Raw genomic sequence first — 57671 nt, 5'->3', positions numbered from 1 at the left:
GCGCAGCAAAGGCAGGTTCCAACGCCCCATCCACTGAAGACGGCGATAATCATAGCCTTCATTGCCCACACGCCAGCCCTGTGCATAAGCAAGCAGCAATTGGGGATAAGCTGCCGCTATCAAACGGGGGCGCCCGGCAGTCCAGGCATAGCGCTCCCCGAAGGTGTAGCTCAACTGCAGCTTGCTTTCTGCAAACAGAAAATCGTTTCTACCGGGCTCCTGCATGAAAGCATAGTCAAATTGTGGGCGGTAACGTCCTTCTTCCCAACCTACGAGCAGGTGCCAAGCCGGCAAAGGCTGCAAGGCTATGCCGGCACGCCAGCTATCTACCACGCTCATACGCTCGGCATAGAACGCACGCCAGCCGCCCGCCATCGCACCGGCATGCAGGTCATGTTCAAAGTGCAGTTGTCCCGGTTCCTCCACATCATGCTTAAAGCCGCCCCAAACAGACAGGTTGATGTCTTTCCACAGCAGAAGGCTTCCGTCAGCTCCATATTTCCAGGCAGCATCTCGAAAGCCATAGGCTGCGTAGCCGCCCACACGCAACGGCGCCCACAAGCGATGACCGGTGTAGAGTGCCGCCCCCAGGCGCAAACCTTGGTATTGGTCGTAATGAAGCAGGGAATTGAAAGGAACCTCAAAATAGTGCAACAAAGGAATGCTTTGATACCAAGCCGTAGATAAAAGGTTATTTATTCTCTTTTCAAAACCGGTAGCTTTACTCACCGAGTCGCCCCAAGCATAGGTGGCCATGGCTTTTTCGGAAAGAGAATCGGGGCGCACCTTTTCCCACTCATTGAAGCGATGCGCCTGCGGATGGATTTCAAAAGCTACGGCTGCTTTCTTTTTCAACTGCACCCCCAACGCCACTTGTTCTATGCGTGTGCGGTTGACAAAACGCAAAGGATAAGCCCCTCCCGAACCGGTGCTGTCCTGCGTGCTGAGACGTATCTCGTTGAATACATAATCTACCGATAACTGACGCGGAAACCAGTACCCCTCCACTTTTTCGTAAAGTTGATGTATCTGAAAAGCAACTTCCACTTTGGGCGTGGCGTTTTTTATCATTACCCCTTTCAAGGCATAGTCGGGCAGGTGCACATACAAAATACCTTTCAGCTGTGTTTCAGCGGTATTGACCTCCCATGGCTCGAAGGCAACCACCAAAATGGTGTCGTTTATGCCCGCCAAAGTATCTTTTAAAACAAAGTCGAAAATACGCCAGCTCCCCGGACTCACAGGATTCACATACGTGCGCCCCAAAATCTTCAACGGGCTTTCATAAAGAGAAAACGGCATAATCTGCTCACCCAACAAGGCAAACTCCGGTCTTTGAAAACCCATCATTTTGTTGGCTATCACTTCCGTATGCACATAGCCCGGGCGCTTGTACTCGCTGACACTGATGTTTTCAGCAAAAAAGAAGTAGCGTTTATCCAAGAATTCTATCAATTCCCGGGTGACCGTGTCAAGCAATGATTTTTCGTAGAGGTCGGCCGGCAAATCGACAGTAGCCAGCTGCTGATTGTAGCTTTTAAAGCGGTAAGAATCGTAAAACGCCGGATTGTGCTGCTTTCGGCGGCGTATTACCTCACGCATAACGCCCACCGCCGGGTCTTCGGCAGCTGCCACCACCACTTCGCCAATGGCATAACTGGTAGGCAGCAGACCAATCACACGCCGTCTTAGCGGCAGTGTATCGGTCAGTGTTTCGTATCCTACATAAGAAAACACCACCTTACCTTTGGTAAGGCTATCGGGCAGGCTGAAGTAGCCCCTGTCGTCTGTAGTAAATACCAGCTGGTAGTCGCTTACCCATATGTTGGCAAAAGGCAGGGGTTCCTTGGTTTGAGCATCAATCAAACGCCCCTTTTGTTGAGCCAATAGCGGTAAGTATAAAAGCATTCCCAATAAGCACAACGCAGCGCAACGCATAAGGCAAAATTTAGTATCTTCCTTTCCAAACGGAAATCAAAGATAAAAAGTAACATGAAAGTATACACGCTTGACCTTTCTTTTCTGGATATTCCACAAGCCATTGCTGCTTTTTTGGTTGAAGCCGGCGACACCCATATTTTGATAGAAACTGGTCCTTACTCTACCATCCGGCAGCTTGAAGGCAGCCTGCAGGCCCTGGGCAAGTCTGCCGCTAAGCTTGATGCCGTATTGGTTACACATATTCACTTAGACCATGCCGGCGCTGCATGGTACTTCGCACAAAAAGGCATTCCGGTGTATATGCACCCCATTGGCGCGCCCCATATGGCCGACCCTTCCAAGCTGCTACAATCGGCGCAGCGCATCTATGGCGACCAAATGGAACGCCTGTGGGGCACACTCAAGCCTATTCCAGAAGCATGCTTGCACACGGTGTCGCACGGCGAAGAGCTGCACATTGGCAACTGCCGCATAAAGGCATGGCATACACCCGGCCATGCCATTCATCATGTGGCGTGGCAAATAGAAGACCATTTGTTTACTGGCGATGTGGCCGGCGTGCGTATCGGCGGCAGCTTGGTGGTGCCGCCCTGTCCTCCACCCGACATAGACGTGGAAGCCTGGGACCAATCCATCGAAATCCTGCGCAGGCAAGCGCCCGGGCAATTACTGCTCACTCATTTTGGCGCATACACCGATGTGCTGCCTCATTTGCAAGAGCTACAAGAGCGCCTGCATGCTTGGGCAGACTGGATGCGCCCCCATGCCGAAACCGGACGCCCCGCACAAGAGATAGTACCCCTCTTTCAAGACTTTGTGCACAGCCAATTGCGCGCTGCCGGCCTGAACGAACAGCAAATCGCACGCTATGAAGCAGCCAATCCGTCTTTTATGAGCGTGGCAGGTTTGTTGCGCTACTGGAAAAAGAAGTTCGAAAAACAAAAAACTGAAAATCAATAAAGAGAACAAAGGCGGTGTAAAAAAGTAGATTTTTTTCTTGCACAAAAGGAAAATAAGCCCTACTTTTGCAACACCAAATGGCGAGGTAGCTCAGCTGGTTAGAGCGTCGGATTCATAACCCGGAGGTCGGGGGTTCAAGTCCCCCCCTCGCTACCAAACAGAAAGGAAGCAGCCTCATGCAGAGAGGCTGCTTTTTTGTTTTAGTTCATTTTGCGCCTGCCAGCTGCCGAAGCGGCGTTCCAAAGTGCGAAAACGGTAGTCGAAGATTTGCTCGAGGCGTTTCCTTACGAACAAAGCATGTGCCAGGCGTCCCAGCACACCCATTGGCAGAGCATAATGCACCAAGTCTGTCATCTTAACGCCCCCTTCCACTTCTTCGAACCAATGCTGATGGTGCCACAGCGCATAAGGACCAAAGCGCTGCTCATCTACGAAATAATGAGGTGCCTGCACATGCGTAATTTCAGTGAGCCAGCGCATGGGGATGCCCCACAACGGGCGCACCACATAGCCAACAATCATGCCCGGATACATGGCTTTGCTTTCTTCGATAAGTACAATATCGAATCCCATATCCGGCGGTGTAATGTCTTTTAAATTGCGGGGCGAAGAGAAAAAATCCCATGCTTCGGCAAGAGTGATGGGCAAATACTGCTCTCGTTTTAACTGATACACTTTCATGCTTTTATTTGCTTTTAAATTCTATGCTTCAACCCGATGTAATACCTTTTTGTTTTTTGTAGCTTTGCGGCAACGTTCATCATCTGCACAAACAGGCAACTGCCCTATGATACTTTCAGGTAAAGAGATTGCACGCCGCATTGGCAAAGACATCATCATCGAGCCATTCAACCCCGAGCAACTGAACCCCAACAGCTACAACTTGCGTCTGCACGATGAGTTGCTGGTATATAGCGACCCCGTACTGGATATGAAAAAGCCCAATGCCTATGAGCGCATCCGCATTCCGGAAGAGGGCTTGGTGCTCGAACCCAACAAGCTGTATTTGGGGCGCACTATGGAATACACCGCCACCGAAGGGCTGGTGCCTATGCTCGAAGGGCGCTCATCGGTGGGGCGCTTGGGACTCTTCGTCCACGTGACTGCCGGCTTTGGCGACGTGGGCTTTGCCGGCTATTGGACACTCGAGATATTCTGTGTGCAGCCCATACGCATCTATGCAGGCGTAGAAATTTGCCAAATCTATTATCACACCATAGAAGGCGACTACGAGCGTTACCGCAGTGGTAAATACCAGAATAACCGTGACGTGCAACCCAGCCTTTTGTACAAAGATTTCGAAAAAAAGAAGTAACCCCTGCCTTGGAATGATTTGCAGACTTCTTTTGTTGCATCGAATGAAAGAAACATCATACAAAAAAAGGAGGAAAGCATGATGGACTTTGCAAAAGAAGTCATTGCGCGCAGCCACGAAGTACCGGTATTGGTTGATTTTTGGGCGCCATGGTGTGGTCCTTGCCAGTTTCTGGCACCGGTGCTTGAAAAGCTGGCAGCCGAAGCACAAGGGCAATGGGCGTTGGTCAAAGTCAATACCGATGAAGAGCCGGAAATAGCCGCCCAATACCATATTCGAGGCATTCCGGCCGTAAAGCTGTTTCATCGTGGCGAGGTAATAGCCGAATTCACGGGTGCCATGCCGGAGTTTCAACTCAAACAGTGGTTGGCCAAACACTTGCCCGATCCGCTGCGCGAACGCATAGAAGCATTATTTGTGCAATTACTTGAGGTAGCCCCCGCCGAAATAGCAGAAAGCATAGAAGCTCTTTACCGGCAACACGGCGACAAAGAAGAAGTAAAGCTCCTGCAGGCGCTTTTGCTTTTACGCCAAGACAAAGCTCAAGAAGCGCAACAACTATTGCAGGAAGCCCATCCACAAGAGATGTTGTGGATTGAGCGCAAACAGCAGTTGCTTACCCTCGCCGAATTCCTTGACTGCCAAGCCGAAGGTGCCGCTCAAACCGCCATTGAACAGGCGCAACAGTCATGGCACAGCGGCAACTTGGCACAAACCATCGAACACCTGATTCAAGCGGTCATGCTGGACAAACGCTTTCAAGACGAGTTGCCCCGCCGCGCAACCATTGCGCTTTTTCAGCTCTTGGGCGAAAGCCATCCATTGGTCAAACAATACCGCCGCCGCTTCGATATGGCTTTGTACTAAAGGCACTGTCTGTTTTAATATAGTGCTGCTTTGCTCGATGACAGGGCGAAGCAGCTTTTTTTTAAAAAAAATTCACCCTGCCATGCAACCTTTTCCCTCCTTGATGCATCTAATTGAATGAAAAGCAAAAAACGGCAGATTATTTTTCTGTAAACTTTCGAACAGAATGCAAACTTATACGTATCTTTGTATAGTGCAATTGCAATAAAATATCGCTAACTTTTGTTATAAAAGTGAACAAAATAAACGCAGAAGGTTAAGTCATATTCATGAAACACTCATACTCCGTCATATCGTTCTTTTTGGGGCTGCTCGTTGTAGGGCTGCTCAGTGGCATTGCCAAACGGCCGATGCAAGATTATGTGGCATCGGTGTACAAGCGCACTGCCCATGCAGCAGTAGCCGTTCCAATGAACGACAAGGACAACCCCAATGCAACGGACAAAAAAACCGGCGAAGAACCGGAAGAGTTTTTAGTTAATCTGCCACAAATCAGCATTTCATTGGCTTATCCCAATCCTGCTTCCGAGTACGTGTTTTTCAATTATCAAATTCAAGACCGCACCCACCGTTATTTCATTGGCATCAGCGACGTGCTGGGGGCGCAGTCGCGCATGTATCCCTTGGATCCCGACAGCCGGCAAATACGCATCCACCTGAACGAGATGGTGTCAGGCATTTATTTTTACTCTCTGTGGATGGATGACCGTGTGATAGCCACGCGCAAACTAATTGTAAAACATTGATTTTTTCCCTACCTTTGCGCATTGCAATAGTTCACAGATATTTACCATTTATGACGCGCACACATCTACTGCTTCTCACATTTGCCTTGCTGTTGAGTGCCTGTAGTAAGTTTACCCGCCTGCAACGTAGCAACGACGTGCAAGAAAAATATGCGGGCGCCATGGAGTTTTACGAAGACAAAGACTACTACAAAGCCAGCCTGCTTTTGGAAGAAATCATTCCTATTCTACGCGGGACAACTCAGGCAGAAGAAGCACAGCTCACCTTGGCTTATTGTTATTACTATCAAAAAGATTATACCCTTTCTGCCTTTTACTTTAAGCGTTTCTACCAGACCTTCGGGCGAAGCCCCAAAGCTGAAGAGGCTATGTATATGTATGCCTATTCGCTGTACAAGAACTCACCTGAACCCAATCTGGACCAAACCGATACGGAAAAAGCCATTACGGCCTTTCAATCTTATTTGAACGCTTACCCCACCAGCAGCCGCACCGAAGAGTGTAACCGGCTCATCAAAGAGTTGCGCAGCAAGCTGGAAATCAAAGCCTATGATTTGGCCAACCAATACTACAAACGTGACCTTTACCAAGCGGCGGTCATCACACTTTCAAACTTCATAGAAAAATATCCTGACTCTGATTACCGTGAAGAGGCTTTCTACAAGCGCTTGCAAAGTGCTTATCTGTTTGCCAAGAACAGTATTCTAAACAAACAGGCAGAGCGTTATCAAGAGGCTATCAACTATTATGAAGAGTTTGCCGAACGCTATCCGGAAAGCGAGTGGTTGTCAAAAGCCAGCAACATCTACGAAAAAGCAGTGGAAGGCTTGCGCACTGCTCAAGAGCAAATGAAAGAACTGGAAAAACTGCAGAAGCCGAAAAAAGAAGAGGAAGAAGATAAAGCCCAGCCTTCATTTTAAGTTAAGTAAAAAACTTGCTGAAAACCCAAATCCTATGAAAAAGATACAAGCACCGATTTCTATTGTCACACGCGACACCAACCAGATTGCAGCCAAAACCGGCAATATCTACGAGTCGGTACATATCATTGCACAGCGTGCCAACCAGATTTCGCAACAGCTCAAGGAAGAATTGCACGAAAAACTGCGCGATTTCAGCATGCCGCATGACAATTTGGAAGAGGTATTCGAAAACAAAGAGCAAATCGAAATTTCAAAATATTACGAGCGTCTGCCCAAGCCAACGGCAATAGCCATAGAAGAGTTTTTACAAGACAAACTCATGTGGCGCCTTAGAGAAGAAGAAAAAGGCGATGCCGAACAGCTCTAATAACTCGCGCATCATCTGTTGCCGCATCCCCATTGCTTCCGGAAAGCAGTGGGGATTTTGTTTTTCCGTCTCTTTCATGCCTTTCAATGAGCAAAGCAAGGGCCTTGGCGTTTAAGTATTTTGTTGCTTTTTGTATTTTTGATAAAAATCGAAGGCAGCTTTATGGAAGTCTGCCGGTAAAGTCATGTAGCTCAAAACCCAAGCTGAAACGATTAGTTATTATGCTGAAAGACAAAAAAATACTGCTGGGAATCACCGGCGGCATCGCTGCTTACAAAAGTGCCTTGCTTTGCCGTCTGTTGATTAAAGAAGGGGCACAGGTGCGTGTCATCATGACCGAAGCTGCCAAAGGATTTATCACGCCATTGACTTTAGCCACCCTGTCGAAACACCCTGTATATAGCGACTTGTATGACGCCCGGACCGGTGAGTGGCATAACCACGTGGATTTGGGCTTATGGGCAGACGTGCTGCTCATAGCCCCCGCCACTGCCCACACCCTGGCCAAGTGTGCCCAAGGGCTGTGCGACAATTTGCTCACGGCCACTTTTCTTTCAGCCAAGTGCCCGGTGTTTTTTGCACCTGCCATGGACAGAGACATGTATTTGCACCCGGCCACCCAGCGCAACCTGCAACAACTCACCGCCGACGGGCACCACATCATACCCGCCGAACACGGCGAGCTGGCAAGTGGTTTGGTAGGCGAAGGGCGTATGGCAGAACCCGAACATATCGTACGTCATCTGTACGACTATTTCGCGCACAGACAAAAGCTCAAAGGCAAAAAAGCGATTGTAACGGCCGGTCCTACCTACGAAGCCATCGACCCCGTGCGTTTCATTGGCAATCACTCTACCGGCAAAATGGGCTATGCCATTGCCGAAGCGCTGGCACAGTATGGTGCCGAAGTGGTATTGGTCAGCGGACCCACCGCCATTGCTCCTCCCAAGCACCCCAACATAGAGCTGTTCAAAGTAACCAGCGCCCGCGAGATGCTGGAAGTGGCACTGGATGCCTTCCGCGAAGCCGACATAGCCGTATTGGCAGCTGCCGTGGCTGACTACCGCCCCAAAGAAGCGGCCACTCAGAAAATCAAAAAGAAAAGCGACAGCATGCAAATAGAACTGGTGAAGAATCCCGACATTGCAGCCACACTGGGGCAACACAAAAAACCTTATCAGTTCATGGTAGGTTTTGCTTTGGAAACCGAAAACGAAGAAGCCAACGCCCGGGAAAAACTACGGAAGAAAAACTTCGATTTCATCGTGCTGAATTCACTGAACGATGAAGGCGCCGGCTTTGGGCACGACACCAACAGCATCACCATACTCACGGCCGACAAGGAAAGCTACCGCTCGGGCCTGAAATCAAAAAAAGAAATTGCTTATGACATTGTGGAACAGATTTGCCGGCAAATGCAAAAGAAAGAGCTACTGCCTGTGGATGCTTAGTCTTTTCGTGTGCCTGTGTTCCGGCACGCCGGTTGCCTATGGGCAGTTTCAAGAGCTTGCCCGCTATCAATACAGGGAAAAGAAGCGCGAAAACAAAGAGTTCCGCGTGATTCCTTTGCAAAAAAAGCGGGCGGTGCTGCTCTACGGCACCCTTTTTTCACCTCAAAAAAATTTAAGCGGCTCCACTCAAGGTTATTTTTTTGAGTTGCTCGACGAAGAGCTGCGACCCCGCTGGGATACTACCTACGCCTTGCGCCTGTCTTGGGAATTGCAGCATGTTTTTCTGGAAGGTGAAGAATACTTTCATTTGCTGTTCCGGCGCAACTTCCGCGAATATGGTGTGCTCAGTGTACAGCTCGACAACGGCGAGTTGCAATGGCTAAGCACCACACTGCCCACTCCGCTGGACGTAGATGAGTTCTTGGTATGCGGGAAAAACGCCTTTCTGCTCGGCTACTACAAGCGCCATTTGATAGGTTACGACTTCAGCTTTTTCGATGCCTCGGTAAAAGCCATACCTAAGATATACGAAAAATGGCTGGAGCCGGTAAGTTATACCATCGCTCCACAAGAGTTTAAGGCTTACATTGCGTTTCAGTATGCCAAAACCAAAGACTGCTACCTGCTGTTGCGCGAATTTTTGAGCAATGGCGAGATGGTCAGCGAGTTATCCATCCCGCGCTTTCAAGAACGCACCTTCGACCACGTGCGCCTGCTTGCCCTGCCCGGCAAAGGGCTTTTCATGGCAGGCAGCTATGCTTTCCGCTGCGACGATGACGCCGAAGGGTTGGCTTTCGGTCTCATCCGTAAGAACGTCCCCCCCCGCTTGCAATATATGCCCTTTGTCGATTTCAGACACTTCTACGATTATTTGCCCGACAGGCGCCAAGAAAAGCTATCGGAAAAAGCAGAGCGCAGACAACAAAACCAAAAACGAAAAGACAACCCCAAACAACATAAAATGCTGTTGCAGCAGCCCATTGCAGGGCAGCAACACATCTACTTACTTGGCGAAGTCTATCGTCTCAATTATAGAACAAGCAACAACAACAATCTGAACATAGCCATGCGCGGGCGCTCCGTGCTTAGCATCTACGATTACTTGCATGCCCACCTCTTCGTTTTCAATCATGAAGGGCAATATGTGGACGACTACACCATGGAATTGGATAGCGAGTATTCGCGCAGCACACAGCTCAAACCCATGGTGCGTTTTGTGCCTGCCGGCAAAGGCTTTGCCTTGCTGCACCCCCACAAAAGCGGCATTCATGTAAAAGTGATGGAAGGCGACAGCCTTGTATTCGAAGAAAAACGTGTACCTTATCGTAAAACCTATGCTGCGGAAGAGGGGCAAAAGATACGCCCGCAAGATGCCGATGCTTTCTTTTGGTACGACGATTATTTCCTTCTATGGTTCCCCTACCAGGAACCCCTTCAGTTCAGCGACCGCCCCACTTTTTATTTGATGAAGTTAAAAGTAGTGCCCCCACCCCCACAGGATGAAGCAAATTAAAATTCTTGTTTAACTTTACAGCCGAAAACCGGCTTCATTATGTCCAAAAAACAACTCTTCGACAGCCCCCAGTTGTCCATTACCATTGAGCGCCTATGCCGGCAACTGATTGAAAACCACGATACTTTTGAAGACACCGTTTTGATAGGCATTCAACCCCGGGGCTCCTTCTTGGCCCGGCGCCTCCATTGCCGCTTGCAAGACATTACGGGCAAAAATATACCTCTCGGTTTTTTGGATATCACCTTCTTCCGCGACGACTTCCGGCGCCGCACCCAACCCATACAAGCCAACCGCACACACATTGATTTTATCATTGAAGATAAGAAAGTAGTGCTCATCGATGACGTCCTTTATACCGGGCGCACCGTGCGTGCCGCCCTCGATGCCATGATAGCCTTTGGGCGTCCGCAAAAAGTAGAACTGCTGGTGCTTGTTGACAGAAAATATAGCCGCGACTTACCCATACAAGCCGACTACGTAGGGCGTCGAGTCAGTATTTTACCTGCCGAACGCATTGTGGTGCAACTCTGCGAACAAGGCTTTGCCTCCGATAGCATACAACTGGTTTCACAAGACGAAAAATAAGCATATAACTATGTCGAGCCTTAGCGTACGCCACCTGTTGGGCATCAAAGAATTGAGTGTAAAAGATATAGAGCTCATCTTTTCTACTGCTGACCAGTTCAAAGAAGTGCTGCAGCGCCCTATTAAAAAAGTGCCCTCTTTGCGCGACATCACCATTGCCAATGTGTTTTTTGAAAATTCAACCCGCACCCGCCTGTCTTTCGAGCTGGCTGAAAAACGCCTGTCTGCCGACGTAGTCAACTTTTCGGCAAGCTCTTCCTCTGTTAAAAAAGGGGAAACGCTGCTCGATACGGTGCAAAACATACTGGCCATGAAGGTAGATATGGTGGTGATGCGCCACTCAAGTCCCGGTGCCCCTCATTTTTTAGCCAAACACATTCAAGCCAATGTCATCAATGCAGGCGACGGCACTCACGAACACCCCACACAGGCACTGTTGGATGCCTACTCTATGCGTGAAAAGCTGGGGGACTTGGGCGGCAAACGCGTGGCAATCATTGGTGACATATTGCACTCGCGTGTAGCCTTGTCCAACATATTTTTACTTAAAAAGATGGGCGCCGAAGTGATGCTTTGCTCACCGCCTACGCTTCTTCCCAAATATGTAGGACAACTGGGCGTACAAATCACTTACGACGTACGCCGGGCACTGGCTTGGTGCGATGTGGCCAATGTGCTGCGTATTCAGCTGGAACGGCAACAAATCAAATATTTTCCTTCGTTAAGAGAGTACAGTCTTTACTTCGGCATCAACAAAGCCATGCTCGACGCCCTCGATCGCCCCATTGTATTGATGCACCCCGGTCCCATCAACAGGGGCGTGGAACTAAGCAGCGATGCCGCCGACTCGCACCATTCCATCATTTTAGACCAAGTGGAAAATGGCGTAGCCGTGCGCATGGCTGTGCTTTACCTGCTTGCAGGACAAAGGTAAATTCAGCATATTTCCTGTAAAATAGCCCTGTGGGACAGCCAAAGCCCACAGGGCATTTCTTTTAAAGCAACGATTGAAGCGAAAATCTTTCTGCCAGCTGTTTCAGGTCTTCCACTACTTGCGGCATCAGGGGAATGCCCGCCCGGCGCCTATGTGCTTCGTTGGCACGCTCCGGGTCGCCCGGAATAAGCACCTGCTTGCCTTCTACGGCTTTCGATGCACGAAAGCGGCGAATCCAGTTGTCCATATGCTTTTTGAACTCATCTGCCGGACGGAAAGCATCGACCCGCATGGCGCCCAAAAAGTGACCGATGCCCTCTCCTACCGGGTCTTGGGGCAAAGGCAGATAACTCACAAAAGGCGGCACCCAAGGACCGTAGTTGGCACCGGAAAGCACCGCCGTTAAGATGTCAACCATGGCGCCCAAGCAATACCCTTTATGACTGCCGTGCTCGTAGTCGCTGCCCAAAGGCAACAAAGCACCGCCTTGCTTACGTGCTTGGGGGTCGGTAGTAGGCTTTCCTTCGGCATCTTGCAACCACCCAAGAGGGGCTTCGCGTCCTTCTCTTTCCAATATTTCAAACTTTCCGTTGGCAGCCGTAGTAGTGGCAAAATCGGCTACAAAGGGGGGCTCTTCACCTGCCGGCACCGCCAACGCAATGGGGTTGGTGCCCAACAAACGCTCTACCGAGAAGGTAGGTGCCACTATGGGGCTGGCATTGGTCATAGCCATGCCTATCATATCGTGGGCAAGCGCCATCATGGCGTGGTAGCCGGCTATGCCGAAGTGGTTGGAATTTTTCACGGCCACCCAGCCGCTGCCTGCCTGCTTGGCTTTGTCTATAGCCACACGCATGGCAAAGGGCGCTACCACCAAACCCACACCTGCATCGCCATCGACGGTGGCAGTGGAAGGCGTTTCGTGCACAATGCGAATATTGGGGCGGGCGTTCAGCCGTCCGGCCTCCCACAAGCGCACATAGCCCGACAAGCGGGCAATGCCATGCGAGTCAATACCGCGCAGGTCGGCAGCCAACAGCACTTCGGCTGCCAAGCGGGCATCTTCTTCCCGGAAACCAATAGACTGGAAAACCGATACGGCAAAGTCGTACAGCTGACTGAAGGTAAATGTTTGCTTCTCCATCATGAATGAAACCGCTTATGTATGAAATCATCACTTGGTGCAGGACATGGTCCGGCAGCGGCAATAATACCAAAAAAGAAGCCCTTAAAAAAGAATCGCTCGCTGTCCGTCAGTTTTTCAGTACAATAAAAGCATTCAAGGAAGTGGCTATCAGCAGCCACAAGAAATAAGGCAACAATAAAAGCGACTTCAAGCCAAGGCTCTGCCGGTAATTCCACAGGAAGAAACCTATGAGCAGCGTCAATAACAAGATGACGGTCAGCGCCCATGCAGGTTTTCTAAAATGAAAGAAAAGCGGATTCCACGCAACGTTGAGAAGCCACTGCAGGGCGTATAGCTCCCACAACAAGGTTTTGTTTTCTGCTTGCGGCAGCAAGTAAGCCATGTACAACGAAAAACACAGCATGATGGTAGTCCATGCTGCGCCAAAAGCCCAGCCGGGGGGTGTCCAAGGTGCTTTGTCCAAGCCTGCATACCATGCCGATGCCACACCACTGCCCGTAAATAAACCACCAATGCCCAAAGCAGCAAAGTTGAGTATGAGAAAAATTGCAGTCTTCCTAACATCATTTTCTTTTTAAGTTAAAAAACAGCAAGGGTGGCTCAATTGTTTTCAGTGCCGGGCAGTGTCTGCCAAAAGGCATGGAAGTGGTGTACCGGTCCGGCGCCCTTCCCCAAACGCCATCCTGCACCTTTTTCCAAAGCCTGCACAAGATAATCTTCGGCACGCTCTACGGCTTCCATCAACTCGTAGCCATGTGCCAAATAAGCAGCAATGGCAGAAGAAAGGGTGCAGCCCGTGCCATGGGTATTGCTGGTTAAAATACGGGTATGTTCAAAACGATGCACCAGATGCTTGCCGGGTACAAGCAAATAATCTACAATTTGGCTGCTTGCTTGGTTGTGTCCGCCCTTAATCAATACCGCCCGGGCTTGTAGCTCCTCCCACGCTTCCATGCTTTGGGTAGGGTGCTCTTCATCGAAGGCAGTGCCCAGCAAAGCAGCCGCTTCAGGCAGGTTGGGGGTAATTAAGGTGGACAAGGGGAATAGTTGCTTTTTCATTGCCTCAATGGCCTCTTCCCGGATGAGCGGGTCGCCACTTTGGGCTATCATCACGGGGTCCAGCACAATGGGCACCTCCGCAGCATAGGGCTTCAAAGCAGCCGCCACCGCCTCTATGATGGGGGCACTAAAAAGCATGCCTATCTTGATGCTGCGCACCGGCATGTCTTCCATGACTGCCTCGATTTGCGCATGCACTACCTCCGGGGGCATGGCCTGCACCATGCGCACACCACAGGTGTTTTGAGCAGTAACAGCCGTAATGGCAGTAGTAGCAAATACGCCCAAGGCACTCATGGTTTTGATGTCGGCTTGAATGCCTGCGCCACCGCCCGAATCCGAGCCGGCTATGCTTAACGCTACCACATAGCTTTTGCTTTCCATGCTTTTATCCCGTTTTTTTAGTGTGCTTCCAACCAGTTGGCGCCCTTGCCTATATCCACCTTCAAAGGAACGGACAGCTTCACTACACCGCTCATGAGCGCAGGCACTTTTGCCATCAGCTGCTCTACTTCCTCCGGGTGGGTATCGAACAACAGCTCGTCATGCACCTGCAGCACCATCTTCGAACGCAATCCTTCACGGCACAGCCAGTCGTACACCTTCACCATCGCCAGCTTGATAATGTCGGCAGCGCTTCCCTGCAAGGGGGTATTGATGGCGTTGCGCTCGGCATGCCCCCGCACGGTTTGGTTGCGTGAGTCGATGCCGCGCAAATAACGCCGCCGGCCAAAGATGGTTTCCACATAGCCCTGCTCTCTTGCCTTGCGTATGATTTCTTCTTGATATTCCCGCACGGCAGGGAACTGTGCAAAGTATTCATCAATGATTTTCTTTGCTTCGGTGCGGCTGATGCGCAGGCGCTCGGCCAAGCCAAAAGCAGATACACCATACAGGATGCCGAAGTTGGCCGTTTTGGCTGCCCGGCGCATGGCCGGCGTCACTTCTTCTACCGGCACATGAAAGATGCGCGCTGCCGTAATGGCATGAATATCTTTGCCCTCGGCAAAAGCTTGCTGCATGGTGGGGTCGCCGCTCAGGTGCGCCATCAGGCGCAGTTCTATCTGCGAGTAGTCTGCCGATACGATATAACCATTTTCATAGGAAGGAACAAAGGCTTTGCGAATCTCTTGTCCGCGTTCCGTGCGAATGGGTATGTTTTGAAGGTTTGGATTGGTAGAGCTAAGACGCCCGGTGGCTGTTACCGCCTGATTGAAGGAAGTGTGCAACTTGCCCTGCGCATCTACCATAGAAGGCAAGGGGTCCACATAAGTAGATTTCAGCTTTTGCAGCTCCCTGATGTCGAGAATCAAAGCCACGATGGGGTGCTTGTCCACCAGCTTGGCGAGGATTTCCTCCCCTGTGGCATATTGTCCGGAAGGTGTCTTTTTGGGCTTTTTATCGAGTTTGAGTTTATCGAACAGGATTTCGCCCAGCTGTTTGGGTGAAGCGATATTGAACTGTTCGCCGGCCAGTGCGTAAATCTGTTGTTCAAGCGCCTCTATTTCCTCACCTAAGCGCTCCGACAACTGCTGAAGCACCGCCACGTCTATTTTAATGCCACAGCGCTCCATGGCTTCGAGCACGGGCACCAAAGGCAGCTCTATTTCTTGCAGTACCTCTTGCAAGCGAGGGTAGGCCTTCATTTTTTGTTGCAATACGGCATACAGCTGCCAGGTAATGTCTGCATCTTCGGCAGCATATTCTTTGATTTCATCCAGTGCCACATCCCGCATGTTACCTTGATTTTTTCCCCGCTTGCCAATCAGGGTTTCTATGTTGACAGGCTCATAGCGAAGAAACTTCTTTGCCAGGAAGTTCATGCCATGCTTTTCGTCCGGGTCAAGCAGGTAGGCTGCCAGCATGGTATCGTAGAAAGGGGGGCTTAGCTGTATGCCGTAGTTTGCCAATACAGCCATGTCGTATTTCAGGTTTTGAGCCACTTTGATAATAGCCGGCGACTCAAAGACGGGGCGCAAAGGCTCCAAGAGCTTCATTGCTTGCTTGCGGTCTTCGGGCAAAGGCAAATAGTAGGCTTCGTGGGGATGCCAAGCGAAAGCAATGCCTACCAGTTCTGCCTGCAGTGCCTCTATGTGCGTGGTTTCGGTATCGAAACAAAAAGCCTTCAGGTGTGATAATTTATCTGCCAGCAGTTGTATAAGCTCCGGGGTGTCTATCAAGTGGTAGAAATGGCGGGTGGTGTAAATATTACGCAGGGTAGTTGCCGCAGTTTCCTCTGTTGCCGGCTCGTTGGCTACCGCAGCCCGGCTTTCTTCATTCCGTTCACTGATAAAAAGCCCCAATTGACCATTATCGGCCGCTTGCTTTTGTGCTTGCTTCACCACTTCGGGTTTTTTAAAAGCTTTGTGTTCAAGCAAACGGTTTTTAATGCTGCGAAACTCCAGCTCGTCTAAAAGCGGCAAGAGCTCCTCCGCATTGAAAGGCTCGTAGCGCAGTGCTTCCAAATCTATTTCTATGGGCACTTCGGTATGAATGGTCACCAGCTCTTTGCAAAGCAAGGCTTGCTGTGCATGCTCTTTCACCTTGTCGCGCAGGCGTGGGGTCAATTCATCGGCATGGGCTATCAGGTTTTCCACACTTCCGTATTGTGCAATGAGCTTCTGTGCGGTCTTCTCACCAATGCCCGGTATGCCCGGTATGTTGTCGGCACTATCGCCCTGCAGAGCCAAGATGTCAATCACTTGTTTTACTTCCTGAATTTTGAATTTCTTGAGCACTTCGGGCACGCCCATCACCTCTACCGGCTTGGTCTTGGTAGCGGGTTTGTAAAGAAAAATATGCTCACTTACCAACTGGCAGTAGTCTTTGTCGGAAGTCATCATGTAAACCTGAAATCCCTCTTTTTCGGCACGCTTTGCCAAGGTGCCTATGATGTCGTCGGCTTCGTAGCCGTCCATCTCCAAAATAGGAATATGCATTGCCTGCAGTAATTTTTTAATATAAGGAATAGCAACGCTGATGCCTTCGGGCTGCTCTTGACGGTGGGCTTTGTACTCTTCGTAGCTGTCGTGGCGAAAAGTAGGGGCAGCCGTATCAAAGGCTACACCTATGTGCGTGGGTTTTTCTTTTTGCAATACCTCCAACAAAGTGTTGGTAAAACCGTAAATAGCACTGGTGTCAAGTCCTTTAGAGTTTCGGCGTGGGTTGTTGATAAAAGCATAATAGGCACGGTAAATCAGCGCCAAAGCGTCTAAAAGAAATAGTTTTTTCATAAAAAAATATTTTCTTTGGGCTGGAAGTTGCAATTTTTTTACCAAGAATACAATTCATCTTTTGAACATACACATTCATTCAAAACAAAACCGGAAGGCTTATGAGCAGTGCTTTAACGCTATGGGATTGGGGCATCATCGTATTTTTTTTATTGCTGTTTGTAGGCATTGGCGTGAAGGCGGGGAAAAGTAGTGCCCTGAACATACAAGAGTACTTTTTGGGGGGGCGGCGTCTTCCCTGGTGGCTGGCAGGCGGCTCTATGGTGGCCACTACTTTTGCTGCCGACACGCCCCTGGCTGTGACTGAACTGGTTTACAAAAATGGGATTGCCGGTAACTGGCTGTGGTGGAATGCCGTAGCCGGCGGCATGCTTACCGTGTTCTTTTTTGCTGCCTATTGGCACCGTTCTGGTGTGATGACGGACGCTGAGCTGGTAGAGCTGCGGTACAGCGGCAAAGCCGCGCGTTTTCTGCGTGGATTCCGGGCGGTATATCTGGGCTTGTTCATGAATGTGCTCATCATTGCCTGGGTCAACCTGGCCATGCTGTCCTTGTTAAAAGTTTTTTTTGACTTGCAAGACACGGAAGCTTTCCTTTGGCTTGCCGGCATGATGGTGCTTGTGATGTTTTATGCTTCTTTGTCGGGATTGAAAGGCATTGCGGCTACCGATGTAGTACAGTTTGTGGTTGCCATGGGCGGATGCATTGCCTTGGCGCTGTTTGTGCTGCACTCGGAATCGGTAGGTGGCATGCAAGCCTTGAAAAGCAGGCTGGCAGAAGACCGTCTTTCTTTTTTCCCTGCCATAGGGAAAGCAGCAGAAAACGGGCATGCCATGACCATAGGTATAGGCAGCTTTTTGGCATTCATAGGCGTGCAATGGTGGGCAAGTTGGATGCCGGGTGCCGAGCCGGGGGGCGGTGGTTACATTGCGCAGCGTCTTATGAGCACGCGCAGCGAAACCGAAGCCGTAAAGGCAGGGCTTTTCTTTCAAATCCTCCACTATGCCCTGCGTCCTTGGCCATGGATAGTGGTTGCGCTTTGTGCGGTGGTGCTGTATCCCGACTTACTGGCCCGTAATGAAGCCCGTTATGGTTTTGTGTATGTCATGCGTGACTTTCTACCTGAAGGCTTGCGAGGCTTGCTGCTGGTTGCTTTTATGGCTGCCTATATGAGCACCATCTCTACGCAACTCAACTGGGGGGCTTCTTACCTAACCGGTGACTTGTATCGTCGCTTCTTAGTGCCCCCTGCCAAGTTCTCCGGGCAGGCAGCCCTCAATCGTCATTATGTGGTGGTCTCAAAGTTATTCACCGTCCTGCTGGCAATCGCCGGCTTGATAACGACACTTTATGCCAACAGTATCACAGGCATTTGGGAATTTATCATTGAATGTGGCGCCGGCTTGGGTTTGGTTCTGATTTTACGGTGGTACTGGTGGCGCGTGAATGCGTGGAGTGAAATCACCGCTACCATCGTGCCTTTAATCGTATATTTTATTGCCAAGTTTGTGCTGGTGCAATGGGACCCGGTCTGGGGATTATCTTTGCGGGAAGCCCCGCACGCCTACTATCTCACTGTGGGAATGACTACGATGGCATGGATTGGCGTAACCCTTCTGACACCCCCTACCGATATCGCTCAACTCAAAGCTTTCTATGAAAAAGTGCAACCTCTGGGCTGGTGGAAGCCTATCAGCGGACAGGATGGCAGACGCCCGTTGCTGGGACTTCTCATTGCTTGGGGGCTGGGTGTGGGTCTTGTCTATAGCCTCCTGTTCGGCATCGGCTATGCCGTTTTACTTGAATTCCTGCCCATGGCAATCAACTTCTTCATTGCGGTGGTTTGTGGTGGTACTTTGTTCTTTGTGATGAAACGCCTGCAGAAATAGTAGTTTGACCACCTGTACAAAATAATAAAAGGCTATCCCGGAAAAGGATAGCCTTTTGACTTATGTCTTTGCGTCCAATTCTTAAGCTTTCTTGGCTGCAAATTCTGCTTTCACTGCCTCCACATCTACGGTTTTCATAGGGGGCACGAAGTTCAAGCGCTTGATTTCTTTGATGCGATTTACTGCTCTGCGGCGACGCTTAAGTTCTTTGGTTGTCAATTTCTTTGCCATGACTTCTTATCGTTAAATAATCCACATTTCCTGATTTGGAATCGCAAGTTTACGAGTTTTTGCTGATAAAACCAAACTATTTCTTTGAATAAAAATTCCGGTATTCTTAACTTAAGAATACTATTACTCAATTAACCGACAAGAAAGATGGAAAAATTAGCAGAAAACCGTTTCATGGAAATGTGGTATGACTACCCCAACGAAACCATTCACTTTTTGTACAAGCCGGGAGTTACCGCAGAAATGACCGATGAAGACTTCAAAGAAAACCTTAATTTGTATGCTGATTGGGCAGAGCGCCTGCAAGCCAAGCGTTTGTTTGTAGATAACCGCCATATGCAATTCACCATTTCACCGGAACTGCAGAAGTGGGTAGCTACCGATATCTACACCCGCATCAATACCATTGAAGAGATAGCCATTTTATTGAGCAGCGATGTGTTTGCCGAAGTGGCCACAGAACAGGCACTTGAAGAAATCATACAAGTAAAGCATCTCATACGGGTGCACTACTTCGACAACAAAGAAGAAGCATTTGCCTGGTTGCAGGGCTCGAATTCAACTTCTGCTCCTTAGGTTTTTCAAAAATTATATTTATACTTGGTTGTTCAGTTATAATATCAGCGTATGCAGAAAGAGACGATAGGGAAACTAAGAGTATATCAAAACGATTACATACATTTTTATTTCGACGAGCAACTGCAAAGCCTGGTGATGGAGTACAGCATAGACAGCGACCTCTTATCTGACGAGGAGTTCAAAGAGGCCATGGAGGCGTACGCCGGATGGGTAGAAAAAAACCGGCCTACCCGCCTGCTACTGGACAACCGGCAGATGCGCTATATCGTATCCCCGGAGATCCAGCAATGGGTTACCCGGCATATATCTCCCCGTACCCATAGCGTAAAACGCGTGGCGGTGGTCATATCGCCGGATCTGTTTGCTGAAATCTCCACGGAACAAGGGCTGGATGAAATACAACAGGTGCGCCCCGTGCAAACGCGCTCATTTGAGGACATAGAGGTGGCCCAAAAATGGCTGCTGGAAGAGTAATAAAAAAGCGACTTTCAGCTGAAAGTCGCTTTTGGTGACCCGTACGGGACTCGAACCCGTGTTTCCACCGTGAAAGGGTGGCGTCCTAGACCGCTAGACGAACGGGCCTTGTGTCATTTGGTTGTGCAAAGGTAGGGTATATTTTTATATACTCCAAAAAAATCTTTGCTTTTTTTTGAAAAAAACAGCAACCGCCTGATATTCAAAACTATTAAAACCCTACCGTTTTTATGTAGCATAAGCTTGAGTAATTTACCTTGCTTTACTACACTCCATAATGGACTCCGTTATGTTATCCTTGTTGTCCTGTCCATATCCTTCCTGCAGAAACCTTATGATATAGACCGGTACCTTACCCAAAGGTGCCGATCTGCCTATTGTATGCAAGCCTACTGATTCATAGATTTGGCTTTGCTCACCAAACAAGTTTAAACCCTATGACAACAAGTAGCGAATTTTCTACAAGCATCCTAAGCAATACTTACGCAGATATTTTTTATCAGCCAGAAGCAGATTGCATTGTATTGCGTTTCAAAGCAGAGAGTGCCCAAATGAGCGATGAGCACTTCCGGGAAATCATGCAAACCTATGCCCGCTGGGTGGAACAGCACGGCATTAGTAAACTATTGTTGGACAACCGCGAACTAAGATACATCGTAGTACCGGAAATGCAGGAATGGATTACCCAAAAAGTAACTCCTCGTACCTTAAGTTTGCGGTATGTAGCCAATGTGGTATCGGAAGATATCTTTGCGGAAGTGTCTGCTGAACAAAGCATTGAAGAGTCACAAAAAATACGCCCCTTAGAAACAAACTATTTCCGCAGCACTCAAGAAGCCATCGATTGGCTTAAGCAGTGCCAATAATTTGGCAGGCACCACTGCAATTTATAAAACGGTATCGAGTGTCACCCGATACCGTTTACTTGTTCTCTGCTGCTTGGGATTGTTGAGTGCGCCACCCTCTTAGCATGTATCAAGCATTGCCTACAAGCTCCAATACCGGTAAGGCGTTTTTTCTGCCATCTTGCGCCAGATTCCCTTCAAATCAACCAACAAGCCCCCGTTTTGTAATAAGCCGGCAAGTGTTTGCTCATTCCATGCTTTGTATTCATTATGAGCCACAGCCAATATAACTGCTTGATAAGGACCTTGCGGGGCTTGACTCAACTGCAAACCATACTCTTCTTTTACCTCCTCCTCTTCGGCATGCGGGTCAATGACATCCACCTGCAAATGAAAAGAGCGAAGCTCGTGTATCAAATCAGCTACTTTGGAGTTGCGTATATCCTTCACATTTTCTTTGAAAGTAATGCCGGCAACCAATACTTTGGCAGTCCGCAGGTCATGCCCTTCTTCGAGTAACAACTGCACCACACGCTTGGCCACATGTGCTGCCATGCGGTCATTGATGCCCCGTCCACTTAATATCACTTCGGGGTAATGCCCAATTGCCTTGGCTTTGTAGGTCAGATAGTAAGGGTCCACACCGATGCAGTGCCCCCCTACCAAGCCCGGCACAAAACGCAAAAAATTCCACTTGGTGCCCGCTGCTTCCAACACATCGTAGGTATTGATGTTCATCTTGTCGAAAATCATCGACAGTTCGTTCATGAGGGCAATATTCAAATCGCGCTGTGTGTTTTCTATAACCTTGGCTGCTTCTGCCACCTTAATGGAAGGGGCGCGGTGCACGCCGGCATCTACCACCAGCTCATATACCCGGGCGATGGTATCGAGTGACTCGGGGCAACAACCTGCCACCACCTTCACTATTGTGCGTAAGGTATGCTCTTTGTCGCCCGGATTGATACGCTCCGGTGAATAGCCCACCTTAAAATCGCGGCATGCCTGCAAACCGGAGAGGCGCTCCAAGATAGGCACGCAGTCTTCTTCGGTACAACCCGGATACACCGTAGATTCATAAACCACATAATCGCCTTTCTTCAATACTTTTCCTACGGTTTCCGTAGCCGAAAGCAGGGGGCGCAAATCAGGCTGGGCATGGCGATCGATGGGCGTGGGTACTGCCACAATATAAAAACGTGCACGTTTTAAGTCCTCTATCCGGTCTGTAAAAACAATGTCTTTCCCTTCAAAATCGGCCGGTGGCACTTCCCCGCTCGGGTCAATGGCTTGGCGCATCATTTCAATGCGCTTGCTGTTGATGTCAAAACCAACCACCCGGGTTTTCGAGGCAAAAGCCAAAGCAATAGGCAAGCCCACATAACCGAGTCCAATCACGGCGATGGGGGCTTTTTTCTCGATAATTTCTTGATATAATTGGCTCATATTACTATTGGTGCTTTTGTGAAAAATAAAAGATGCACAAAGATAACAGTTCTCTTCATATGGCGCACTTACGACAAAAGCAGCCTTTTGTCACTTAGAGTGCGCCGCTTGATATTGCCGCAGTGCGTTCAGCCCGCCTTCAAGCACCCAAAATTCATGTTGTGGATAAAGCTGCTGAAGCCGCGCTGCTGCCTGTCGTGCACGGACGCCCCCCTGACAAAGCACTACCACCGTTTGTGTATGAGCAGGCGGTACAAACTGTTGCTCCACCTGTGACAAAGGACACAAACTCCCTCCTATATTTTCCTGCGCATACTCCTCTTCCGTGCGCACATCCAGCAAGGCAAAAGGCTTCTGCTCTGCCTGCCAACGCAAAAAATCCTCTGCTTTTAATGTCCGTACCGTGTCGGCAGAGCAAGCCCACTCTACGGGACGTATGCGGTCAAGCTGCAGGTTTTCCGGATTTGCATAAAACCGAAAACAGTTCGTTTGGTTCGTCAGCAAGTCAAGGGTCATCAGTGTGTTTACCAGGGGTTGACCAATGCCTGTCAGCAATTTAATGACTTCATTGGCCTGCCACATGCCCACAATGCCCGGTAATATGCCCAATACACCTGCTTCGCTGCAAGCCGGCATTTCGTGTGGCAAAGGGGGCTCGGGGAACAAACAACGGTAGGTAGCACTTCCCTTATAGTTGAAAACCGCCACCTGCCCTTCAAAACGAAAGACTGCTCCATAAACCAATGGTTTCTGCGCAATCACACAGGCATCGTTTACCAGGTAGCGCGTAGCAAAGCTGTCGCTTCCGTCAACTACCACATCGAAACGGGCAATCAAGTCAATGGCATTGTCTGCCGTCAAAAAGAAGGGATAAACCTCATAGGCTATCAAGGGGTTGAAAGCCTTTAAACGCTCCGCTGCGGTCTCTGCTTTATTTTTGCCTATGTCGGCGGGGGTGTAAAGTGGCTGGCGCTGCAGATTAGACAAAGAGACGGTATCGCCATCGACGATGCCCAAGGTGCCCACCCCGGCAGCCGCCAAGTATTGCAACACGGGGCATCCCAAGCCACCGGCACCTACCACCAACACTTTGGCTTGCTTTAGACGCAGTTGGGCATCCAAACCAAAGCCCTGCAGGCGCAAGTGCCTGTCATATCGTAAGTTTTCTTCTGTCGAAAGCATGTTTGGCTTGATTTAAAAACAAAGAAGCATCCCAGTCCTTCCATACTGCCTCGTAGCCCTGACGGCGAATCATGGCTGCCACCTCCTGCGGACTGCGTGTGTCGTCGGTTTCAAACTGTTCAAGCGTTTGCGGGTCCACGGCATATCCTCCGGGATTGGTGCGCGAACCGGCACTCATCGAAGTAATGCCCAGTTTCAAGACGTGATCGCGAAACTTGGGCGACTCACGTGTAGAGAGTGAGAGCTCCACGTCGCCATCAAGCAGACGGTAAGCGCAAATGAGCTGCACCAGTTCGCGGTCGGTAATATGCACTTTGGGCTCAAACTCCCCTTCATGAGGGCGCAAGCGCGGAAAAGAGATAGAGTATTTTGTTTGCCAGTAGCGCCGTTTCAGATAGTCCAAATGCAGTGCCACAAAGAAGCTGTCGGTGCGCCAGTCTTCCAATCCTATGAGTGCCCCCAAGCCTATTTTATGAATGCCGGCACGCCCCAAGCGGTCGGGCGTGTCGAGGCGGTAAAAGAAGTTTGACTTTTTCCCTTTGGGGTGATATTCTCTGTAGGTCGCCTGTCTGTAGGTTTCTTGATACACCAAGACGGCATACACCCCTTTGGCAACCAAACGGCGATAATCCGGTTCATCGAGCGGTTGCACTTCCATCGATACATTGGCAAAATGGGGCACTATCAGGTCCAAGGCATGTTCGAAATAATCCATGCCCACTGTTTTGTTGGCTTCGCCCGTTACCAGCAACACATGCTCAAAGCCCATGGCCTTGATAGCTGCTATTTCGCGCTGTATCTCGGCATCGTTCAGTGTACGGCGCGGAATTTTATTGGTGAAGCTAAACCCACAATAGGTGCATATGTTTTGGCACTCGTTCGACAAGTAAAAAGGCACATACAGACTAATGACCTTGCCAAAGCGCTGCACCGTAAGCCGGTGGCTCAGCTGTGCCATCTGTTCCAAGTAAGGCGCCGCCGCAGGTGAAATAAGCGCTTTAAAGTCTTCTATGTCGCGCTTTCTTTTTGCCAAAGCCCGTTCCACATCGGCGCTCGTTTTGCTGTATATGCTTTCTTGCACTGCCTCCCACGAATGCTGCTCAAATATTTCTCTAAAGCTCATAGCTGTGAAAGATTAAAGTTCGTCTAAGAATTGGGTAAGCGGGCTGGTAGGCGAAGCCTTGAGACCTGCAGCTGCCGGTTTAGCTTCATAAGCCATGCGCCCGGCTTCCACTGCCAAACGGAATGCCTTGGCCATCAACACGGGGTCATCGGCAGCGGCTATTGCCGTATTGACCAAGACGGCATCGGCGCCCAACTCCATTGCCCAAGCGGCATCGGAAGGGGTACCTATGCCGGCATCTACTACTACCGGCACGTTGCTCTGCTCAATGATGATTTCCAAAAACACCTTGGTTTCCAAGCCGAGGTTGCTCCCGATGGGTGCCCCCAGAGGCATGACTGCGGCGGCGCCGGCTTCTTCCAGACGCTTGCACAACACCGGGTCGGCATGCACATAAGGCAGCACCACAAAGCCGCGCTTTGCCAGCTCGGCAGTGGCTTTGAGTGTTTCCACCGGGTCGGGCATCAGATAGCGCGGGTCAGGGTGTATTTCCAGTTTCACCCAGTGGGTTTCCAGCGCCTCGCGCGCCAGCTCGGCTGCAAACACTGCCTCTTCGGCCGTGCGCACGCCCGACGTATTGGGCAACAGGTTCAGGCCTTCCCAGTTCAAGTAGGGCAAAATATCGTCGTCTTTTTCTTGCATGTCCACCCGTTTCAAAGCGACAGTTACCAGTTCCGACCCACTGGCCTGCAGAGCTTCCTGCATGACACGGGCATTGCTAAATTTGCCGGTGCCCGTAAACAAACGCGAATGAAATACTTTATCGGCTATTTTCAACATGGTTTTTTCTGCTTTTATGATGAATGATTGGATGAGCGAAGCAGTGCCGCTTCGATGGCATCGAGCACCCGGCGGGCTTGTGCTTTCCGGTCGGGTGCATGTGCTATCAAGGAAGAAAGGGCAATGCCCCACACGCCTGTTTGCAGCAAGGCAGGGATATCGTCCAGGCGAATGCCGCCAATAGCAATGACGGGCAGCTGTATGCCGGCTGTTTTCATTTGTTGCACAATTTGCCGGTAGCCTTCCAAACCCAAAACTGGGCTTAGTTTTTCTTTGGTCCGGGTGAAACGATAAGGCCCCAGCCCCACGTAGCTAAGCGGGTGGCGCGCATGGGCTTGTATGTCTTCAAACGTATTGGCAGTAGCACCAACAAAAGCTGTCTGCCCCATATGCTCCAATACTTCTGCCAAAGGCATGTCTTCTTTTCCTACATGTACGCCATCGGCTCCTGTGCGGGCAGCGACCTCCACATAGTCGTTCAGGATAAGGCAAGCGCCGGCACTCCGTGTCATTTCCAAGGCGCGGCGGGCGGTCTCTTCCACCACCGTCAAAGGTTGTTTTTTCATGCGCAGCTGTACCCAACGTACACCCGCTGCCAGTACGTCCTCTATCTGACGAAGGTGTTCGTCCGGTGTATCGCCTTGAGTGATAAAGTGCAAGCGTGCTACATCTGAATATTTTGAAGTGTTTTCCATGCTTTTACAGGGTCTTTGGCGTTCCATATGTAGCCCAGCACGGCCGCTCTGCGGATGCCCAAGCGGGCAAGCCGGGGCAAATGCTGTGGCGCGATGCCCCCTAAAGCCACCACTTTGTCGAGCGGGCAATGCGCCGGTGGCTGCCACAGTGCCTCACTGGCAGCATATCCCTGCTTTGAGAGGCTATCGAAAAAAGGGCTCAGCCACAGGTAGTCATAATGTGCGTAAAGAGCGCCGTATTCTTCATAACTATGCACCGAACAACCGCGTAAAGGGGCGTTGGTTGCCTGTGCCTGTTTCCCGTGAAAGCCTGCCAAGGCGTAATGCTTCAACAGCCCGGGATGGGCATGCAATATGATGCGCGAGTGATAAGCGGCAGGCAGGCTATCCAGGAAAGCGGCGGTCTGCCACATACTCCAATGCTTTTTTCGCAGGTGCAACCGCTCCACGCCCGCCTCCAACAGAGCCTGCAGCCATGCCTGCTCACCGGGCAGGTCTTCCGGCGAGCAGATAACGGCTACTTCAAAGTGTCCAGGCTTAGAGATAAATCTCTTTTCCTTTTGACTTAAATTCATCTGCCTTTTCTTTCATGCCTTCTTCTATGGCTTTTTGCTCATCCAGCCCTTTTTCTTCGGCATATTTGCGCACATCTTGCGTGATTTTCATAGAGCAGAAGTGAGGTCCGCACATAGAACAGAAGTGTGCCACCTTGGCCCCTTCGGCAGGCAAGGTTTCATCATGGAATTCACGGGCGGTATCGGGGTCAAGCGACAGGTTGAACTGATCTTCCCAGCGGAACTCGAAGCGCGCTTTGCTCAGCACATTGTCGCGGTATTGCGCCCCCGGATGCCCTTTGGCAAGGTCGGCAGCATGAGCTGCTATTTTATAGGTAATCACTCCGTCTTTTACGTCTTTTTTGTTAGGTAAGCCCAAGTGTTCCTTGGGGGTTACGTAGCAGAGCATGGCAGTGCCGAACCAACCTATCATGGCAGCCCCAATGGCAGAAGTGATGTGGTCATAACCGGGGGCGATGTCGGTAGTCAAAGGACCTAAGGTATAGAAGGGAGCTTCATGGCAGATTTCCAGCTGCTTGTCCATATTTTCTTTAATCAGGTGCATGGGCACGTGTCCCGGTCCTTCAATCATTACCTGCACATCATGCTTCCAGGCGATTTTGGTCAGCTCGCCCAAGGTTTCCAGCTCGGCAAACTGCGCTTCGTCGTTGGCGTCGGCAATAGAACCGGGCCGCAAGCCATCCCCTAACGAAATGGACACGTCGTAGGCTTTGAGTATCTCACAGATTTCTTCGAAGTGGGTATAGAGGAAGTTCTCTTTGTGGTGTGCCAGACACCATTTCGCCAAGATAGAGCCCCCACGCGACACAATGCCGGTAATGCGCTTGGCAGTGAGCGGTATGTAGCGCAACAACACACCGGCATGGATAGTGAAATAGTCCACGCCCTGCTCGCATTGTTCAATCAGCGTGTCACGATAGATTTCCCAAGTGAGTTCTTCGGCTTTCCCCCCTACCTTTTCCAGTGCCTGATAAATGGGCACGGTACCTATAGGCACGGGCGAGTTGCGCAGAATCCATTCGCGTGTTTCGTGTATGTTGGCACCGGTCGAAAGGTCCATGATGGTATCGGCGCCCCAACGGCATGCCCACACGGCTTTTTCCACCTCTGCTTCTATTGATGAAGTGACTGCCGAGTTGCCTATGTTGGCGTTGATTTTTACCAAGAAGTTGCGCCCGATAATCATCGGTTCCGATTCGGGGTGGTTGATGTTGGCAGGAATGATAGCCCGCCCACGTGCTACTTCGTCGCGCACAAACTCGGGCGTGATCACTTCGGGAATGGAAGCACCAAAGCTGTTGCCTTTGTGTTGCTTCCAGAGCGCATTGAATTTGTTGCTCTTCGAGCGCATCTCATCGATACGCATGTTTTCCCGGATGGCCACATACTCCATTTCCGGCGTAATGATGCCCTGTTTGGCATAGTGCATCTGCGTGACAATTTTTCCGGGCTTGGCGCGTAAAGGTTTACGGATATGCTCAAAGCGCAAGTGCGCCAGCTTGGGGTCGGTCAGGCGTTGTTTGCCGTAGTCGGAAGTAGGCGCTTCCAATTCTTCCACGTCGCCACGCGCACGTATCCACTCTTCGCGCAAGCGCGGTAGCCCTTTGGTAATGTCTATTTCAACGTTGGGGTCGGTATAAGGTCCGCTGGTGTCATAAACGGTAATGGGCGGGTTTTCTTCGCGTTTTTCCACGCCATTGAACTTGGTCACGGTATCGTGCAGGGTGATTTCACGCATCGCCACCTTGATGGGATGCAACTTGCCTTCTACATATATCTTGCGAGAGCAAGGAAATGGTTCGCGGGTAATGACCGCCTGATTGGGTTTTTGTTGTTGTTTCTTCATAACAGTGCTTTTAATTGTTGAACGATGAAAAAGGAATCACCCACCTTGGGTGGCTCTGATAAGAGTGATACGATCATTTTCTTGGAGGATATGCTCAGCCCACTTGCTTTTGGGTACTACCTGCTCATTCACCGCCAAGGCTATGCCGCGGTGTTGTTCTATGCCCAATAAATCAAGCAGTGCGGTGAGGGTGGTTTGGGGTGGGATACTGCGTTCTTCCCGGTTTACTTGTATGCGTATTTGTTGCATGCGCTTATGCTTTTTGTGCAGGTGAAAGCCTAAGCACCTTATGGAGGATGTGCCCAACCGGGAAGCAACAGAAAAGCGGGGATGCCCCCTTCACTTACTTTGCTGTTGCACCTGTTCCCTTCGCCGGTATTACCCGGATCAGGTAGTGAGGGTATTTTCTCAGCCCAACCGGCAGTGGTTGAGCACCCCTAAGGTGCTGCGTGTTAAAAACAAAGTTAAAAAAAGATTGGTTTGCTGCAAAACAAAAAAGGGGCTTTTGCAGCCCCTTCGTTATATTCTTGTCCGGCTTTTCACCGGGCAAGCGGATTAGTGCTTCGACAAGTACTCGGCCACGCCTTCGCGGTTGGGCTTCATAGCCTCTTCACCTTCTTTCCAGTTGGCAGGGCACACTTCGCCATGCTTTTCTACATAACGGATGGCATCCAGGATGCGCAATGCCTCGTCGATGTTGCGACCCAAGGGGAAATCATTGATTACCTGATGACGCACGATGCCTTCTTTGTCGATGATAAAAGTACCACGCAAGGCGATGGGCGCACCAACGAAAATTTGATTTCCTTCTTCGTCATAATCATAGTGTCCTGCCAATACGCCGTAGTTCATGGCAATGGTCTTCGAAGCATCGGCTACCAGCGGATAGGTAACGCCCTGAATACCACCTTGGTTCTTGGGGGTGTTCAACCAAGCCAAGTGCACCTCTTCGGTGTCGGTAGAGCAACCTACCACTACGGCATCGCGTTTTTCAAATTCAGCAAGTTTCTCTTGGAATGCCAAGATTTCAGTAGGACACACGAAGGTGAAGTCTTTCGGGTAGAAGAAAAACACCACGTATTTTTTGCCAAGATACTGCTCCAGAGAGAAGTTTTCCACGATTTCTTCGCCGTTTATAACGGCAGGAGCAGTAAATTTCGGGGCTTTTTGCAATACCAAGTTCATAGTTCGTCTTGTTTTTTTATGGTTTGATTTGAATAAAAACGATTCCGGTTAAATGAAAAAGAAGTTATGCTTCTGTATCCGGCTTGGATGCCTGACGGCGCGCGGTGATTTGCAGCTGCACACCTACAACCTCCAAGCCGGGCAATTGTTTCTTTTTTAAGTATTCTGCAAGCAAGGCATTCAGCTCGGCATCATCCCAATCCATAATTTCGCCGGTGTCTTCGCAAAAAATATGGTGGTGCATGTCCATGCGGGCATCGAAACGCAGGGTGCCGTCTTCGCATGGCACACGGCGAATCAAGCCTTTTTCTACAAAAGTATCCAGTGTTTTATAGACCGTTCCCAAAGAGATGGTCGGATGGTCGGGTAAAATAATACGGTACAATTGCTCGGCACTTAAATGTTGGCGGCTATCATGCAGCGCCTTATATATTACCAAACGTTGCTGGGTTGCCTTTAAGCCTGCCTCTGCCAATTTCCCCTGAATATCAACTAAACGAATGCTCACTGCTAATAAGGAATTTATATTACTTCACACTTTTTTGCAAATCTACACATTAAACGCCGGACTGTCAAGTGAGGTTCCCTGTGACCCGCCGGGTCCATTGTTAAGGTCGTGCAAAAAAAACTATTTAAAGTCGCAACCTTACAACTGAATTTGCTTTTTTACAAATTGCCTGTAATTTTGGCTTGTCTTTCATCAGAGAACCAAATTTAAATATTTGTCTATGGAAATTGCTATCATATCCGTTTTTGTAGTGGGTTATCTTGGCATTGCTCTGGAGCACCCCATACGCATCAATAAAACAGCAACGGCGATCCTCACTGCTGCCATCTGCTGGACTATTTTTGCCCTCTTTTCGCACGATATTCACCACGTGGAAGAAGGACTTAGTGAGCACCTGAAAGAAGCCGCCGAAATTCTGTTTTTCTTGATGGGTGCCATGACCATCGTGGAATTCATAGATGTACATGAAGGGTTCCGCCTGATTACCGACCGCATACGCACCAAAGATGCCACAAGACTCCTTTGGATTATCTCTTTGGTTACCTTTTTCCTGTCGCCTATACTGGACAACCTCACCACTTCTATAGTGATGATGTCTTTGACACAAAAGCTCATCAGCGATCGTGAGCGTCGCCTTTTCTTCGGCGGTATGATAGTGATTGCTGCCAATGCAGGTGGTGCCTGGTCGCCCATGGGTGATGTAACCACCACCATGCTCTGGATTAAACAATTCATTACGGCACAAGGCGTGGTCACCTCTTTGTTCTTCCCCAGCCTGGTTTGCCTGCTGGTACCCCTGGCCGTTACTTCGCTCATGATGCCCAAGGCGGAAGTAGTACGCCCCGAGCACACCAAAGGCAGCAACGGCGAATATGAAAATCTTGCCGGCAGCCGCGCCATGCTCATCACGGGCATACTCGCACTTATTTCCGTGCCTGTATTCAAAACCATCACCCACTTGCCGCCCTATATGGGCATGATGTTGGGTTTGAGCATCGTTTGGATTGTATCGGAAGTAATCAACAGTGATAAAGACGAAGAAGAGCGCAAAGAGTTTTCGGCTGCCAAAGCTCTGTCCCGCATCGACACCGCCAGCATCCTTTTCTTCTTTGGTATTCTGCTTGCTATTGGCAGCTTGCAAGAGATTGGGGCTTTGCGTGCCATGGCCGAATGGCTGGACAATACACTGCACAACCCGGTATTTATCAACTTGATCATCGGCGTGCTTTCGGCTATCATCGATAACGTGCCTTTGGTTGCCGGTGCCATGGGGATGTATGACCTTGCCCCTGAGGGCATCTTTGCCACCGATGGTCTTTTCTGGGAATTTCTTGCTTATACTGCCGGTACCGGTGGCAGCCTGCTCATCATTGGCTCGGCGGCCGGCGTGGCAGTTATGGGCATGGAGAAAATAGACTTCATCTGGTATTTGCGAAAAATGACACTCTTGGCATTGATTGGTTATTTGGCCGGTGCTATAGTGTACTTGCTTATTGAGCACTTCGACACGGTGGCGGCTATGTTTTAAGGCTGCCGAAGAGCTACTTGTTAAAGCCTAAAAAACACATATAAAGCCTTCCTGCATAGGAAGGCTTTTGTATTTTATGGCAGGCGAAGCATTGAGATTGTTGCTATACTCCGGGGGAATATTCCTATCTCACCCCGGCTTTACTACAAAGCGGCTGCCGGCAGGCATCGCCCTCATGCAGCGCTTCATAAGCAGGGAAGCAGGATACAAGAAGAGTGAATAACATCTACAACATTTTGCAATAAAAAAAAATCACTAAAAAACTTGCAAGCATATATATATATATATATGCACTGTAAACCAAAATTCAACACATATGAAAAGGATCAAAAACATCTTAGCCTTAGCCCTGCTTGCAAGTGCAGCAGGCGTCCCCCATTTGTTCGCTCAAATCGAGTTAGAGCCTGTTGTTATTGAATGCACTAAGTTGGGAAGCTGCCAAATAGGTCTCTACACCGTAGATTTGTGGGAGTGCAACAGAAAGGTAGAGGCAGACGTGTATATCAAGTAAAATCAGGGCAGATAGCCGTTTGGCTTTTAAAGTGCAAACGGCTATCTTTTGACTTTAAACTTACCCCTACCATGTCTATATTGGATATACGCAAACTTTCCGTCAACCATAGCGGCAAACAACTACTCAAAAACATTGTGCTGCAGGTGCCAAGTGGGCAGGCTGTATGCATATTAGGAAAAAATGGCGCCGGGAAATCCACCCTAATGCGTGCACTGACCGGCTTTTACCCGCATTTCGAGGGCGATGCCATCGTAGCAGGCTGCTCGTTGCGTCATCACCCGCGCAGGAAATACATGCAGGGTATCGGCGGAATTATTGAAACGCCGGCACTATATGACCACCTGAGTGTGGAGGAGAACCTGCGGGTGGTTGCCCAATACTATCCCAAAGAAACCGGCATTACGGCAAACCGCATCCAAGAGGTGTTGGTTATGGTTGGCTTGCAAGATGAAAGACAAAAGCGTGTACGGGCGTTGTCACAGGGCAAGCGCCAACGCTTGGGCTTGGCTATTGCCATCTTGCACCGCCCCAAAGTGGTGCTACTCGATGAGCCCACCTCTAACCTGGACCCTGCTTTTATGCAGTCGTGGTATGCGCTCATCCGGCAACTGAAAGAAAAAGAGCAAATAAGCTTCCTCATCAACACCCATAACTTTCATGAGGTGGAGGAAGTAGCCGACAGCTGGGTAATCTTAAAGGAAGGCGAAATTGTTTTTCGAAGTGAAGACCCGGCAGCTGCCCAAGAAACGGACAGCCCCCTTCCTCTCAGCATAAAAGACATTTTCCTGGCAGTTCATCAAGAAGCATAATATGCGATATCTCAAAGCAGAGTATCTCAAACAGCGCCATACACTCACCCACAAGGCTTTACTACTATTGGTTGCTTTTGCACCTTGGATATACAGCCTGACCAAAGCTGCTAATTTCTGGCATTCGGCTTTTGCAAGGTGGCAAAATAATACCGGCTTCAAAGAGCCACTTGTCTATTTTCTCACCAAAGGATCTTGGGTGTTTGCCCCTTTATGGCTGATAGTCGTCCCCGCACTATGGCATGCTGCCATAAGCATAGACAAACCGTCCAAAGCACACTGGGCATTGCTATGGTGGATGCCCGTCCGCCCCGGAGAGGTATTTAAAAGCAAGCTGCTTTGGACAAGCCTGTGTACCATCATTTTATGGGTGGCATTTTCACTAAGTCTCGGCGGCTGTGTATTGTACTATGAGGAGGAGCTCCGGCATACTACGGCATTAGACTTTTGGCTATTTTGCCTGCGGCTTCTCCCCGTCTTGCTGCTTTACTTATGCTTTATAGTGGTGTTGTTTTTGTGGTTTCCACGCCACTGGCCCTTGCTTACAACCGGCAGTGTATTGCTTGCTTTGCTTTTGCCCACCCCGCCCGCCTACTTGCCTGCTGTCGTTTGGAACAGGGCATTTATCTTATCCGGCATGTCGCTTACCACCTTGACCGTCTTTTGGCTTTTGCTGCCGCCTGCTTTGCTTGCCTACACTCTCCTGATAGCTCAAAAGCACGCTCTTTTTTATTATACACTAAACAAATGAAACAAGTATGAAAAGCCTTTGGATAAAACGCTACCGTCATGCTTTAGCCGCAATTGCCACGAGCATGGCTTGTGCCCTGCTACTGATGCTTGTTTTGCTTTTTGCCAAGCAAGAAGCAAGTCCTTGGCTCAGTCCCCACATGCAGTGGGTCGTCTTCATCCCGGTATTTGCCATGGGGCTGATACCGCTTACACAGCTTGTCTTTTTTGCTTATTTCTACCTCTATGAACACACAGAAGCACGACAAAAAGGAAGACGAAGATACCTGCTGCTGCCTGTCAATTTTTTTGAGCTTTATCTTCATCGCCTGCAAGCCGGCACTTTACTGCTGGGTAGCTATTATCTGGTGATTATGCTTTTCTATGCTTTATTAAGCAGCCTGCTCAAAGGCTTTTCTTTGTCGCAAACTATACCGCTCTGTTTACAACTGGGGACCGGCTTTCTGGGCACCCAAATCGGCTATTTGTCTTTGGTGGTGTTGTTGTCTATGCTACTGCCGCCCACGCGCATATGGGGCGCCATCCAACTGCTTGCAGGCTTACTGCTTATCCCGGTACATGAGCTGCTGCCTTGCAGTACGGCATTCGGCTTTGCCAAGGCTTCGCTGGAGCTTATACAACGCCCCATGGCAGAGCTACTGCCCCCCTACCTCATAACAAGTCTCCTGTACTTGATGGCTTGTACGGCTATTGCCTATTTCAAAAGAAAAACATTGTTTCAACTATATACCCGATGAACATGCGACGCTTTCTCCCCGACATAGAAGCCATCGCTTGGATATGGCTTGCCCACGCACTTGTGTTTTTGTTGAACCACCTCTGGGACATAGAGCTCCCCGGGCTGCTCCTGCTTGCTTTCTTCTTGCTTGCCTACACAGCTACCGGCATACGGGTATTGTACCGTTCAGCTAAAGCACAAAGACGCAAACTCTTTTGGACCATCACCTTGAGTCTTTTTTTGGGCATGACCGCTTGGGACCTCAGCCGCTGGGCTTTTTATCATTGGGTAGAGCCCGATGCCAAAAGCCGGCAGGTAGAGCAAGCCATGGAACGATGGCAGGAGCGCTTTCGGCAAAGAGGCAGGACAGTGAGTCCGGAAGAAATAGAGGCGCAAAGAGAAAACTTCCTTGCCTCTTACGAGCAGCCCCTGCGCATAAGCTCGGTCGGAGGCAACTTATTCATGGCTTTTGTCATAGGCGGCATATGCATGGGGGTTGCCCCTGCCTTAGATGGCAAGAATTCATGAGCATGAATGCAGTGCGGGGTTCCCACAAACCACGATACCATATAAGCACCCATCTATTCTTTTCCTTTCAAGACAGGTAGAAAGCGATACACCCTGCCGGCTGCAACTGCCAACAGGGCGTGAGTACACCTTCTGTTTTTATATTTCAACCTTAGTGCAACAACCCTTGATTGGCAAGATAAACAAGGCTTGCCATGGCAGCAGCTCCCAGCGCCAATTCGCGCCGGTTGATTTTGTCGAAGGTATCGATGGCGGTATGATGGTAGTCGAAATAGCGCTGCGAATCGGGACGCAGGCCGGCCAAGATGGTTGCGCTGCCTTTCAGAGGGCTGATGTCGGCACCACTGCCGCCCAAGCGGAAGATATGCAGCCCATAGGGCTCCAAAGTATTTTTCAAAAGCGCTTGTATCCGGCGAAAATGCTCCGGCGCCATGTCGAAGCTAAAGCCACGGGGCGAAAAGCCGCCGGCATCGGACTCCAAAGCCAGCAAGTGATGCTCGCCGCGCTCGCGCGCCACACGGGCATATTCCATGCCGCCACGCAAACCGTTTTCTTCATTCATAAATAAAACCACACGCCAAGTGTAGCGCGGCTTTACCCCAAGCTTACGCAGTAGGCGTATGGCTTCCACAGACTGCACACAGCCGGCTCCATCGTCATGGGCACCGTCGCCGTTGTCCCAGGCATCGAGGTGGCCACCTACGGCAATGATGGTATCGCGCTGCGTGCCCCATACCTCTCCTATTACATTGTAAGAAAGCACATCGGGCAGCATGCGGCAATGGGTTTCAATAAAGAGGCGGGTGGACGGGTCTTGCCGCAATAAAGCACTGAGCTGCTCTGCCCCTTTGGTGCTAACTGCCACGGCCGGGATTGGCGGCACCCCTTCTTCATAGCGCAAAGAGCCGGTATGTGGCTCATCGTCGAGGGCGGTACCCACCGAGCGCACCACCACAGCCACTGCCCCCAACTTGGCAGCTTCCGAAGCGCCCAACACACGGTAACGCACTGCCTCGCCGTAAGCAGGGAACGTCTCTATATGATGCTGGTTCATGGGCACATTGAAGAACACTATTTTGCCCTCTACTTTTTTCCGCCCCAAAGCTTTGAGCTCGTCGAAGCTGTGCACTTCCACCACAGGTGCCGAAATGCCCCCTTCGCCTGTACCTACGGAGTTACCCAAAGCACATATGCGTAGGTCGATACTTCCACGGCGGTCAGACAAGGCGCGTGCTTCTTCTTTGTCGCCACGCACCCAGTGCGGCACCATCACCGGTTGCAAATAGACGGTATCGAAGGGCAAGGTATCCATAACCGCGCGCATGTATTCAACGGCAGCAGCGGCCTGTGGTGAGCCGCTCAAACGCCCACCGATGCGGTTGCTCAAATATTCCAAATAATTGTAAGCCACATGGCTGTCAAGCGCTTCATCATAGATTTTGCGAATCAAAAGAGAATCATTTTGCGCACGAAGCGGCTGTAATGCGCCAATCAACCATACGCCAAAGAGTAACAGTTGTTTCATCATGTTTTTTCTTTAAGAACGCCGGTGCGGTATGTTTTGGTACGTCCCTTGCCCTTGCGTTTCTTTTTATTCCGCCTACCCCACCAAATATAAAAGCCGGTAACGGGCAACATAGCCACCAGAAGGCTCACCACAAAAGCAAGCAGCTTGCCGGCAAAGCCGGCGATAGCCCCCACATGAATATCATAATTGGCGGTAATCAGTTTTTCGCCTGTATTTTTTTGCGCATGGGTTCTGTGCTTCAGCACCTCGCCGGTAGAGGGGTGTACATACAGTTGATGTAATACGGCGTATCGATGCTCTGTTTGTTGCACAGTAACTGCTAATGGCTTGTACTCTTGTGTGAGGGCAATACCGTAAGCGGCGGCGGCGGGATACAAGCGGCGGGCTGTGTCTAAGGCTTTTTGATAAGAGATTTTTTCTTGACGGAGCGTATCGGCAAAAGGCGGAGGGGCCAAATCGGGTGGCGTGGTGCTCATGCTTACCAACACATACACCAGCATGCGAAACCAGGGGAAAGCCCAAACCATACCGGTAAGAGCCAGCACCAAAGCCGGTATAAAAGCATAGAAGCCACCTATATTGTGTAAGTCATAATTTTTGCGTTTTCGTCCAGTGGTTTTCGTCCAGTAGAACCAAAATCTCTGCTTCCACCCTTTGTTGCTTTTGGGGTACCACAGCCACAAGCCGGTCAGCAGCAACAAAACAAACAAAAGCGTTGAATACCCCACAATGGGCTGCCCAATGTCATTATGCAGAAGCAAACTCCAATGCATCATCTTTACCAAGTGAAAGAAATCATACTTTTCGTTGATGACCTTCAGCACCTGTCCAGTAGCCGGATGCACATAGAGCGTATAATAAGCCTCTACAGTATCGAGATACCAAAAAGCGGTACCGGCATCTTCGGCTTGCTTATAAACCCGCAATTCCACACTGCGCCGCGGATGATTGTACACCACCACTTGATAGAACTGCATTTCATAGCGGCTTTGCACTTTGTGCAAAAGGGAGTCCAACGGCAGGGGGGGCTGTTCTTCTGCTGCCAACCAACGATAGTCACGGCGGAGGTAGTCTTTGACTTCGTCACTAAAAGCAAAGAGGGCCCCTGTAACGGCTACGATAAACACCACCAGCCCGGTGCCAAGACCGAGCCAGCGGTGTATGCTCAATATCAACTTCTTCACTGTTTCTACTGTCCTTATTTTAAGCTTTAATATTGACTAAAATCTGTAGTTCAAGGAGAAGCGGTAGTTGCGTCCGGGTTCGGTTTGCCAGTAGTAGAAGGCAGAGTAAGCACTTCCAGAATACAAATAGGCGTCTATAAGGTTGTTTACCTTTGCCATCAAAGTAACAGGACCCTTCTGCCAGCCGATGGAAGCATCCATGCGCCAGTAGTCGGGCAAGATAGACTGATTGTCTTCACCCCACGCCCAAGAAGAGCGCTCCCAAGCATGTTGCGAGCCTACTCCCACAAAGAAATGCTTGATGGCCGGCAGCTTAGTGAACTTGTACTCTGCCCACAGGTTTGCGGAATGGGTGGCATATCCCGGCAGCTTCTGCCCTACCTTGTTGGGGTCGGTGTCTTCTGAAATGCTCAAGTCGTTGAAGGCATAGTTTAGAAGTATGTAGAAGTCGTCGTTCAGGTTACCCTGCAAGTCAAATTCCACACCTTGTCCTTGCACTTCGCCCAGCTGAATGGAGTATTGGGGATTGTTGGGGTCAGCAGTCAACACATTTTCTTTTGTAATTTGGAAAGCCGACAAGGTAGCCTGCAGCTGATTGTTCAACAGGCTTGTTTTTATGCCGCCCTCCAGCAGGTTGGCATATATCGGGTCGAAAGCGTTGCCTTGTGCATCGGTACCTACTTGCGGCTGAAACGAACGGTCATAAAGAGCATAGACACTTAGTTGGTTCGAAGCCTTCCATAGCAACGATGCCCGCGGGCTCCATGCTTGGGAGCTTACTGTGTTTCCATAGCTCCATTCTCTCACATCGGTAAAACGCACACCCAGTGTCAAGAACAGATTAGAAAGCAGTGCAATCTCATCTTGCACAAAGATACTTTGACTTTGCTGCCCCACTTGGTTGAAACCGGCTCTAATACGCAAGTCTTTGCTGCGGTCAAACGTAGGAATAGAGTCAGCAGGTACGCCATATACCGGCTTGTAAATGTTGAAAGGCGTCATACCTGCCAAGAGAGCATTTTGGTTCCAATCTGCAAAATAAGATTTGTCATAAAAGTCGGCAGCTATCATCACATGATGCTGTACGGCAGCCGTTTGAAAGGCACCGTTTACAGTCACTTGTCCCATCTTAGAGGACTGCAGAGCATCCCAGATGCTCATGCCCCGCAGTACATCGCCGTTGGGTGCCACCTGCAAAGGCCAAAGCGTATTACCTTCTTGCTCGTAGCGGAAAATAGCCAGTTTGGCAGTGGCTGTCCAGTCTTTGGAAAGAGCTCTACGCAACTCCACCATGGCGTTGTGCTCGGCAATATGAGTCAACGGTAAATTGGGCTCCGCCAAGGTAAAGTCACGGTCCAGCTCCCCTATTTTGTTAGGCGAAAAAACATAAGCCGTGCCCAATGGCGTCATATCTGCCTGCTGATAAATATACTCAGCGGTAATCGAAGTGCGCTCGTCAATATCATAGCGTAAAGAAGGCATCAAAGTAAAGCGCTCGGAGTACTCATAAGGGCGATGCGACCCCTTGGTAGAAGCAGCTACATTCAGCCTATAATGCAGCTTGCGGTTGGGCAAGCTGCCGCCTACATCGAAAGCCGCCCGCAGGGTCTGAAAGCTGCCATACAGAAGTGATACCTCGTTAGAAGTAAGCGGTGAGGCTTTTTTGGTCACCACATTATAAAGCCCGCCCGCATCGCCCGAGGGTGCCAAGAAAGCAGCAGGTCCTTTCACAAACTCTATGCGTTCGACAATCGCCATGTCCTCACTCAGCGGTCCCCAGGGCATATCCACATTCAAACCGTTACGGAATGCCGGCACTTTGAATCCCCGCATATTGACACGGGCGAAGTTGCCCCAGTGCTCAATCAATTGGGCATTGCTCACGTTCTTGTTGACGCCCTCCAGCATTTCCACCACTTGTTGATGCTGCAGAAGCTGCTTGTCTATGAGCTGCACGTTTTGAGGAATCTCCAGAACGGCACGTTCCATACGCAAAGAAGGCGAAGACTGCGTGGGTGGCGCAGGCAGGCTTTTATTATCGGTTACTACCACCTCTTCCAAAGCGGCAATATCTGCCTGCAACTGCACTTTTATGCTCTTCGATTCGCCCTCACGAAGGGGAATGATTTGCTGCCACGCACGGAAACCGATAAAATGTACTTGCAGGGTATAAGTGCCCGGCGCCAGGTGTCGAAAGACAAAAGCTCCGGTCTCATCGCTGACGGCACTCAAACCCGCCTCCTTCAAATGGAGCTGAGCACCCGGCAACGGCTGCCCCTCATCATCATAAACTACGCCTTGCAAGCTACCTTGGGCGTATGCTCCCAAAGCAGTTGCAAGCAAAATCCAGAAAGTAAGTGTGATGTTTCTCATGATTAAGTTATTTTTATTTAGACTTGTTTTAAATTATGATGCAAATCAAAAGAAAGCCTACCAGAAAGACAAGTAGGCTTTATCAAAAAGAAAATATTTTCATGTATGAATGTCTATAAAAAAGTAACTATTATCCTCTTGCACCTTGCTTAAAAGCTCATGAAAAACATTAACACATAAACTTTCAATCGGGCATATTCGTAGGATATAGCCACTGAAAGTATATTTTGCAGCTCTCTCGTGTAAACTATATTGAGGGTGCCCATAAAGCCGATGATAGTGGGCAAAGGGACCCTCTCAGATTGACTTAACCACAGCAATAAAACAATGGAAGACAGGAACGCAAACTATCACGGAAAAAGCATCAAAAGACCAATAAGAGACTTAACTCCTTTTCCCGAAGATATATTTATACCTGCTCAAGCTTCGCTGGAAAATTATTTACTGCCCCTCATTTCCATAGACTTGGGCTTACTAAGGAGCGACTTACAGGGTACTACTGTGCATATTCTCAACCCGGTAGAACCTTACGAAGGCTTTATAGGAGAAGAAACAGCCGAGTTCCATAATGCATTTTGTGGGGAAAATTGGCTTACCTTGGAGCTCACAAAGGACAATAAATATCAATTTTTAGGTGATGAAGGCTACTTTTTATCGGCGCCTGTTCATAATCATAAAGACAAAATAGACGAACTCTTGCTTGAGCATATTAAAGAGGTAAAGGATACCTACCGGAAAGTAAAATCCGGCTATAAAAGCAAAGGGCAATTGTTGCCATGGCAAGCAGATAACCCGCAAGATTTTATCGACAGACTGGGCGGAGAGATTCACTACGGAAATTGGACGGACAGCGCTCTCCCTCCTCCCGCCTTTGATATGTTTTTTCACGAAACTGCCGGGGAAAACCTGCCCAGCGATGGAATTTCAATTTCCTATAAGGGCAACCATTTTTTTCTCGTTGCAGAAGTTGCCGGCTATCACTATTGTGGACATGGCGCCGACGCTATTTTAACATTTTACGAACCAGAAAGTCGTACTGTATTATTCACCTATGACTGGCGGTAAACGGGCAACTTACCCACAAGGTAAAGCGATTTTTTTAAAATAAATTTGCACAAGTCAGAAAGCTTATTTATCATTGCAGCATCGAACCTCTTACTTTTACTTTTTCACGAAAGTAAAAGGTTTATAGAGAAGCGCAGAGAGAACGGGCTCTGTGAAGCGCTGGCAACCTGCCGCACGGCAAGGTGCCAAATCCCGCCTAAATGAAGGTCATTTAGGAAATATAAACCGGAAAAGTCATGTTTCTTATCAACAAACACACTCAACACAAACACTCTTTCGCAGCTCTTGCAAGCAAGCATCTTCATGCCTCTCCCCGCTTCCGCATGATGCAGATGTGCTGTTGTTGTATGTAGTCAACCTCCCCCTCTTATCGCATCTTACCCCCTTAGGCATGATGCAGTAAATATACTGCATAACAGAGCATTGTTATTATCAAATAGCATTTTATTTAGTCTAAATAAATATTTGTTTCACTTCAAACCATCAACCAGCTATGAGTAATTACCGTTTCGAGACCCTTCAGTTGCATGCGGGACAAGAGCCCGACCCGGCCACCGGTGCCCGCGCCGTACCTATCTACCAAACCACCTCTTATGTGTTCAACGACGCCGAACATGGGGCGCGCCTGTTTGCACTGCAAGAGTTCGGCAACATCTACACCCGCATCATGAACCCCACCACTGATGTGTTCGAAAAGCGCATTGCCGCGCTCGAAGGTGGGGTGGCAGCCTTGGCAACAGCCTCAGGGCAAGCAGCCCAGTTCATCGCGCTTACCAACATTCTACAAGCCGGCGACAATTTCGTAACGACCTCCTATTTGTATGGTGGCACCTATAACCAGTTCAAAGTGAGCTTCAAGCGCCTGGGCATTGAAGCGCGCTTTGCCGAAGGCGATAAGGTAGAAAGTTTTGAACGTCTCATTGACGAAAAGACTAAAGCCATTTACTTGGAAACCATCGGCAACCCGGGCTTCAACATTCCTGACTTTGAAGCCATTGCCAAGCTGGCGGACCGGCACGGCATTCCCCTGGTAGTGGACAATACCTTTGGCGCGGCCGGCTATTTGTTCCGTCCTATTGACTACGGGGCGGCAGTAGTGACCGCTTCCGCTACCAAGTGGATTGGCGGACATGGCAATAGCATTGGCGGCATCATTGTGGACAGTGGGCGTTTCAACTGGGGCAACGGCAAGTTTCCCCAATTCACCGAGCCCTCGGAAGGCTACCACGGCTTGGTCTTTTGGGATGCTTTCGGCCCTGACAGTCCCTTTGGCAATATAGCTTTCATCATTCGTGCACGTGTGGAAGGGCTACGTGATTACGGTCCCAGCCTGAGTCCCTTCAATGCTTTCTTGCTGTTGCAGGGGTTGGAAACGCTTTCTTTGCGGGTACAGCGCCACGTGGACAACGCCTTGGCGCTGGCGCGCTGGCTCGAACAACACGAGCAGGTCGAGTATGTAAACTACCCCGGTTTGGAAAGCAGCCCCTATCACCAATTGGCGAAGAAGTATCTGCGCAACGGTTTCGGTGGGGTGCTCACCTTCGCCATCAAAGGAGGAAAAGAGAAAGCAGCTGCCTTTATCAATCATTTGAAACTGGCCAGCCACTTGGCCAACGTGGGCGATGCCAAAACGCTCGTGATTCATCCGGCTTCTACTACACACCAGCAGTTGAGCGAAGCGGAGCAACGAAGCGCCGGCGTAGAGCCCAATTTGATACGTGTATCTGTGGGTATCGAACATATCGACGACATCATCGCCGACTTTGAGCAGGCTTTTGAAAAAATAAGCACAGCAGTGACCGTCTAAAAGCATGTTAAAGACCTTCCAATATCAAGCACCTTTTATTACCGAGTGTGGCGATACCCTCGAGGGGCTTACGCTGGCATACCGCACCTACGGGCAGCTGAATGCAAACGCCGACAATGTGGTGTGGGTATGCCACGCCCTCACGGGCAGCGCAGACGTTGACCGTTGGTGGGCAGGGCTCTTTGGCAAAGGGCGCCTGCTCGACCCAAGCCGGCAATTTATCGTTTGCGCCAATATGCTTGGCTCGTGCTACGGCTCGACCAACCCGCTGTCTCCCAATCCTTCAACCGGCACACCTTACTATTATGACTTTCCTGTACTTACCAACCGGGATATTATGCGGGGATTCGAGTTGCTGCGCCGCCACTTGGGCATCCGCCGCATTCGCTGCCTTATTGGGGGGTCTATGGGTGGGCAACAGGCACTCGAATGGCTGATAGAAGCCCCTGAGCTGTTCGATTCGGCTTATTTGATTGCCTGCAATGCCCGCCATTCTCCTTGGGGCATTGCTTTCAATGAAGCGCAACGCATGGCTATAGAAGCCGACAGCAGCTGGGGGCAACGCACGCCCGGTGCCGGGCTCAAAGGCATGGAAGCTGCCCGTGCTTGTGCCATGCTTTCCTACCGCCACTACCAGACCTATGCGCTCACGCAGAGCGACGCAGAGGGGTGCCCTCCCACAGGCAACTTCCGGGCTGCCTCCTATCAAAAGTATCAAGGCAAGAAGTTGCGTGAACGCTTCCATGCGTTCAGTTATTGGTGGTTGTCGAAAGCCATGGACAGCCACGACGTGGGACGTGGGCGGGGCGGTGTGGAAGCAGCGCTGGCGCGCATACGTGCGCAGGTGCTGGTGCTGGGCATCAGTACCGACATCCTGTTTCCGCTTGCCGAGCAGCAACTGCTCGCAAACTACATTCCTCATGCACATTTGCGCATTTTGCATTCGGTATATGGACACGACGCCTTCTTGATTGAGACGGATGCCGTCGAGCGCTTTTACTTCGATTGCTTTGCCCAAACCGAAAGTTGTTTGTTTCCTGTGTCATAGGTGAAGCTACCACTACATTTTCACTTACCACCCATGTCTTTCTTTTGTTATAAATTCAACCGGCTATGAGTGATATTCCTGTTCAAATTGGATTGTTTGGTTTTGGTTGCGTGGGGCAAGGGTTTTACCGTATCTTTCAGGAGCAACAAAGTGAAATACAGGCTCAAATACGCAAGATAGTAGTAAAGAACCCCAACAAAGAGCGTCCCATTGCTACCGGCAAATTTTATTTTCAAGCACAAGACATACTCAACGACCCTGCCATCAGTTTGGTAGTGGAGGCTATTGATGATGCCGAGGCGGCTTATCTTATTGCCAAAACGGCATTACAGTCGGGCAAGCATGTGGTCAGTGCCAATAAAAAGATGGTGGCGCTTTACGGACGCGAATTGCGTGCCTTGGCAAGCAGCCGGCAACGCGCCTTCCTTTATGAGGCAGCCGTAGCCGGAAGCATACCCATCCTGCAGCTGCTGCAACACTATTACCGCTATGACCACATCGAATGGTTGCGCGGCATCATCAACGGCTCTACCAACTTTATCCTCAGCAAGATGCACAACGAAGGGGTTGCCTACGAAGCTGCCCTGCAGGAGGCGCAAGCCTTGGGGTTTGCCGAATCGGACCCCACCTTGGATGTTGAAGGCTTCGATGCCGGCTATAAACTCAGCATCTTGCTGCATCATGCCTTTGGCATAGAGGTATCGCCGGAGCGGCTTTTACGCGAGGGCATTCACCGCCTCGACCCGCTGACTACCGGCTACTGCGCACGAAAAGACTACCGTATAAAGCTGCTTGCCCAAGCGTATGAGCGTGGCGACGGCAGCGTTACTGCCTTTGTACTCCCTGCCCTTTTGCCTGTTCAGGACCAGCTGGCAAGCGTAGAGCAGGAAGAAAATGCCATAGAAATAGGCTTACGCCATGCCCACCCGCAGTTGTTGCGTGGCAAAGGCGCCGGCAGCACCCCCACCGGTGCCGCCGTGATGGCAGACGTGGCGCGCGTATTGAAAGGGTATGTAGCCACCGGCAAAGTGAATATGAAGCGCTATTTCTATGAAGAAGAGGTGCTTCCCTTGTGGGTAAGCGGCAACGGCAGCGCCCGCCGGCTGCTGACGCATTTCCCCTTTCATGAGCTGCACGCGCATATAAGCGATGCCCGCGGCTTTGCCTTCGAAGGATATGCCCGCTACGACCAAGTGCGCGACTTCCTGCAGGCACACCCCGGCGCAGGTATCTTTGTGGCACACCACCCACAGCTCACACAACACAAAGTGAAGCAAGCGGGCGCCCTGCTGCCTGTGTAGAAGGCGGGACAAACAAAGAAGGCATGCGGCAAAGGAAGCGTCTTCCTTGCTTGACATGCCTTCTTACTTATGCTTGCTTGCTTTGAAAATACTATCCCCTTCTTTATGCAAGCACCTCGCCGGTGCGGGATTGTGCATAGCTGCGCGCCGCCTGCACAAACTTCATAAACAGCGGATGCGGGTTCATCACCGTGCTTTTCAATTCGGGATGAAACTGCACAGCCACAAACCAAGGGTGGTCTTCTATCTCCACGATTTCTACCAGGTTCTTGTCGGGGTTGATGCCGGTTGCACGCATACCGTGTTTTTCAAACAATTCACGGTATTCATTATTGAACTCATAGCGGTGGCGGTGGCGCTCACTGATTTTTGTTTTGCCGTATGCCTGATAGGCTTTGGAGCCTTTCTCCAGCACGCAAGGATAGGCTCCCAAGCGCATGGTTCCCCCTTTGTCCTGAATATGCTTTTGTTCTTCCATCAGGTGAATCACCGGATGAGGCGTTTCGGGGTTTACCTCCGTGGTGTGGGCGCCTTCCAAGCCTGCCACATGACGGGCAAATTCCACCACGGCACATTGCATTCCCAAACAGATACCAAAAAAAGGCACTTTGTTTTCGCGGGCATAGCGCACTGCCAATACCTTGCCTTCGATGCCCCGCTCGCCAAAGCCCGGTGCTACCAGGATGCCGTCCAAGCCGGACAGCTTGCTTTCTATATTTTCTTCGGTGAGGTGGTCTGACTGCACCCAGCGGATGTTCACTTTGCACTCATTGTACGCGCCGGCATGTACGAAAGCTTCTACAATGGATTTATAGGCATCGTGCAGCTCTACATACTTACCCACCAAACCTATGTTGACCGAAGAAGTGGGGTTTTTCAGCTTGCCCAAAAACTGTTTCCATGCTTCCATGTCGGGCTCGCGCTTGTGGGGCAGCTTGAGTTTGATGAGCGCCCGCTCATCGAGTTTTTCCTTCAGCATCAACAAGGGCACATCATATATGGTATCGGCGTCGATGGCTTCAATCACCGAATTGATATTCACATTACAGAACAGGGCTATTTTTTTTCGTATTTCGGCAGGAAGGGGATATTCTGTGCGGCAGACGAGTATATCGGGCTGAATACCTGTTTGCAGCAGTTCTTTGACCGAGTGCTGTGTGGGTTTGGTTTTTAATTCGCCCGCCGATTTCAAATAAGGCACCAAAGTAAGATGCACAACCAGCGAGTTGTTGGCACCTACCTCCCAACGGAACTGACGCAGTGCTTCCAAAAAAGGAAGCGACTCGATGTCGCCTACACAGCCCCCTATTTCGGTAATGATGATATCGTAATTGCCCGTTTCGGCAAGCTTACGGAAGTTGGCTTTGATTTCATCGGTAATATGAGGCACCACCTGCACGGTTTTGCCTAAATAAGCCCCTTGGCGCTCTTTGGTAATGACCGAATGGTAAATGCGCCCTGTCGTCACGTTGTTGGCTTGCGAAGTAGGGATATTCAAAAAACGCTCGTAATGCCCCAAGTCCAGGTCTGTCTCGGCACCGTCGTCGGTCACGTAGCACTCGCCATGCTCATAGGGGTTGAGCGTGCCCGGGTCCACGTTGATGTAGGGGTCGAACTTTTGAATGGTCACCGAGAAGCCGCGTGCTTGCAGCAGTTTCGCCAAAGAAGAAGCAATGATGCCTTTGCCTAAGGAAGAAGTAACGCCACCGGTTACGAAGATGTATTTTGTTTGCGTGCCCATAATGGTTATATGCTTATGAAGGTTGTATTTCTACCACTATGGGATGCGAAGTTACGCAACTTCGTAAGGAAGTACAAATTTAGCGCAGCAAGGCATCGATTTGCATGCTCAACAGTTGGTTATAAAACGGATGGGTAATCTTTCCTTCTTGCAAGTACCGGTCTATCTGCATCAACTTTACCCTGACCCCTACCACGTCGGCATGCAGGTATGAAAAAATATCGTTCAGGTGACTGAGCGCCAAAGCGCCCCCTTGTATGCCGGTAGAGACACCTACCAATGCAATGCGCTTGCCTTCCAAGCCACTGGGATAAGGGAAGCCGTCCAAAAAAGCCTTCAATACACCGGGAAAAGAGCCGTTGTATTCGGGCACGATGAACACCAAGCGGGAAGCAGCCAATAAGCGGTCACGCACACGGTTGAATTGCTCGTTCTTGCCTGCATGCTCATAAAGTGCCGTTGCAATAAAATCAGGCGGCAGTTCGGTCAAGCGTATAATATCGGCAGTTTGTCCTCTCTCATTCAGCAAGGCGGCATAATAGGCGGCTACCTGTTCCGAAACGGCTTCTTTGCGGTTGGTTCCTACAACAATTCCAATCATTGTTTTTTCAATGTTCTTTGATTTAAGAGCCGCCGCGCATAGGCGGTATATAAGCGCATAAAAAATTCGTACAAAAATACGGGGATTGTGATGCAATAAAAAAGCCTTGAAGGGAAAATCCGCCTTTTCCCCCGGCTTATCCCCCGCAATATAGCTTTAACCACCTGTGTGGCACTTTGGTTGGGAAAAAGCAAGGGGCTTTGAGCCGCATTGAAAAAGCGCGTGCGCGTGGCTATGGGATACACCAGCGTGAGGCGGCGCTCACCCTCTGCCCACAGTGTTTGCGCCCAGCGGTGCAAAGCTGCCTTGGTCGCTGCATACAGGGCATAGCCCGGAATACCCAAAAAAGCCATGGAAGAAGCCGTGATGCACAACCTGACCTCGGGAAAAAGCCGCAACAGCTGTCCACTCATATACATCACGCCGCCGGCATTGAGCATCAAAAGCGACTCTATTTGTTGCCAACCGGGTGCATCGAAACGTCCATAAAGAGCAACCCCCGCATTTAAAAATACCACATCGGGCGCCCGGGATGCCTTACGCAGGTGTTCGAGCAGGGCTTCACAACCTGCCCGTGTCGAAAGGTCGGCTTGCAAAATGTGTACATGGCTACTCTGCGTGCGAAGTGTTTCCAGTGTTTCGCGCTTCACATCTACCAACAGCATGGAAGCGGCCACCGGCAGTAAGGCTTTGGTGAGGGCGTAGCCTATACCGGAAGCAGCACCGGTAATCACCACATGTTTTCCGTTAAAAAAAGGATAGGTACGGGACATGGCATAAATAAGCTGTGCTCATCAAAATACGCAATTTATGCCTAAGTCACCACAAAGCCGGCCTATGTTTTTTCACTCAAAATCAAATAAATCACTCATGTTCTACCCTTAAGCCCCCCGTATGAATTAACAAGACACGGCTGCCGGACGGGAAATAACCTTTTTCCACTTCGGCAAAGAAAGCATAAAACATTTTTGCAGAATACACATGTTCTATGGGCACTGAAGGATATTGCCGCTGCCAATCTTGCATAAAAAGGCGCAGTGCTTCGGTTGTCTTGGCATAGCCGCGATGGGCGTAATCTGTCCATATCTCGAAATTTTGCGTATGGTGCCCGGCATAGGCTTCTTGCAGGCGCTTTACCTCTTCATAAAGGAAAGCGCCACCTTTGAGCACCGACACCCCTATTAGCTTTTGGTGTGCCGCGGCAGCCAATGCCAAGCCCGCAAGTGTGCCACCTGTGCCGCATGGCAACAAGATATAATCGTAAGCAGAACTCCATTCGCCCGGCAACTCCATGCATCCCGGCACTGCATGCACATTGCTGCCGCCTTCGGGCACAAGAAAAAAGTCGCCAAAGAGAGCATGCAGGTGTTCAATAAATGCGGAGCTGTGCTTTTGCCGGTAATCCGCACGGCTGACGAAATGCAGCTGCATGCCGGCTTCTTCGGCAAAGCGTAAAGTGCTATTGAGCGGCTCTACCCGCTCGCCCCGTACTATGCCAATGGTTTCAAATCCCAACAACTTGCCTGCGGCCGCCGTGGCATACAGGTGGTTGGAATAAGCACCGCCAAAAGTAAGCAAGCGTCTTTTACCCTGCCGTGCTGCTTCCATCAGGTTGTATTTCAGCTTCAACCATTTGTTTCCCGAGATTTGGGGATGCAGGCGGTCTATGCGCAGCACCTCTGCCCGTATGCCCCGGCTTGCCAGGCGGTCATCCGGCAACGGCTGCAAGGCACTTTGCGCAAATTCTTGTAAATTTACCTTTTCAAAAAAGTTGCTGACTATGCAAGACAAGTCATTCATGGAAGAAGAAGAGTTGGATTTGTATGAGCACCACAAAATCATTGTGGATAAAGGGCAAAAGCCGTTGCGTATTGACAAATACCTGATGGAACGCTTGGCCAATGCCACCCGCACAAAGATACAAAATGCCATTCATGCCGAGTTTGTAAAGGTGAACGAAAAGGCGGTAAAGCCTAATTATAAAGTGCGCCCCCTGGATGTCATCACCGTGTGCCTGCCCGAGCCACCGCGTGTCGATGAGATTATCCCTGAAAACATTCCCCTCGATATCGTATATGAAGACGAAGACGTGCTGGTAGTCAACAAGCCGGCAGGCATGGTGGTGCACCCCGCCTATCAAAACTGGACAGGCACCCTGGTCAATGCCCTCATGTATCATTTTGAAAACTTGCCTACTTCTCAAAACGGGGCATCGCGCCCCGGCTTGGTGCACCGCATCGACAAGGACACCTCCGGCTTGCTGGTGATAGCCAAAACCGAACTGGCCATGACCTTTCTTGCCAAGCAGTTTTATGATCACAGCATAGAGCGGAAATATTATGCCCTGGTGTGGGGCGTGCCGGACCCGGCCGAAGGCACCATAGCCAACTATATCGGACGCTCGCCCAAGGACCGGCGTGTGATGACCGTTCTCGATGAAGGGGAAGGCAAATATGCCGTGACTCACTACAAGGTGATAGAAGACTTGCGCTATGTGTCGTTGATTGAATGCCGCCTCGAAACAGGACGTACCCACCAGATACGCGTCCACATGCAACACTTGGGGCACCCCCTTTTCAATGACGCCACTTATGGCGGTGACAAAATATTGCGGGGCACTTCGTTCAGCAAATACAAACAGTTTGTAGAAAACTGCTTCGCATTGCTTCCCCGCCAGGCATTACATGCTGCCAGCTTGGGCTTTGTGCATCCACGTACCAAAGAAAAGCTGTATTTTGAGCAGCCGTTGCCCGAAGATATGCAGGCGGCTCTCGACAAATGGCGCCGCTATGTGCAATATGAATAACTTGCTGTATCATTTTTGCTTATGATTCGTTGAATAATGTCGAAATGAAAGTATCCGGATTGCTTCATTGGCTTGTTTGTCTTGGTGCGGGGCTCTTGTTTTGGCGATGCAGCCCCGAATCCACCGGACCCGTCGCGCGTTTTTATCACAATTTAAATGCGCACTATAACGGCTATTTCCTTGCCAAGCAAAGTCTTGACAGCGTGGAATATGCCATCTTTCGCAATCGTCAAGATCATTACCTGCGCCTACTGCCCGTATATCCGGAAGTAGATACCAATCAATTGAAGCAGTATGAAACCACACTCAAAGACTGCATCAAGAAAGCTGCTTTTGCCATTGAACGCCACCCCAATAGTGAATGGACAGACTGGGCTTATCTTGTAGTAGGCAAAGCCCGCTTTTACCTGCGTGACTACGAAAATGCCATCAGCACTTTCAAATACTTGAACGCAGAAAGCAAAAATGCCTTGGTGCAAGACCTTGCCCTTACGGAGCTCATACGTACCTATGCCACCATAGGCGAAATGCAAAATGCCGAAACCGTAAAAAACTACTTACGCAAGCAGGGCATCGAAGCAGAAGCCTTGAAAGAGTTTTATCTGGCTCAGGCTTTTTACTATCAGAAAAACCGGGACACCCTGCGTACGCTCAAAAGCCTGGACTTGGCTCTTCCCCTACTCAAAAGTAACCCTTACCGCGCCCGCCTGCACTATTTGCAGGGACAACTGTACCAACAAGCCAACGAGCGCAACAAAGCCTATGAAGCTTTTGAAGAGGTGCAAAAGCACCGCCCCGACTACCTGCTCTCTCTTATGGCACGTTTGCAAACCCTGTTGCTTGCCGACTTCCGCAAGGTGGCTTATGCCAAAGTGGAAAAGCAATTTGAACGATTACTCAAAGACGAGAAAAACATCGAATACCGGGGCAATATTTACTACACCCGCGCACAGTACTGGCTCTACCGTCAACGCCCCGAGGCGGCCAAAGAAGATTTTAGCCGTGCGGCACAGCTAAGCCAAGACCCTCTTTATAAAGCCTACAGCTATTTGTTCCTGGCTCGCCTTCATTACGAAGAGCTTAAAAAATACAGGGCAGCACAGGCCTATTATGACAGCACCCTGCAATTTCTGCCCAAAGACGAGCCACTCTACGACAACATAAAACGCAGAAGCAAAGTACTCAATCAATTTGTAGAGTACATAGAAACCATTGAGTTGGAAGACAGCTTGCGGCTATGGGCACAGAAAGAAAAAAGCATGAGCCCCGAAGCCTTCGATCAAGAACTTTCACAGGTACTTACGCGGCAGGTACGCAAGCAAATGGAAGAAGAAGAGGCACGTAAGAAGGCTCTGCAACAACAAAGCATTCAACAGGGCAGCAGCCTGCAAGAGGCCATCAATCAACAGGGCAGCGGTATTTGGTATTTCGATGACCCCTTGGCAGTGGCTAAAGGGAAAAGTGCTTTCCGGCAAAAATGGGGCAACCGTCCACTTTCTGACTACTGGCGCGTATCTTCCAAGGCGTCTTCATATCCCATAGATGAAAGTTTGTCTGTGCCTGCTACCCAAGCGGCCACTACCGACCCCGTGGCTTTGCAAGTGGAAGCCCTCAAAGAAGAGTTCTTGAAAAAGCTGCCCCGTACCGAACAGGCTTTGGCTGCCTCACATCAACGCACACAGAATGCGCTGTTCAACTTAGGAAAGATTTATCAGTTTCAACTGCTGGAACCACAAGCAGCCGACCGCCACTATCGTGAGTTGCTGGAGCGCTACCCCCAAACGCCCTTCCGGGAAGAAGTCCTTTATTTGCGCTATTTGATTTACAAAGACAAAAACCCAACGCTTGCCCAAGCGCAAGTGCAGGAGCTGCGGCGCGCCTACCCGCAAAGTATTTATCTTAAACTCATAGACGACCCCAATTATTACCAAAAGATGCAGGCGCAAGCCGCCGAGGTAGAAGCGCTCTATCGTGAAGCCTTTCTTTATTATGAACGAAAACAGTATGCCAAAGCGTTGGAGAAGCTGGAGCAACTGCAAAAAGAGTTTCCTGAAAACCACCTGCGCGAGAAAGCAGACTTTTTAGTAATTTTATGCAGCCGCGCACTCAAAAAAGCCGAATGGCAGGACTTAGCACAGCGCTTTTTGCTCTCTCATCCCAAAAGCGCCTTTACCAAACTCGTAGAACAAATGCTTGCACAAACAGGCTCATTACCGGCAAACACACCATAAAAAAAACTTAGAAACCGTAAAATCTATGCGCATAGTATTGGAAAACGGCAAATATAAGCGCTATATCAAAGCCATCTGGATTCTTTTTGTATTGGCTGTATTCGGCAGTGCACTTTTTATCTGGGCTGTCAGCGTTAATTTTTTAGGCTTATTTGGCGAGCTTCCCTCGCTGCAAGCCCTCGAAAACCCACGCAGTGAGCTGGCTTCGGAGATTTACAGCGCCGACGGCAAACTCATGGGCAAACTTTACCTGGTCAACCGCATACCGGTTGAGTACGAAGAAATTTCGCCCTATGTCATCAATGCGTTGATTGCAACCGAAGACGTGCGCTTCGAAAAGCACGCCGGTGTGGACCTCAAAGGGCTGGCTCGTGTGTTCTTTAAAACCATTTTATTGGGACAGCGGGAATCAGGCGGTGGCAGTACCCTCACCCAACAGCTGGCAAAAAACCTGTTCGAAACCCGCGCCAAGGAAAGTCTGGGACCGCTTGCCCGCGTGCCGGGGCTGCGCATGCTTATCATCAAAGCCAAGGAGTGGATTACGGCTGTGCGTTTGGAACGCAACTACACCAAGCGCGAAATCATTACCATGTACCTCAACGAAGTGAGCTTCGGACACAACGCCTTTGGCATAGAAGCAGCTGCCCGCACTTTCTTCAATAAGTCTGCAAGTGACTTGGATGCCATTGAAGCAGCCACACTTGTCGGCCTCTTGCAGGCCCCTTCGCGTTACAGCCCGGTGTCCCATCCGGAGGCCTGCCGCCAACGCCGCAATGTGGTGCTGGGGCAAATGTACAAGTACCAATTCCTCGATAAAGACACCTACCGCAAAGCCATAGCCTCACCGGTGAAGATAGACTACCACCCCGACAACCCTGGCGAAGGCATAGCCCCTTATTTCCGTGCCGAAGTGCGCGAGTTCATGAAACGATGGGAAAAAGAGCGCGGACTGCCTGAAAACAATTTCTATACGGCCGGTTATAAAATTTACACCACCATCGATTCGCGCGTGCAAGCCTATGCCGAACAAGCCATGGCAGCACACATGAAAGAGCGGCAAAAGCGCTTCGATCAAGTGTGGAGCCGGCGCGACCCCTGGTATAACGTACCCGGCTACTTGGAACGTATTGCGCGGCAATCGGAGCGTTACCGTACCCTTAAACAACAATATGGCGATGATGAAGAAGCCATTTTTGCCGAAATGCGCAAGCCGGTGCCCATGACTGTTTTTTCTTGGGAAGGCGAAAAGGACACCCTCATGAGTCCCATGGACTCTATTCGTTATTACAAACGCTTCCTGCACGCCGGCTTTCTGTGTGTGGAAGCCCAAACGGGCAAAGTGCGGGCATGGGTAGGTGGCATCAACTTCAAGCACTTCCGCTATGACCACGTCAAGCAGGGGCGGCGCCAACCGGGCTCTACTTTCAAACCTATTGTGTATGCCACTGCTATCGATATGGGCTATACCCCCTGCTACGAGATGGTGGACCGGGAAGTAACCTTTGGCGACTGGAGCCCCAAAAACAGCTACGGTGGCTTCACCGGAAAAAGCTATACTTTACGCGAAGCCTTGGGGCGCTCCATCAATACCATTGCTGCCCAGCTCATTATGGAAATCGGCGTGCAAAATGTAGTTAAGTTTGCCCGGCAATTGGGCATTACCAGCCCCTTGGACCCCGTAGGTTCCTTGGCTTTGGGATCCAGTGCCGTCACACTTTATGAGCTGTGTCAAGCCTATTCGGTCTTTTTGAACCAAGGCAAGCGCATCGAACCTATTTACATTACCCGCATTACCGACCGCAATGGTAAGGTCATAGAAGAATTTGTGCCGGATGCCCGCGAAGTCATGAGCGAAGAAAAAGCCTATATGATGCTTCACATGTTGAAGGCAGCTCTGGAACCAGGCGGAACCTCCGTGCGCCTGCACAGCTATGGCATTACCCGCAACAACGAAATTGGTGCAAAAACCGGTACCACGCAAAACCATGCCGACGGTTGGTTTATGGGCGTTACCAAAGATTATGTGGCGGGTGTATGGGTTGGCGGCGACGACATGCACATACGCTTCCCTTCCATCATCGACGGGCAAGGTGCCGTGCTGGCACTTCCTATTTGGGGCAACTTCACCAAAGCCATTTACGAGGATAAAAACATTCCTTATAAACCCGGTTATTTCCCCCGCCCCGCTCAAATCAGTGTAGAGCTTGATTGTAAAAAGCTGCGCGAAGGCACCAGCGATAAAATCAAAATTGAGATCATAGACGAAGAAGCCCTGTAGGCCATGAGCAACACAGGCAAAGCACATATAGAAGAAACGCTCAGACTCTTGCCCGACGAGGCAGGAGTCTATCGTTTTTATGATGCCGGCGGCAAGCTGCTTTACGTAGGCAAAGCCAAGTCCCTGCGCAAGCGGGTACGCTCCTACTTCAAGGCACCGGAGCAGCTCAACCGCAAGACACGACGCCTGGTGCAACAAATCGACCGCATAGAATATACCGTGGTGCCTTCCGAGCAAGATGCCCTGCTGCTTGAAAACAGCCTTATCAAGAGCCATCAGCCCAAATACAACATCCTGCTCAAAGACGACAAAACCTACCCCTACATTTGTATCACGGAAGAAGACTTTCCGCGCATATTGACCACCCGGCGGCTGGACCAATACCGTGGCGAATACTTCGGTCCTTACGCCCGGGCAGGTGACATGTATGAGCTTTTAGACCTGCTCAAGCAATTGTTCACGGTGCGCTCATGTCACTTGCCCCTTACCCCCACAGGCATTGCACAGGGTAAGTTTGCTGCCTGCCTGGAGTATCACATAGGCAACTGCCAAGCCCCCTGCGAAGGAAAACAAAGCCGCGAAGACTATCGCGCCGACATAGAACAGGTGCGCCGTGTGCTGAAAGGACAAATATCGGAGGTGAAGACGTTCTTTGAAGAAAAAATGCTGGCAGCGGCGGCTGAACTACGTTTCGAGGAAGCGCAGTTTTGGAAAGAAAAAATAGACAAGCTGCAAGTATTCCAACAAAAGCGTACGGTGACCAACCCTAAATACGGCGATTTGGTGGTGATTGTACTCAACAAACCCCAACCCGGCAAAGCTTATGCTTGCTTTTTTTACATACGTGAAGGTGCCATCATCCACACCGAAACATTTGCGGTGCAGTGCCCATTAGAAGACACCGAAGCCGAAATAGCCGAGCGTGTCTATGAACAAATGAAAATCAAGTACCGTTTCGAAGCACGGGTGCCTGTACTCAGCAATTTGGAAATACACGGTGAACAGTTGCAAACCCAAGTCCCCCAAATTGGGGACAAACGCCGTCTTATTGAAATGGGCTTGCATAACATATACCTCTTGCGCAAAGAAGAACTGAAGAAACAGGGCAAGCGGCAAGAGAAGAAAAACCAAGCGCTCATAGAGCTACAAGATGCCCTGCAATTGCCACAGCTTCCACGGCGCATTGAATGCTTCGATAACTCCAATATACAAGGACAACACCCGGTAGCTGCCATGGTTTGCTTCATCGACGGCAAACCGGCAAAGAGTGAGTACCGCAAGTTTCACATCAAAACGGTGGAAGGTCCCGATGATTTTGCCTCGATGCGCGAAGTGGTCTACCGGCGTTACAAGCGGCAAGTCGAAGAAGGGGGCGAGCTGCCTCAGCTCATAGTCATCGATGGTGGAAAAGGACAACTCAATGCTGCCCTCGATGCTTTAAAAGCACTGAACCTGGCAGTTCAGATACCAACCATAGGCATAGCCAAGCGACTGGAAGAAATCTACCGTCCGGGCGATAAGTACCCCCTGCATTTAAGCAAAAAGTCACCGGCCCTCCGTCTGATTCAACACCTGCGTGACGAAGCGCACCGCTTTGCCATTACTTTCCATCGTGACAAAAGAAGTAAAGAAAGCTTTGAGTCGGTCTTGACCCAAATTCCCGGAGTTGCAGAAAAAACAGCTCAAAAACTGCTGCAACACTTCCGCAGCGTTCAAGCCGTCCGCGAGGCATCCGAAGAAGCACTCGCGCAAATAGTAGGTAAAAGCAAAGCGCGGCAAATCCATCGCTTTTTTCACTCCACGCCCCCGCAAGCCTCTAAACAATAAAGAAGAGAGGTATGCGGAAAACCAAGTCGTTTCTTTGCAGCCCTGTTGCTTTGAGCAAAAATGCAACAGGGCATCTCGAACGGAGTGCAGGCGCAGTGAACAATCCCATTCACACCGGGCATGCTTATTTTGCCATATCGAACGAAGTGAGACGTCCCGCCAAACCAAGCCTTTTTTCCTAAAAAAATAGGTTTCCCGCTAATGCTCGAAGTAACAAAGGGTAAAAACTCGAAATGACAAGGCAAGAATGAACGGCAGGGCAACTTTTAAAAAAATAAGAAACGATAGCATAAATAAAACAAAAAAAGCGGCATCGTTGATACCGCTTGTCGTGGGTTCTGCAGGATTCGAACCTGCGACCCCCTGCTTGTAAGGCAGGTGCTCTGAACCAACTGAGCTAAGAACCCTTTTGCTCAAATGCTGATGCAAATATAGAGCAGTGTATCATATCATGCAAATATTTCTTTAAAAAAATTTGGGCAGGCATGACTAACACCTGCCCATTTTTTTGATTCACAAAGCGTTAGTTATTCTTCCTCTTCACTTACTTCTTGCCGTACTTCTTTTACCTCAAGGATATCTTGTACCGGGAAAGGCTCACCTACTACTCTGTAGCTCTTCGGCTCGCATAT

The 57671-nt window shown here is 50.0% G+C and carries 52 protein-coding genes, 3 tRNA genes and 2 riboswitches (1 of these 57 running past the window's edge); of the genes, 29 read left to right on the top strand and 26 right to left on the bottom strand.

The genetic code is table 11. The annotated features are described in order from the left end of the window. Positions 1-1866, bottom strand: partial view of a DUF5686 family protein gene (locus K384_RS08775; RefSeq protein ID WP_038031482.1) — the 5' portion only. The gene continues 471 nt to the left of window position 1, outside the view; only the first 1866 of its 2337 coding nucleotides appear in the window; its start codon is at positions 1864-1866; its stop codon lies beyond the left edge, outside the window. Positions 1867-1992: 126 nt separating this feature from the next. On the opposite strand from K384_RS08775, the gene K384_RS08770 reads away from it, so the two are divergent. Together K384_RS08770 and K384_RS08765 are read left to right on the top strand one after the other, a co-directional pair. Further along, positions 1993-2901, top strand: a complete 909-nt coding sequence (locus K384_RS08770) for an MBL fold metallo-hydrolase (RefSeq protein WP_038031480.1) — start codon at positions 1993-1995, stop codon at positions 2899-2901. 79 nt (positions 2902-2980) lie between these two features. Further along, positions 2981-3057, top strand: a tRNA-Met gene (locus tag K384_RS08765). An 18-nt stretch (positions 3058-3075) separates the two neighbouring features. On the opposite strand, the gene K384_RS08760 is transcribed toward K384_RS08765, so the two are convergent. Then, positions 3076-3582 (bottom strand): SRPBCC family protein, encoded by a 507-nt coding sequence (locus K384_RS08760; RefSeq protein ID WP_038031478.1) that lies wholly within the window; start codon positions 3580-3582, stop codon positions 3076-3078. 106 nt (positions 3583-3688) lie between these two features. Here K384_RS08760 and dcd point away from each other — a divergent pair, with 106 nt between their 5' ends. From dcd to K384_RS08715, 9 genes are all read left to right on the top strand, one after another. After that, positions 3689-4216: a dCTP deaminase gene (dcd, locus tag K384_RS08755; RefSeq protein ID WP_038031605.1), complete on the top strand. Its 528-nt coding sequence runs from the start codon at positions 3689-3691 to the stop codon at positions 4214-4216. A gap of 78 nt (positions 4217-4294) precedes the next feature. Further along, positions 4295-5083, top strand: a complete 789-nt coding sequence (trxA, locus tag K384_RS08750; protein ID WP_038031604.1) for a thioredoxin — start codon at positions 4295-4297, stop codon at positions 5081-5083. Between the two features lie 269 nt (positions 5084-5352). Next, entirely contained in the window at positions 5353-5829 is a 477-nt protein-coding gene (locus K384_RS08745) for a T9SS type A sorting domain-containing protein (protein ID WP_084147177.1), read from the top strand. A gap of 50 nt (positions 5830-5879) precedes the next feature. Continuing rightward, entirely contained in the window at positions 5880-6749 is an 870-nt protein-coding gene (locus K384_RS08740) for an outer membrane protein assembly factor BamD (RefSeq protein ID WP_038031474.1), read from the top strand. A 34-nt stretch (positions 6750-6783) separates the two neighbouring features. After that, positions 6784-7119: a DNA-directed RNA polymerase subunit omega gene (locus tag K384_RS08735; protein ID WP_038031472.1), complete on the top strand. Its 336-nt coding sequence runs from the start codon at positions 6784-6786 to the stop codon at positions 7117-7119. A gap of 221 nt (positions 7120-7340) precedes the next feature. Beyond that, complete coding sequence (coaBC, locus tag K384_RS08730; RefSeq protein WP_038031470.1) at positions 7341-8570, top strand: bifunctional phosphopantothenoylcysteine decarboxylase/phosphopantothenate--cysteine ligase CoaBC; 1230 nt, start codon at positions 7341-7343, stop codon at positions 8568-8570. Then, entirely contained in the window at positions 8506-10083 is a 1578-nt protein-coding gene (locus K384_RS08725; RefSeq protein WP_157630109.1) for a hypothetical protein, read from the top strand. The genes coaBC and K384_RS08725 overlap by 65 nt, the downstream gene beginning before the upstream one ends. 39 nt (positions 10084-10122) lie before the next feature. Then, entirely contained in the window at positions 10123-10671 is a 549-nt protein-coding gene (gene pyrR / locus K384_RS08720) for a bifunctional pyr operon transcriptional regulator/uracil phosphoribosyltransferase PyrR (protein WP_038031467.1), read from the top strand. A 10-nt stretch (positions 10672-10681) separates the two neighbouring features. Further along, a complete protein-coding gene (locus K384_RS08715) occupies positions 10682-11605 on the top strand; it encodes an aspartate carbamoyltransferase catalytic subunit (protein ID WP_038031465.1) in 924 nt (307 codons plus the stop codon). Between the two features lie 61 nt (positions 11606-11666). On the opposite strand, the gene K384_RS08710 is transcribed toward K384_RS08715, so the two are convergent. The 4 genes from K384_RS08710 to polA all read right to left on the bottom strand — a co-directional run bounded on the left by K384_RS08710 (position 11667) and on the right by polA (position 17044). Further along, positions 11667-12752: an Ldh family oxidoreductase gene (locus K384_RS08710; RefSeq protein WP_245605298.1), complete on the bottom strand. Its 1086-nt coding sequence runs from the start codon at positions 12750-12752 to the stop codon at positions 11667-11669. A gap of 106 nt (positions 12753-12858) precedes the next feature. Continuing rightward, entirely contained in the window at positions 12859-13290 is a 432-nt protein-coding gene (locus K384_RS08705) for a TspO/MBR family protein (protein ID WP_262509241.1), read from the bottom strand. Between the two features lie 62 nt (positions 13291-13352). Beyond that, entirely contained in the window at positions 13353-14195 is an 843-nt protein-coding gene (thiD, locus tag K384_RS08700; protein WP_038031461.1) for a bifunctional hydroxymethylpyrimidine kinase/phosphomethylpyrimidine kinase, read from the bottom strand. A gap of 17 nt (positions 14196-14212) precedes the next feature. After that, on the bottom strand, positions 14213-17044 hold the full coding sequence (gene polA, locus K384_RS08695) for a DNA polymerase I (RefSeq protein WP_038031460.1): 2832 nt from the start codon (positions 17042-17044) through the stop codon (positions 14213-14215). Positions 17045-17145: 101 nt separating this feature from the next. Here polA and K384_RS08690 point away from each other — a divergent pair, with 101 nt between their 5' ends. Next, positions 17146-18933 carry a sodium:solute symporter family protein gene (locus K384_RS08690; protein ID WP_038031459.1) on the top strand — a complete coding sequence of 596 codons (1788 nt, stop codon included), beginning with the start codon at positions 17146-17148 and terminating at the stop codon, positions 18931-18933. Positions 18934-19014: 81 nt separating this feature from the next. Here K384_RS08690 and K384_RS13755 read toward each other — a convergent pair whose 3' ends face one another. Then, the gene (locus K384_RS13755; RefSeq protein ID WP_157630108.1) at positions 19015-19164 is read right to left on the bottom strand and encodes a hypothetical protein; all 150 of its coding nucleotides are present in this window, start codon (positions 19162-19164) and stop codon (positions 19015-19017) included. A gap of 147 nt (positions 19165-19311) precedes the next feature. On the opposite strand from K384_RS13755, the gene K384_RS08685 reads away from it, so the two are divergent. Together K384_RS08685 and K384_RS08680 are read left to right on the top strand one after the other, a co-directional pair. Then, on the top strand, positions 19312-19740 hold the full coding sequence (locus K384_RS08685; protein WP_038031457.1) for an STAS/SEC14 domain-containing protein: 429 nt from the start codon (positions 19312-19314) through the stop codon (positions 19738-19740). A 51-nt stretch (positions 19741-19791) separates the two neighbouring features. Then, positions 19792-20217 (top strand): SpoIIAA family protein, encoded by a 426-nt coding sequence (locus tag K384_RS08680; RefSeq protein WP_038031456.1) that lies wholly within the window; start codon positions 19792-19794, stop codon positions 20215-20217. Between the two features lie 32 nt (positions 20218-20249). Here the strand turns inward: K384_RS08680 and K384_RS08675 are convergent. Further along, positions 20250-20325, bottom strand: a tRNA-Glu gene (locus K384_RS08675). A 329-nt stretch (positions 20326-20654) separates the two neighbouring features. On the opposite strand from K384_RS08675, the gene K384_RS08670 reads away from it, so the two are divergent. Further along, entirely contained in the window at positions 20655-21083 is a 429-nt protein-coding gene (locus K384_RS08670) for a hypothetical protein (protein WP_038031454.1), read from the top strand. Between the two features lie 120 nt (positions 21084-21203). Here K384_RS08670 and K384_RS08665 read toward each other — a convergent pair whose 3' ends face one another. The 10 genes from K384_RS08665 to K384_RS08615 all read right to left on the bottom strand — a co-directional run bounded on the left by K384_RS08665 (position 21204) and on the right by K384_RS08615 (position 30402). After that, on the bottom strand, positions 21204-22508 hold the full coding sequence (locus K384_RS08665; protein ID WP_038031452.1) for a nucleotide sugar dehydrogenase: 1305 nt from the start codon (positions 22506-22508) through the stop codon (positions 21204-21206). A 90-nt stretch (positions 22509-22598) separates the two neighbouring features. After that, positions 22599-23690 (bottom strand): HesA/MoeB/ThiF family protein, encoded by a 1092-nt coding sequence (gene moeB, locus K384_RS08660; protein WP_038031451.1) that lies wholly within the window; start codon positions 23688-23690, stop codon positions 22599-22601. Continuing rightward, complete coding sequence (gene thiH / locus K384_RS08655; RefSeq protein WP_051633272.1) at positions 23659-24813, bottom strand: 2-iminoacetate synthase ThiH; 1155 nt, start codon at positions 24811-24813, stop codon at positions 23659-23661. Before thiH ends, moeB begins: the two co-directional genes overlap by 32 nt. Before the next feature lie 12 nt (positions 24814-24825). After that, positions 24826-25593 (bottom strand): thiazole synthase, encoded by a 768-nt coding sequence (locus K384_RS08650; protein WP_038031450.1) that lies wholly within the window; start codon positions 25591-25593, stop codon positions 24826-24828. 14 nt (positions 25594-25607) lie between these two features. Next, on the bottom strand, positions 25608-26288 hold the full coding sequence (locus K384_RS08645; RefSeq protein ID WP_038031449.1) for a thiamine phosphate synthase: 681 nt from the start codon (positions 26286-26288) through the stop codon (positions 25608-25610). Then, positions 26258-26863, bottom strand: coding sequence for a thiamine phosphate synthase (locus tag K384_RS08640; protein WP_038031447.1), 606 nt, complete (start codon positions 26861-26863; stop codon positions 26258-26260). Before K384_RS08640 ends, K384_RS08645 begins: the two co-directional genes overlap by 31 nt. Further along, a complete protein-coding gene (thiC, locus tag K384_RS08635) occupies positions 26826-28709 on the bottom strand; it encodes a phosphomethylpyrimidine synthase ThiC (RefSeq protein WP_051633271.1) in 1884 nt (627 codons plus the stop codon). The genes K384_RS08640 and thiC overlap by 38 nt, the downstream gene beginning before the upstream one ends. 36 nt (positions 28710-28745) lie before the next feature. Continuing rightward, on the bottom strand, positions 28746-28958 hold the full coding sequence (gene thiS / locus K384_RS08630; protein ID WP_071837480.1) for a sulfur carrier protein ThiS: 213 nt from the start codon (positions 28956-28958) through the stop codon (positions 28746-28748). Positions 28959-29055: 97 nt separating this feature from the next. Next, positions 29056-29158: riboswitch (TPP riboswitch) on the bottom strand. Positions 29159-29264: 106 nt separating this feature from the next. After that, positions 29265-29894 carry a peroxiredoxin gene (locus K384_RS08620; RefSeq protein WP_038031444.1) on the bottom strand — a complete coding sequence of 210 codons (630 nt, stop codon included), beginning with the start codon at positions 29892-29894 and terminating at the stop codon, positions 29265-29267. Positions 29895-29958: 64 nt separating this feature from the next. Beyond that, complete coding sequence (locus K384_RS08615) at positions 29959-30402, bottom strand: Fur family transcriptional regulator (RefSeq protein ID WP_038031442.1); 444 nt, start codon at positions 30400-30402, stop codon at positions 29959-29961. A gap of 220 nt (positions 30403-30622) precedes the next feature. Between K384_RS08615 and nhaD the strand changes: the two genes are divergently transcribed. The 6 genes from nhaD to K384_RS08585 all read left to right on the top strand — a co-directional run bounded on the left by nhaD (position 30623) and on the right by K384_RS08585 (position 35249). Then, a complete protein-coding gene (nhaD, locus tag K384_RS08610; RefSeq protein ID WP_038031441.1) occupies positions 30623-31930 on the top strand; it encodes a sodium:proton antiporter NhaD in 1308 nt (435 codons plus the stop codon). Positions 31931-32246: 316 nt separating this feature from the next. Continuing rightward, positions 32247-32441 (top strand): hypothetical protein, encoded by a 195-nt coding sequence (locus K384_RS08605; RefSeq protein ID WP_038031440.1) that lies wholly within the window; start codon positions 32247-32249, stop codon positions 32439-32441. Between the two features lie 71 nt (positions 32442-32512). Continuing rightward, positions 32513-33253 carry an ABC transporter ATP-binding protein gene (locus tag K384_RS08600; protein WP_051633270.1) on the top strand — a complete coding sequence of 247 codons (741 nt, stop codon included), beginning with the start codon at positions 32513-32515 and terminating at the stop codon, positions 33251-33253. Between the two features lies 1 nt (position 33254). After that, positions 33255-34004 (top strand): hypothetical protein, encoded by a 750-nt coding sequence (locus K384_RS08595; RefSeq protein ID WP_038031439.1) that lies wholly within the window; start codon positions 33255-33257, stop codon positions 34002-34004. 7 nt (positions 34005-34011) lie between these two features. Beyond that, positions 34012-34740 (top strand): hypothetical protein, encoded by a 729-nt coding sequence (locus tag K384_RS08590; RefSeq protein ID WP_038031438.1) that lies wholly within the window; start codon positions 34012-34014, stop codon positions 34738-34740. A 2-nt stretch (positions 34741-34742) separates the two neighbouring features. Then, a complete protein-coding gene (locus K384_RS08585) occupies positions 34743-35249 on the top strand; it encodes a hypothetical protein (protein ID WP_157630107.1) in 507 nt (168 codons plus the stop codon). A 151-nt stretch (positions 35250-35400) separates the two neighbouring features. On the opposite strand, the gene K384_RS08580 is transcribed toward K384_RS08585, so the two are convergent. The 3 genes from K384_RS08580 to K384_RS08570 are packed head-to-tail and all read right to left on the bottom strand — an operon-like array spanning position 35401 to position 40334. Beyond that, entirely contained in the window at positions 35401-36777 is a 1377-nt protein-coding gene (locus K384_RS08580) for a M28 family peptidase (protein WP_157630106.1), read from the bottom strand. Then, positions 36774-37961, bottom strand: a complete 1188-nt coding sequence (locus tag K384_RS08575; protein ID WP_169737640.1) for a PepSY-associated TM helix domain-containing protein — start codon at positions 37959-37961, stop codon at positions 36774-36776. The genes K384_RS08580 and K384_RS08575 overlap by 4 nt, the downstream gene beginning before the upstream one ends. Before the next feature lie 36 nt (positions 37962-37997). After that, positions 37998-40334, bottom strand: a complete 2337-nt coding sequence (locus tag K384_RS08570; RefSeq protein ID WP_038031436.1) for a TonB-dependent receptor — start codon at positions 40332-40334, stop codon at positions 37998-38000. Positions 40335-40661: 327 nt separating this feature from the next. Between K384_RS08570 and K384_RS08565 the strand changes: the two genes are divergently transcribed. From K384_RS08565 to K384_RS08550, 4 genes are all read left to right on the top strand, one after another. Next, positions 40662-41399: a hypothetical protein gene (locus K384_RS08565; protein WP_038031435.1), complete on the top strand. Its 738-nt coding sequence runs from the start codon at positions 40662-40664 to the stop codon at positions 41397-41399. A 118-nt stretch (positions 41400-41517) separates the two neighbouring features. Beyond that, positions 41518-41626: riboswitch (SAM riboswitch) on the top strand. Positions 41627-41892: 266 nt separating this feature from the next. Beyond that, positions 41893-43206, top strand: coding sequence for an O-acetylhomoserine aminocarboxypropyltransferase/cysteine synthase family protein (locus K384_RS08560; RefSeq protein ID WP_038031434.1), 1314 nt, complete (start codon positions 41893-41895; stop codon positions 43204-43206). Positions 43207-43210: 4 nt separating this feature from the next. Beyond that, positions 43211-44254 carry a homoserine O-acetyltransferase family protein gene (locus K384_RS08555; RefSeq protein WP_051633268.1) on the top strand — a complete coding sequence of 348 codons (1044 nt, stop codon included), beginning with the start codon at positions 43211-43213 and terminating at the stop codon, positions 44252-44254. 65 nt (positions 44255-44319) lie between these two features. Further along, complete coding sequence (locus K384_RS08550; protein WP_051633267.1) at positions 44320-45555, top strand: homoserine dehydrogenase; 1236 nt, start codon at positions 44320-44322, stop codon at positions 45553-45555. A gap of 103 nt (positions 45556-45658) precedes the next feature. On the opposite strand, the gene K384_RS08545 is transcribed toward K384_RS08550, so the two are convergent. The 4 genes from K384_RS08545 to K384_RS08530 all read right to left on the bottom strand — a co-directional run bounded on the left by K384_RS08545 (position 45659) and on the right by K384_RS08530 (position 49697). Next, positions 45659-47296 carry a CTP synthase gene (locus tag K384_RS08545; protein WP_038031433.1) on the bottom strand — a complete coding sequence of 546 codons (1638 nt, stop codon included), beginning with the start codon at positions 47294-47296 and terminating at the stop codon, positions 45659-45661. A 79-nt stretch (positions 47297-47375) separates the two neighbouring features. Next, positions 47376-47897, bottom strand: a complete 522-nt coding sequence (locus tag K384_RS08540) for an NADPH-dependent FMN reductase (protein ID WP_038031430.1) — start codon at positions 47895-47897, stop codon at positions 47376-47378. Beyond that, entirely contained in the window at positions 47894-48670 is a 777-nt protein-coding gene (locus K384_RS13410; RefSeq protein ID WP_051633266.1) for an SDR family NAD(P)-dependent oxidoreductase, read from the bottom strand. Before K384_RS13410 ends, K384_RS08540 begins: the two co-directional genes overlap by 4 nt. Before the next feature lie 91 nt (positions 48671-48761). Beyond that, positions 48762-49697, bottom strand: coding sequence for a 1-aminocyclopropane-1-carboxylate deaminase/D-cysteine desulfhydrase (locus K384_RS08530; protein ID WP_084147181.1), 936 nt, complete (start codon positions 49695-49697; stop codon positions 48762-48764). On the opposite strand from K384_RS08530, the gene K384_RS08525 reads away from it, so the two are divergent. Genes K384_RS08525 through uvrC form a run of 4 tightly spaced genes read left to right on the top strand, consistent with a single transcriptional unit; the run spans position 49678 to position 57039 of the window. Then, complete coding sequence (locus tag K384_RS08525; RefSeq protein ID WP_038031428.1) at positions 49678-50703, top strand: RluA family pseudouridine synthase; 1026 nt, start codon at positions 49678-49680, stop codon at positions 50701-50703. The genes K384_RS08530 and K384_RS08525 overlap by 20 nt on opposite strands. A 44-nt stretch (positions 50704-50747) precedes the next feature. Then, positions 50748-52934 (top strand): type IX secretion system periplasmic lipoprotein PorW/SprE, encoded by a 2187-nt coding sequence (gene porW, locus K384_RS08520; protein WP_038031426.1) that lies wholly within the window; start codon positions 50748-50750, stop codon positions 52932-52934. Between the two features lie 25 nt (positions 52935-52959). Beyond that, positions 52960-55212: a penicillin-binding protein 1A gene (locus K384_RS08515; protein WP_051633265.1), complete on the top strand. Its 2253-nt coding sequence runs from the start codon at positions 52960-52962 to the stop codon at positions 55210-55212. A gap of 3 nt (positions 55213-55215) precedes the next feature. Further along, a complete protein-coding gene (gene uvrC, locus K384_RS08510; protein WP_038031424.1) occupies positions 55216-57039 on the top strand; it encodes an excinuclease ABC subunit UvrC in 1824 nt (607 codons plus the stop codon). 332 nt (positions 57040-57371) lie between these two features. On the opposite strand, the gene K384_RS08505 is transcribed toward uvrC, so the two are convergent. After that, positions 57372-57446, bottom strand: a tRNA-Val gene (locus K384_RS08505). Positions 57447-57671 lie beyond the last annotated feature (225 nt).

The organism is Thermonema rossianum DSM 10300, from assembly GCF_000426825.1.
Lineage (GTDB): Bacteria > Bacteroidota > Bacteroidia > Cytophagales > Thermonemataceae > Thermonema > Thermonema rossianum.
This window is presented reverse-complemented; position numbering and strand designations above follow the sequence as displayed.

Coding starts and splice junctions, on each gene's coding strand:
- K384_RS08565 (WP_038031435.1), top strand. CDS start 40,662: ATGGAAGACAGGAACGCAAACTATCACGGAAAAAGCATCAAAAGACCA.
- K384_RS08640 (WP_038031447.1), bottom strand. CDS start 26,863: ATGAATTTAAGTCAAAAGGAAAAGAGATTTATCTCTAAGCCTGGACAC.
- nhaD (WP_038031441.1), top strand. CDS start 30,623: ATGGAAATTGCTATCATATCCGTTTTTGTAGTGGGTTATCTTGGCATT.
- K384_RS08580 (WP_157630106.1), bottom strand. CDS start 36,777: ATGATGAAACAACTGTTACTCTTTGGCGTATGGTTGATTGGCGCATTA.
- trxA (WP_038031604.1), top strand. CDS start 4,295: ATGATGGACTTTGCAAAAGAAGTCATTGCGCGCAGCCACGAAGTACCG.
- K384_RS08760 (WP_038031478.1), bottom strand. CDS start 3,582: ATGAAAGTGTATCAGTTAAAACGAGAGCAGTATTTGCCCATCACTCTT.
- moeB (WP_038031451.1), bottom strand. CDS start 23,690: ATGCTTTCGACAGAAGAAAACTTACGATATGACAGGCACTTGCGCCTG.
- K384_RS08745 (WP_084147177.1), top strand. CDS start 5,353: ATGAAACACTCATACTCCGTCATATCGTTCTTTTTGGGGCTGCTCGTT.
- K384_RS08725 (WP_157630109.1), top strand. CDS start 8,506: ATGACATTGTGGAACAGATTTGCCGGCAAATGCAAAAGAAAGAGCTAC.
- pyrR (WP_038031467.1), top strand. CDS start 10,123: ATGTCCAAAAAACAACTCTTCGACAGCCCCCAGTTGTCCATTACCATT.
- thiH (WP_051633272.1), bottom strand. CDS start 24,813: ATGAGCTTTAGAGAAATATTTGAGCAGCATTCGTGGGAGGCAGTGCAA.
- K384_RS08710 (WP_245605298.1), bottom strand. CDS start 12,752: ATGATGGAGAAGCAAACATTTACCTTCAGTCAGCTGTACGACTTTGCC.
- K384_RS08585 (WP_157630107.1), top strand. CDS start 34,743: ATGCGACGCTTTCTCCCCGACATAGAAGCCATCGCTTGGATATGGCTT.
- thiC (WP_051633271.1), bottom strand. CDS start 28,709: ATGAAGAAACAACAACAAAAACCCAATCAGGCGGTCATTACCCGCGAA.
- K384_RS08525 (WP_038031428.1), top strand. CDS start 49,678: ATGCAAGACAAGTCATTCATGGAAGAAGAAGAGTTGGATTTGTATGAG.
- K384_RS08735 (WP_038031472.1), top strand. CDS start 6,784: ATGAAAAAGATACAAGCACCGATTTCTATTGTCACACGCGACACCAAC.
- K384_RS08515 (WP_051633265.1), top strand. CDS start 52,960: ATGCGCATAGTATTGGAAAACGGCAAATATAAGCGCTATATCAAAGCC.
- K384_RS08605 (WP_038031440.1), top strand. CDS start 32,247: ATGAAAAGGATCAAAAACATCTTAGCCTTAGCCCTGCTTGCAAGTGCA.
- K384_RS13410 (WP_051633266.1), bottom strand. CDS start 48,670: ATGTCCCGTACCTATCCTTTTTTTAACGGAAAACATGTGGTGATTACC.
- thiS (WP_071837480.1), bottom strand. CDS start 28,958: ATGCAACAAATACGCATACAAGTAAACCGGGAAGAACGCAGTATCCCA.
- K384_RS08680 (WP_038031456.1), top strand. CDS start 19,792: ATGCAGAAAGAGACGATAGGGAAACTAAGAGTATATCAAAACGATTAC.
- K384_RS08645 (WP_038031449.1), bottom strand. CDS start 26,288: ATGGAAAACACTTCAAAATATTCAGATGTAGCACGCTTGCACTTTATC.
- K384_RS08530 (WP_084147181.1), bottom strand. CDS start 49,697: ATGAATGACTTGTCTTGCATAGTCAGCAACTTTTTTGAAAAGGTAAAT.
- K384_RS08600 (WP_051633270.1), top strand. CDS start 32,513: ATGTCTATATTGGATATACGCAAACTTTCCGTCAACCATAGCGGCAAA.
- K384_RS08670 (WP_038031454.1), top strand. CDS start 20,655: ATGACAACAAGTAGCGAATTTTCTACAAGCATCCTAAGCAATACTTAC.
- K384_RS08620 (WP_038031444.1), bottom strand. CDS start 29,894: ATGAACTTGGTATTGCAAAAAGCCCCGAAATTTACTGCTCCTGCCGTT.
- K384_RS08715 (WP_038031465.1), top strand. CDS start 10,682: ATGTCGAGCCTTAGCGTACGCCACCTGTTGGGCATCAAAGAATTGAGT.
- K384_RS13755 (WP_157630108.1), bottom strand. CDS start 19,164: ATGGCAAAGAAATTGACAACCAAAGAACTTAAGCGTCGCCGCAGAGCA.
- K384_RS08650 (WP_038031450.1), bottom strand. CDS start 25,593: ATGTTGAAAATAGCCGATAAAGTATTTCATTCGCGTTTGTTTACGGGC.
- K384_RS08590 (WP_038031438.1), top strand. CDS start 34,012: ATGAAAAGCCTTTGGATAAAACGCTACCGTCATGCTTTAGCCGCAATT.
- K384_RS08690 (WP_038031459.1), top strand. CDS start 17,146: ATGAGCAGTGCTTTAACGCTATGGGATTGGGGCATCATCGTATTTTTT.
- K384_RS08545 (WP_038031433.1), bottom strand. CDS start 47,296: ATGGGCACGCAAACAAAATACATCTTCGTAACCGGTGGCGTTACTTCT.
- polA (WP_038031460.1), bottom strand. CDS start 17,044: ATGAAAAAACTATTTCTTTTAGACGCTTTGGCGCTGATTTACCGTGCC.
- K384_RS08540 (WP_038031430.1), bottom strand. CDS start 47,897: ATGATTGGAATTGTTGTAGGAACCAACCGCAAAGAAGCCGTTTCGGAA.
- K384_RS08770 (WP_038031480.1), top strand. CDS start 1,993: ATGAAAGTATACACGCTTGACCTTTCTTTTCTGGATATTCCACAAGCC.
- K384_RS08665 (WP_038031452.1), bottom strand. CDS start 22,508: ATGAGCCAATTATATCAAGAAATTATCGAGAAAAAAGCCCCCATCGCC.
- thiD (WP_038031461.1), bottom strand. CDS start 14,195: ATGGAAAGCAAAAGCTATGTGGTAGCGTTAAGCATAGCCGGCTCGGAT.
- K384_RS08595 (WP_038031439.1), top strand. CDS start 33,255: ATGCGATATCTCAAAGCAGAGTATCTCAAACAGCGCCATACACTCACC.
- uvrC (WP_038031424.1), top strand. CDS start 55,216: ATGAGCAACACAGGCAAAGCACATATAGAAGAAACGCTCAGACTCTTG.
- K384_RS08560 (WP_038031434.1), top strand. CDS start 41,893: ATGAGTAATTACCGTTTCGAGACCCTTCAGTTGCATGCGGGACAAGAG.
- coaBC (WP_038031470.1), top strand. CDS start 7,341: ATGCTGAAAGACAAAAAAATACTGCTGGGAATCACCGGCGGCATCGCT.
- K384_RS08550 (WP_051633267.1), top strand. CDS start 44,320: ATGAGTGATATTCCTGTTCAAATTGGATTGTTTGGTTTTGGTTGCGTG.
- porW (WP_038031426.1), top strand. CDS start 50,748: ATGAAAGTATCCGGATTGCTTCATTGGCTTGTTTGTCTTGGTGCGGGG.
- dcd (WP_038031605.1), top strand. CDS start 3,689: ATGATACTTTCAGGTAAAGAGATTGCACGCCGCATTGGCAAAGACATC.
- K384_RS08740 (WP_038031474.1), top strand. CDS start 5,880: ATGACGCGCACACATCTACTGCTTCTCACATTTGCCTTGCTGTTGAGT.
- K384_RS08555 (WP_051633268.1), top strand. CDS start 43,211: ATGTTAAAGACCTTCCAATATCAAGCACCTTTTATTACCGAGTGTGGC.
- K384_RS08685 (WP_038031457.1), top strand. CDS start 19,312: ATGGAAAAATTAGCAGAAAACCGTTTCATGGAAATGTGGTATGACTAC.
- K384_RS08570 (WP_038031436.1), bottom strand. CDS start 40,334: ATGAGAAACATCACACTTACTTTCTGGATTTTGCTTGCAACTGCTTTG.